General features: G+C 46.1%; 53 protein-coding genes and 1 pseudogene (2 of these 54 cut by a window edge). 16 read left to right on the top strand and 38 right to left on the bottom strand.

Annotation, left to right across the window (positions count from 1 at the left end; genetic code table 11):
• On the bottom strand, positions 1–749 hold the 5' portion of the coding sequence (locus AAAT93_RS08935) for an ABC transporter permease (RefSeq protein WP_021984571.1). The gene continues 187 nt to the left of window position 1, outside the view; 749 of the gene's 936 nt are visible here — the first part of the coding sequence; its start codon is at positions 747–749; its stop codon lies off the left edge, out of view.
• A 121-nt stretch (positions 750–870) separates the two neighbouring features.
• The gene (locus AAAT93_RS08930; RefSeq protein WP_117780381.1) at positions 871–1839 is read right to left on the bottom strand and encodes an ABC transporter substrate-binding protein; all 969 of its coding nucleotides are present in this window, start codon (positions 1837–1839) and stop codon (positions 871–873) included.
• A 215-nt stretch (positions 1840–2054) separates the two neighbouring features.
• Between AAAT93_RS08930 and AAAT93_RS08925 the strand changes: the two genes are divergently transcribed.
• The 3 genes from AAAT93_RS08925 (at position 2055) to AAAT93_RS08915 (ending at position 4122) form a co-directional block, all read left to right on the top strand.
• Complete coding sequence (locus AAAT93_RS08925; protein WP_021984569.1) at positions 2055–2540, top strand: RNA polymerase sigma factor; 486 nt, start codon at positions 2055–2057, stop codon at positions 2538–2540.
• Entirely contained in the window at positions 2527–3201 is a 675-nt protein-coding gene (locus AAAT93_RS08920) for a hypothetical protein (protein WP_021984568.1), read from the top strand. The genes AAAT93_RS08925 and AAAT93_RS08920 overlap by 14 nt, the downstream gene beginning before the upstream one ends.
• Before the next feature lie 120 nt (positions 3202–3321).
• Positions 3322–4122, top strand: a complete 801-nt coding sequence (locus tag AAAT93_RS08915; protein WP_117780382.1) for a BspA family leucine-rich repeat surface protein — start codon at positions 3322–3324, stop codon at positions 4120–4122.
• A 361-nt stretch (positions 4123–4483) separates the two neighbouring features.
• Here the strand turns inward: AAAT93_RS08915 and AAAT93_RS08910 are convergent, their stop codons facing one another.
• From AAAT93_RS08910 to AAAT93_RS08900, 3 genes are read right to left on the bottom strand one after another with little or no spacing between them, the layout of a single operon-like run.
• Complete coding sequence (locus AAAT93_RS08910) at positions 4484–6136, bottom strand: EAL domain-containing protein (protein ID WP_227573121.1); 1653 nt, start codon at positions 6134–6136, stop codon at positions 4484–4486.
• A gap of 57 nt (positions 6137–6193) precedes the next feature.
• Positions 6194–6832 (bottom strand): zinc dependent phospholipase C family protein, encoded by a 639-nt coding sequence (locus AAAT93_RS08905; RefSeq protein WP_021984565.1) that lies wholly within the window; start codon positions 6830–6832, stop codon positions 6194–6196.
• Between the two features lie 11 nt (positions 6833–6843).
• Complete coding sequence (locus tag AAAT93_RS08900) at positions 6844–7740, bottom strand: serine O-acetyltransferase (RefSeq protein WP_021984564.1); 897 nt, start codon at positions 7738–7740, stop codon at positions 6844–6846.
• A 216-nt stretch (positions 7741–7956) separates the two neighbouring features.
• On the opposite strand from AAAT93_RS08900, the gene mnmA reads away from it, so the two are divergent.
• Entirely contained in the window at positions 7957–9048 is a 1092-nt protein-coding gene (gene mnmA, locus AAAT93_RS08895; RefSeq protein ID WP_021984563.1) for a tRNA 2-thiouridine(34) synthase MnmA, read from the top strand.
• Positions 9049–9154: 106 nt separating this feature from the next.
• On the opposite strand, the gene AAAT93_RS08890 is transcribed toward mnmA, so the two are convergent.
• From AAAT93_RS08890 to AAAT93_RS08860, 8 genes and pseudogenes are all read right to left on the bottom strand, one after another.
• The gene (locus AAAT93_RS08890; protein WP_021984562.1) at positions 9155–11857 is read right to left on the bottom strand and encodes a DUF4125 family protein; all 2703 of its coding nucleotides are present in this window, start codon (positions 11855–11857) and stop codon (positions 9155–9157) included.
• A 31-nt stretch (positions 11858–11888) separates the two neighbouring features.
• Entirely contained in the window at positions 11889–12605 is a 717-nt protein-coding gene (locus AAAT93_RS08885) for a lysophospholipid acyltransferase family protein (RefSeq protein ID WP_021984561.1), read from the bottom strand.
• Positions 12606–12696: 91 nt separating this feature from the next.
• A complete protein-coding gene (locus AAAT93_RS08880; RefSeq protein ID WP_021984560.1) occupies positions 12697–13326 on the bottom strand; it encodes a hypothetical protein in 630 nt (209 codons plus the stop codon).
• A gap of 122 nt (positions 13327–13448) precedes the next feature.
• Positions 13449–14078, bottom strand: coding sequence for a TIGR04100 family radical SAM protein (locus tag AAAT93_RS08875; RefSeq protein WP_021984559.1), 630 nt, complete (start codon positions 14076–14078; stop codon positions 13449–13451).
• Positions 14071–15021 (bottom strand): 3'-5' exoribonuclease YhaM family protein, encoded by a 951-nt coding sequence (locus AAAT93_RS08870; protein ID WP_021984558.1) that lies wholly within the window; start codon positions 15019–15021, stop codon positions 14071–14073. The genes AAAT93_RS08875 and AAAT93_RS08870 overlap by 8 nt, the downstream gene beginning before the upstream one ends.
• Positions 15022–15380: 359 nt before the next feature.
• A pseudogene (locus AAAT93_RS13655) lies at positions 15381–15524 on the bottom strand (hypothetical protein); the annotation flags it as partial.
• Between the two features lie 15 nt (positions 15525–15539).
• The gene (locus tag AAAT93_RS08865; RefSeq protein ID WP_331682240.1) at positions 15540–15851 is read right to left on the bottom strand and encodes a hypothetical protein; all 312 of its coding nucleotides are present in this window, start codon (positions 15849–15851) and stop codon (positions 15540–15542) included.
• Positions 15832–16293 (bottom strand): leucine-rich repeat domain-containing protein, encoded by a 462-nt coding sequence (locus tag AAAT93_RS08860; protein ID WP_227573120.1) that lies wholly within the window; start codon positions 16291–16293, stop codon positions 15832–15834. The genes AAAT93_RS08865 and AAAT93_RS08860 overlap by 20 nt, the downstream gene beginning before the upstream one ends.
• A gap of 102 nt (positions 16294–16395) precedes the next feature.
• Here AAAT93_RS08860 and AAAT93_RS08855 point away from each other — a divergent pair, with 102 nt between their 5' ends.
• The 7 genes from AAAT93_RS08855 (at position 16396) to AAAT93_RS08825 (ending at position 23891) form a co-directional block, all read left to right on the top strand.
• Positions 16396–16638, top strand: a complete 243-nt coding sequence (locus AAAT93_RS08855; protein WP_331682239.1) for a helix-turn-helix domain-containing protein — start codon at positions 16396–16398, stop codon at positions 16636–16638.
• 131 nt (positions 16639–16769) lie between these two features.
• Entirely contained in the window at positions 16770–17501 is a 732-nt protein-coding gene (locus tag AAAT93_RS08850; protein ID WP_118374312.1) for a zinc ribbon domain-containing protein, read from the top strand.
• 25 nt (positions 17502–17526) lie between these two features.
• Entirely contained in the window at positions 17527–19962 is a 2436-nt protein-coding gene (locus AAAT93_RS08845; RefSeq protein ID WP_118374313.1) for an endonuclease MutS2, read from the top strand.
• Between the two features lie 41 nt (positions 19963–20003).
• Positions 20004–20729, top strand: coding sequence for a response regulator transcription factor (locus tag AAAT93_RS08840; protein ID WP_021984551.1), 726 nt, complete (start codon positions 20004–20006; stop codon positions 20727–20729).
• 46 nt (positions 20730–20775) lie between these two features.
• Positions 20776–22167, top strand: coding sequence for a HAMP domain-containing sensor histidine kinase (locus AAAT93_RS08835; RefSeq protein WP_227573119.1), 1392 nt, complete (start codon positions 20776–20778; stop codon positions 22165–22167).
• A gap of 57 nt (positions 22168–22224) precedes the next feature.
• Positions 22225–22977 (top strand): AIM24 family protein, encoded by a 753-nt coding sequence (locus tag AAAT93_RS08830; protein WP_021984549.1) that lies wholly within the window; start codon positions 22225–22227, stop codon positions 22975–22977.
• Between the two features lie 17 nt (positions 22978–22994).
• The gene (locus AAAT93_RS08825; protein WP_117780394.1) at positions 22995–23891 is read left to right on the top strand and encodes an AIM24 family protein; all 897 of its coding nucleotides are present in this window, start codon (positions 22995–22997) and stop codon (positions 23889–23891) included.
• 386 nt (positions 23892–24277) lie between these two features.
• Here the strand turns inward: AAAT93_RS08825 and AAAT93_RS08820 are convergent, their stop codons facing one another.
• The 11 genes from AAAT93_RS08820 to AAAT93_RS08770 all read right to left on the bottom strand — a co-directional run bounded on the left by AAAT93_RS08820 (position 24278) and on the right by AAAT93_RS08770 (position 32860).
• Entirely contained in the window at positions 24278–25186 is a 909-nt protein-coding gene (locus tag AAAT93_RS08820; RefSeq protein ID WP_021984547.1) for a DUF3137 domain-containing protein, read from the bottom strand.
• A gap of 588 nt (positions 25187–25774) precedes the next feature.
• Positions 25775–26176, bottom strand: coding sequence for an ATP synthase F1 subunit epsilon (gene atpC, locus AAAT93_RS08815; protein ID WP_021984546.1), 402 nt, complete (start codon positions 26174–26176; stop codon positions 25775–25777).
• Positions 26177–26196: 20 nt separating this feature from the next.
• Positions 26197–27591, bottom strand: a complete 1395-nt coding sequence (atpD, locus tag AAAT93_RS08810; RefSeq protein WP_021984545.1) for a F0F1 ATP synthase subunit beta — start codon at positions 27589–27591, stop codon at positions 26197–26199.
• A 14-nt stretch (positions 27592–27605) separates the two neighbouring features.
• On the bottom strand, positions 27606–28469 hold the full coding sequence (gene atpG / locus AAAT93_RS08805) for an ATP synthase F1 subunit gamma (protein WP_021984544.1): 864 nt from the start codon (positions 28467–28469) through the stop codon (positions 27606–27608).
• 27 nt (positions 28470–28496) lie between these two features.
• Positions 28497–29999: a F0F1 ATP synthase subunit alpha gene (atpA, locus tag AAAT93_RS08800; protein ID WP_021984543.1), complete on the bottom strand. Its 1503-nt coding sequence runs from the start codon at positions 29997–29999 to the stop codon at positions 28497–28499.
• Between the two features lie 20 nt (positions 30000–30019).
• The gene (gene atpH / locus AAAT93_RS08795; protein WP_021984542.1) at positions 30020–30559 is read right to left on the bottom strand and encodes an ATP synthase F1 subunit delta; all 540 of its coding nucleotides are present in this window, start codon (positions 30557–30559) and stop codon (positions 30020–30022) included.
• Positions 30544–31101 carry a F0F1 ATP synthase subunit B gene (atpF, locus tag AAAT93_RS08790; RefSeq protein WP_021984541.1) on the bottom strand — a complete coding sequence of 186 codons (558 nt, stop codon included), beginning with the start codon at positions 31099–31101 and terminating at the stop codon, positions 30544–30546. Before atpF ends, atpH begins: the two co-directional genes overlap by 16 nt.
• Positions 31102–31125: 24 nt before the next feature.
• Positions 31126–31383: an ATP synthase F0 subunit C gene (gene atpE / locus AAAT93_RS08785; RefSeq protein WP_021984540.1), complete on the bottom strand. Its 258-nt coding sequence runs from the start codon at positions 31381–31383 to the stop codon at positions 31126–31128.
• Between the two features lie 37 nt (positions 31384–31420).
• Positions 31421–32164, bottom strand: a complete 744-nt coding sequence (gene atpB / locus AAAT93_RS08780) for a F0F1 ATP synthase subunit A (protein ID WP_021984539.1) — start codon at positions 32162–32164, stop codon at positions 31421–31423.
• A gap of 17 nt (positions 32165–32181) precedes the next feature.
• Positions 32182–32601, bottom strand: coding sequence for a hypothetical protein (locus AAAT93_RS08775; protein ID WP_227573118.1), 420 nt, complete (start codon positions 32599–32601; stop codon positions 32182–32184).
• A gap of 25 nt (positions 32602–32626) precedes the next feature.
• Positions 32627–32860, bottom strand: a complete 234-nt coding sequence (locus AAAT93_RS08770; protein WP_227573117.1) for an AtpZ/AtpI family protein — start codon at positions 32858–32860, stop codon at positions 32627–32629.
• A gap of 156 nt (positions 32861–33016) precedes the next feature.
• On the opposite strand from AAAT93_RS08770, the gene AAAT93_RS08765 reads away from it, so the two are divergent.
• The 3 genes from AAAT93_RS08765 (at position 33017) to AAAT93_RS08755 (ending at position 35229) form a co-directional block, all read left to right on the top strand.
• Complete coding sequence (locus AAAT93_RS08765; RefSeq protein ID WP_227573116.1) at positions 33017–34156, top strand: L-threonylcarbamoyladenylate synthase; 1140 nt, start codon at positions 33017–33019, stop codon at positions 34154–34156.
• A gap of 228 nt (positions 34157–34384) precedes the next feature.
• A complete protein-coding gene (gene rpiB / locus AAAT93_RS08760; RefSeq protein WP_227573115.1) occupies positions 34385–34813 on the top strand; it encodes a ribose 5-phosphate isomerase B in 429 nt (142 codons plus the stop codon).
• An 86-nt stretch (positions 34814–34899) separates the two neighbouring features.
• Positions 34900–35229 (top strand): PadR family transcriptional regulator, encoded by a 330-nt coding sequence (locus tag AAAT93_RS08755; protein ID WP_021984534.1) that lies wholly within the window; start codon positions 34900–34902, stop codon positions 35227–35229.
• A 154-nt stretch (positions 35230–35383) separates the two neighbouring features.
• Here the strand turns inward: AAAT93_RS08755 and AAAT93_RS08750 are convergent, their stop codons facing one another.
• Positions 35384–35746 carry a hypothetical protein gene (locus AAAT93_RS08750; protein ID WP_227573114.1) on the bottom strand — a complete coding sequence of 121 codons (363 nt, stop codon included), beginning with the start codon at positions 35744–35746 and terminating at the stop codon, positions 35384–35386.
• A gap of 13 nt (positions 35747–35759) precedes the next feature.
• A complete protein-coding gene (locus tag AAAT93_RS08745) occupies positions 35760–36839 on the bottom strand; it encodes a glycosyltransferase family 2 protein (protein ID WP_227573113.1) in 1080 nt (359 codons plus the stop codon).
• A 178-nt stretch (positions 36840–37017) separates the two neighbouring features.
• Here AAAT93_RS08745 and trpS point away from each other — a divergent pair, with 178 nt between their 5' ends.
• Positions 37018–38082 (top strand): tryptophan--tRNA ligase, encoded by a 1065-nt coding sequence (gene trpS / locus AAAT93_RS08740; protein WP_021984531.1) that lies wholly within the window; start codon positions 37018–37020, stop codon positions 38080–38082.
• Positions 38083–38151: 69 nt separating this feature from the next.
• Here trpS and AAAT93_RS08735 read toward each other — a convergent pair whose 3' ends face one another.
• The 10 genes from AAAT93_RS08735 to AAAT93_RS08690 all read right to left on the bottom strand — a co-directional run bounded on the left by AAAT93_RS08735 (position 38152) and on the right by AAAT93_RS08690 (position 54469).
• Entirely contained in the window at positions 38152–39339 is a 1188-nt protein-coding gene (locus AAAT93_RS08735; RefSeq protein WP_021984530.1) for a Card1-like endonuclease domain-containing protein, read from the bottom strand.
• 73 nt (positions 39340–39412) lie between these two features.
• Positions 39413–40762 carry a hypothetical protein gene (locus AAAT93_RS08730; RefSeq protein WP_227573112.1) on the bottom strand — a complete coding sequence of 450 codons (1350 nt, stop codon included), beginning with the start codon at positions 40760–40762 and terminating at the stop codon, positions 39413–39415.
• 32 nt (positions 40763–40794) lie between these two features.
• Positions 40795–42141 carry a replicative DNA helicase gene (gene dnaB, locus AAAT93_RS08725; protein WP_021984528.1) on the bottom strand — a complete coding sequence of 449 codons (1347 nt, stop codon included), beginning with the start codon at positions 42139–42141 and terminating at the stop codon, positions 40795–40797.
• A 4-nt stretch (positions 42142–42145) separates the two neighbouring features.
• Positions 42146–42592 carry a 50S ribosomal protein L9 gene (gene rplI / locus AAAT93_RS08720; protein ID WP_021984527.1) on the bottom strand — a complete coding sequence of 149 codons (447 nt, stop codon included), beginning with the start codon at positions 42590–42592 and terminating at the stop codon, positions 42146–42148.
• A gap of 20 nt (positions 42593–42612) precedes the next feature.
• Positions 42613–44661 carry a DHH family phosphoesterase gene (locus AAAT93_RS08715; protein ID WP_021984526.1) on the bottom strand — a complete coding sequence of 683 codons (2049 nt, stop codon included), beginning with the start codon at positions 44659–44661 and terminating at the stop codon, positions 42613–42615.
• Positions 44662–44703: 42 nt separating this feature from the next.
• Complete coding sequence (locus tag AAAT93_RS08710; RefSeq protein WP_021984525.1) at positions 44704–47382, bottom strand: valine--tRNA ligase; 2679 nt, start codon at positions 47380–47382, stop codon at positions 44704–44706.
• Between the two features lie 83 nt (positions 47383–47465).
• Positions 47466–48752 (bottom strand): hypothetical protein, encoded by a 1287-nt coding sequence (locus AAAT93_RS08705; RefSeq protein ID WP_021984524.1) that lies wholly within the window; start codon positions 48750–48752, stop codon positions 47466–47468.
• On the bottom strand, positions 48752–49585 hold the full coding sequence (locus AAAT93_RS08700) for a hypothetical protein (RefSeq protein WP_021984523.1): 834 nt from the start codon (positions 49583–49585) through the stop codon (positions 48752–48754). The genes AAAT93_RS08705 and AAAT93_RS08700 overlap by 1 nt, the downstream gene beginning before the upstream one ends.
• Positions 49585–50838: a DUF5716 family protein gene (locus AAAT93_RS08695; RefSeq protein ID WP_021984522.1), complete on the bottom strand. Its 1254-nt coding sequence runs from the start codon at positions 50836–50838 to the stop codon at positions 49585–49587. Before AAAT93_RS08695 ends, AAAT93_RS08700 begins: the two co-directional genes overlap by 1 nt.
• Positions 50839–50902: 64 nt before the next feature.
• Positions 50903–54469: a DUF5717 family protein gene (locus tag AAAT93_RS08690; RefSeq protein WP_021984521.1), complete on the bottom strand. Its 3567-nt coding sequence runs from the start codon at positions 54467–54469 to the stop codon at positions 50903–50905.
• Between the two features lie 194 nt (positions 54470–54663).
• On the opposite strand from AAAT93_RS08690, the gene AAAT93_RS08685 reads away from it, so the two are divergent.
• Positions 54664–55719, top strand: coding sequence for a pyridoxal phosphate-dependent aminotransferase (locus tag AAAT93_RS08685; RefSeq protein WP_227573111.1), 1056 nt, complete (start codon positions 54664–54666; stop codon positions 55717–55719).
• Positions 55720–55819: 100 nt separating this feature from the next.
• Here the strand turns inward: AAAT93_RS08685 and glf are convergent, their stop codons facing one another.
• Together glf and AAAT93_RS08675 are read right to left on the bottom strand one after the other, a co-directional pair.
• On the bottom strand, positions 55820–56944 hold the full coding sequence (glf, locus tag AAAT93_RS08680) for a UDP-galactopyranose mutase (RefSeq protein WP_021984519.1): 1125 nt from the start codon (positions 56942–56944) through the stop codon (positions 55820–55822).
• A gap of 20 nt (positions 56945–56964) precedes the next feature.
• A protein-coding gene (locus AAAT93_RS08675; RefSeq protein ID WP_021984518.1) for a nucleotide sugar dehydrogenase crosses the window boundary here: on the bottom strand, positions 56965–57671 show its 3' portion. 550 nt of this gene lie beyond the right edge of the window; 707 of the gene's 1257 nt are visible here — the last part of the coding sequence; its start codon lies beyond the right edge, outside the window; the stop codon is at positions 56965–56967.

The following is a 57671-nucleotide window of genomic DNA, read 5'->3' as shown; positions in this document are numbered from 1 at the left end:
ACCGACAGAAGCTTCAATGCGAAGTTCTTGAAGATACGGCTGAATATTGCCTCACCGATGATAACCGATGCCAGACCGATTACGATCGCACCTTTACCCATATTGATATCTGCAAATCCCTGATACTGTCCAAGACATGCACTTGCAAATGCAACCAGACCATTCGAGATCATCAATCCGAGTACCTTGTTGAAGTTCGTGTTAATACCCTGCGCACGTGCCATATTCTCATTACAACCCGTTGCACGAAGCGAACTACCAAGCTCTGTACCGAAGAACCAGTACAAAATTCCGATGACAACAATCATAAATAGAAATACGACAAAAATGGAATTCTTATAGAATGCAACCCTCTTTATGTAACGCAGAGAAACTGCCAGATCATATTTGTCCACATTGATCGGCTGATTTGCCTTTCCCATGATCTTCAGGTTCACTCCCCACAGACCAAGCTGTGTCAGAATACCTGCTAAGATCGCCGGAATTCCCATCGTCGTGTGAAACAAACCGGTTACAAGTCCCACGAGCATACCGGCAAGTGTCGCGATCGCCATCGCGGCTGCTACATGATACCCTTTCTGCATCAACATAATACATACGGCTGCGCCGGTACACATCGTTCCATCGACGGACAAATCGGCGATGTCCAGAATCCGGAACGTAATGTACACGCCAATCGCCATAATACCCCAGATCAGACCCTGGGCAATCGCGCCTGGCATGGCATTGAATAAAGCACTTACATCCATTTCTTTCTCTCCTTTATTTCTTCATTAACAAAAGTCGGGTAGAAAAACTCTACCCGACTACTATACTATAATAATACAACAAAAATCAAGTAAATACGCTTGTTTTCGCTATTCTTTTCGATTACTCGTTTGTGATTGCTTCGTAATCATCTGGTACGCTGATACCGAGTTCGTCACAGATATCCTTGTTGTACTTCTTTGTAAACTGTGGTGCATACTCGATTGGCATCTCTTCTACCTTAGACTCACCCTTCAGGATCTTGGCTGCCATCTTACCAGTTGCGACACCCAGATCATAGTAGCTGATAGAAAGTGTTGCAACACCACAACCCTTACAGATACCTTCCTCGCCGGCAACTACAGGAGTCTTTGCTGGCATACAGATATTCTTGATGATCTCTGTATTAGCTGCGACTGTGTTATCTGTTGGAACGTAGATCACATCACTTGCATTGGCTGCAGATGTTGTGACTGTTGAAAGGTCATTGGAATCGGAGAATGAATAATACTCACATGTATATCCAAGCTTCTCCAGAGCTGCCTTGACTGTATCTACCTGATACTGGGAGTTTGCCTCTGCTGAACAGTACAGAAGTCCGACTGTCTTTGCATCTGGGAACAGCTCCTTGATCATATCTGCCTGACTCTCCAGTGGTGCAAGGTCAGATGTACCAGAAATATTTCTACCAACGGTACCATTGAAATCAGAAAGCTCGAGTGCAACACCATATTCTGTTACAGATGTACCAAGAATCGGAATCGTGTCTGTACCGGCTGCGGCTGCCTGTAATGCAGGCGTTGCATTTGCAAGGATCAGATCTACATCGCTGCTCACAAAACCATTGATGATCGTCGCACATGTATTAGCATCACCCTGTGCGTTCTGCTCATCAAACTTGATTCCGTCTTCACCAAACTCTTCTACCAAAGCATCCTTAAAGCCCTTTGTTGCGGCATCGAGTGCCTCATGCTGTACTAACTGACAGATACCTACCGTATAAGTATCATCCTTCTTGCCGCCACAGGCGCAAAGGGAAAGTGTCATTGCAGCAACAGATGCAACTGCAAGTAATTTCTTTAATTTTCTCATGATTCTCTTCCTCCTCGACGATATGCATGTCTTCGCTGCATATCCATTTTCTTTACTCATTTATTGCTCTAACGGGTTAATGATTTAGTGTAATAAAGTATTACAGTAACAGATTAAACCACGATTATTTAAAAATGTCAAGTTTTTGTAACCTTTTCGTCCGCCCACGTGTATAATCTGTGAAAGGCCTTTTGAAACAGACGGAGGATGTGACTATGAAGATACCAATACGGATACTGATGGAACGCTATCAGAATCATTTATACCGGATTGCATTCAGTATCTGTCAGAACCGCGAAGACGCAGAAGATGTCGTGCAGGACACCTTCCTGCAATATCATATTCTGAAGAAAGAATTTGAAGACGAAACCCATATCCGTGCATGGCTGATGCGGGTTGCAATCAACAAATCCAGGAATATCGTTCGCGCCTTCTGGCGGAAACACCGGCAATCCTTAGAAAGCTATATGGAGGAGCTGGATTTCCCAGATACTGAAAGCAGTACCCTGTTCGAGGCAGTGCTGCGGCTCCCGGAGAAACAGCGCACCGTCATTCATCTCTTCTATTATGAAGATTACACGATCAAGGAAATCGCAGAAATACTGCATGTAAGCGAGAGCAACGTCAAGGTTCGCTTAAACCGTGGACGCGCCGCTCTTCGAGAAGAAATCAAGGAGGATTGGAACTATGACGAATCATGAAAAATATAAGCAGGCATTTGACTGCCTGACGACCGACGCAGAAATCAACTTAAACCCGGCATCCATCCGGCGCAGCCGGACAACCCGTGTGGTTCGGCGCATGTGCTACACTGCTGCATGTCTGGTCATGATGTTTGCCGCATCGAACGGCATATGTTACGCGGCGACCGGGAAATCTCTTGTGCACACAATCATTGTTATGGCAGATGGCTCGAATGTGGAGATCTCCGAGGACGACAACTCGGTTACATTTACCATCGAAAAAACAGGAGATCTTTCTTACACGACTGCCGAGAACGGACGCCTGTATCTAAATCTGAATGATGAGAAAACAGACATCACCGATCAGTGCAGCGACACAGACTATTTCCGGAAGGATTACACCGATTCCGAAGGAAATAAGCATGTGCTCATCGCAGGCGGAACCGTGGAAAGCTACGGCTGGGCAGAGTATATCTTCAATGCAGAGGGAAAATATATTTTCAACACGATGAATATCCCAACTGACGAGGCGAATCCGGATGAGACGCCTGTATGGTTTGCGAAAGCTGAAAAAGACCTTGGAGTTGACGCAGACGCTCTGTTAGAGCAGGGCGGTTCCTACAAAATAGATGAAACCGGCATCGAACAGACCGAAACCGTGACAGAATCTGCACAATAATTGATTTTGCCGTTGCAACTACCCCCTGTATCCGCTATAATCAAAGTAGACTGTTGTGCAAAATATGCAAATTATCATGCATTTTTTGTACGAATTGATTAGCAACAGGGGGTAATTTTAATGATAGCTGGAAAAGAAGAAATCGAACGCCAGAAAGTATTCGGTCGTGACCACTTTGTATATGAAGAAAATTCCTACTTTATCGATGTCAACGATGACTCCGAGCGTATGTGGTTCCAGAACCGGATTGGTGTACCAAATTATAAATGGTTTCAGGAAGGTACGGGCGACAAGCACTGGGTTCTCTACAATCCGATCTGTTTTATGCCTACCAAGAACTGGAATGGAAAAAAGATTCTGAAATTTAACTACCGTGAATTCAAGGGTGGACGTCTGGAGGTTCCGATCAATGCAAGTAGCTGCTGTGGTATGTTCTCCTGGGTAACGCTCCCGGAAGGCTTCCAGATCGGCGGACTGTTCAACACGCGTGGCATCAAGGACATGAACCTGATGTTTGCAGGCTGTGTTATGCCGAAGGGCTTCTCGCTCGGTGACCATTTCCACACGAAGGAAGTCGAGGATATGCGATACATGTTTTACCAGAGTTCTGTATCCGAGGCATTTGATTTCGGTAAGATCTTTGATACATCGCATGTCATGAACATGGAGTATATGTTCTCTGAGTGCCGTATCCCGGATGGACTGAAATTCCCGGAGCGGTTCCTGACTGCACAGGTGACAAATATGGATCACATGTTCTACGAGAGTGTGTTCCTTGGGAAAGCGGATTTTGGAGACGGCTTTGTTGTATCGCCGGGCACGAACACGAACGATATGTTCACGGACTGCATGTTCGGGGACGAGAAGATTGATAACAAGTACAACCAGGATTTCAACTATGTGAAGTCCAGATTAAGTTGACGGAATTTGCATTTATATAACTAAAAAGAAACCACATGGATACATTCTACGCAGACGCGCTCCCGCTCGGTTCAGCACGTAGCGGTACTAAATTCGCGCTTCGCACTCATTAAGTGCCGACGTGCTTCAACGGTCTGCTTTAGAATTGTATCCATGTGGTTTCTTTATTTACTTTATTGGCTCTGCAAATTCCTTACACTCTACCTCAATCTTACAAAAGCGAAAGAAACACACCTGTCAACTGCATAGATATCCAGATCGGATTCGAGTAATATACATATGTTTAGAACTTCTTAGTTTCAATACATCGTATTTACTCGAACCGATACTGGATATATGCAATTGATATGGTGTGTTTCGTTTATTTCACATATTTCCGGTAGAACGTATCGAGTTCGAGCGGCTTATCGTAGTAGTAGCCCTGGATACATTCGACACCTGCGTTTCGTACGATGGAGAGTGCTTCCACTTTCTCGACACCTTCCGCACAGACAGCGATACCAACCTTCTTGCAGTATGTAACGATGAATTCGATCAGCGCTTTGTCCTTCGGTTTCTCGGTGATACTCCGCGTCATCGTGTGGTCAAGCTTCACCATGTCGGCAGGAATATCTTTGAGTACGGTCAGCGATGCATAGCCGGTTCCGAAGTCGTCAAGCGCAATGCTGATACCCGCATCCTTGAATGTCTGCAGGACGTCCGATAGAAATGACGTTTGCTCCACCCGGCAGCTCTCCGTCAGTTCCAGCATGACCGCATCATGCGGAAGCTGATAATGATCGAGCCGTTCCACAACATAACCTAAGAGCTCCGGATCTTTGAACTGTACATAAGACACATTGATCTGCAGACGCTTTAACGGCATATGTCCAATCTGCTCCCGCCACCTGGCAAGCGTCTGTAATGATTGGTCGATCACCCATTTTCCAACCCGGATGATCTCCTTGGAATTCTCCAGAATCGGAATAAAATCCATCGGTCCTATCACACCGAATTCCGGATGAGTAAAGCGGAGTAATACTTCCGCTGCATCACAGACCTCGCTCTTCGTCTCCACGATCGGCTGCATTACAATACGGAAACCCTTACAGTCTTCCTCCACGCACTCCCGGATTGCCTCCTTCAGACGTGTCATATATTTCTTCTGTGCAAATAATTCCTTGCTGTAGAATACAACATCATCGGTATTCGTCAGCTTTGCATGATCAAGGGCGTAAAACAGGTTACTTTGAATCTGGTCTAAGAACTCCCCATCTTCAGGGAAGAACGCTGCCGCTACCTTAAACCGCAGGTGTACCACCTGCCCGGACACGACCAGATTCCGCATAAAGCTGTCTACGAACTTCTTGTATTCTACAATACGCTCCACACCTGCATCCTGCATGACAATCGCAAAATTCGCTCCGTCCATCCGAAATACATGACAGTTGTGGAGCACACCCTCACGCAGCTTCTCTCCGATCAAGGCGAGCACCTTATCACCATAAGCATAGCTGTATTCTGCATTGATCCGCTTGAAGTTCTCCAGCCCGATCATGAGAATTCCACCCCGCGCGCGGTCATCCAGCAGACGGTTTAACTCACTCCGGAACTGATGAACGGTCCACAGATTCGTGACTGCATCGATCTTTGTCTGATATCCCATATTCGTGACAAGACCACCAAACCACTCTGCTTTTCCATCCGCATCGTAAGTCATGTATCCACGGCAATTGACCCACACATATTCTCCCTGTGCGTTCTTGATACGGTACTCACAGTTGTGATACGGCGTCACGCCATGGAGAAGCTCCATAAGACTATCTGTATATGGTTCCACATCCTCCGGATGAATCCGGCTGATCCACTCCCGCGTGGAATCTCCGAATATCTCCCCCGGTAATCCGAAATATTCCACTGCCGATGCAGACCAGCGTATCATGTCTTCTTTTAAATTGCCATAAAATAAAAAAGTTTTGCCCGGCGCTTTGGATACCAGGTCAAAATAACGTGACTCGAATTCTGACTTGTCCACTCATACACGCTCCTTCCCTCTTGCTTTTCATTCTCTTGTGTATGCATATCAGAATGTTTACATTTTTTGCATATTCTTTCTTATCCCATTATATAGGATATTTTCCAAATAGGCAATACATACTGCCAGAATATGAAAACAATCGTGCAAAACCGTTCCATTTCCCTCCGGTTCCTTCCGATACGAGCGGTACAAACTGTTGAAGCTTGTCCGGGAAAAGCATTTATCTACCGCATCCCGCATATTCGGCAGGACTGCAAGCATATCCCGCATATAAATATGCAACTGCTTTTCGTATCGGATATGCGCAAAAAATCCACTGGTATAGCGCATTGTGTGCGGATACGTGAAGCGGTCTGCCAGATAATGTGTCGCCTTTCCCATCTGGTAATAATCACGCACCGACAGTTTCTCCCGTTTCCGCAGCACGCGGTACACCCGGTTGACAAAAAAACGAGACCCTTCCGCTGTATGCCCACCGATCAGCATACGCCGATGGTCATTCAACGACAAAGGTCCCGCATCTTTTTGTTGTCTATGCGCGCGCAGCAACTGAAAATATCCGTGGATGTATGAACATTTGTTAACATCCGGCATGATATTTCCAATTACAAATGCGTATTTTTTTACCGGTTCTTCTATCTCAAATACACGTGCAAGATAACGCCCTAAGGCAAGATGATCTTTGGTTTGCATAAATCGAATCCCTACTTCTGTTCTTTTATTTCCAGCTCCGGCTGCATCGAAGCGACCTTCGTATTCGCCGGGATGGATGTCGTGACAAAAGAGTTTCCGGCTACAACAGAATTCTCACCGATCACAGTCTCGCCACCTAAGATAGTAGTATTCGCATAAATCACAACATTATTCTCGATCGTCGGATGACGCTTCACACCGGAAAGCAGCTGTCCCTTCCGTGTGGAGAGTGCTCCAAGCGTTACGCCCTGATAGATCTTCACATGATCGCCGATCGTCGTCGTCTCGCCGATGACGATTCCCGTACCATGATCGATACAGAAATATTCGCCGATCGTCGCACCCGGATTAATGTCGATTCCGGTCAGTCCGTGTGCATATTCCGTCATGATACGCGGAATATAAGGTACATTTAACTCATACAGGACATGTGCATACCGATATACAAAAATCGTGAAAATCCCCGGATAGGAAAGGATGATATCCTGGTGGTCCTTCGCCGCCGGATCACCGTTAAACTCCGCATCCACATCCTTTAAGATCATCGCCTGAATGTCCGGGATCTTCGCGATAAATGTTGATGTATACTCCTCCGCTTTCGCCCGGATCTCTGCATCGGCAAGCTCCTTGTTATCGAACTTCAAGGCGACACGCACCTGCTTAAACAGCCGTTCATAGAGGATTGCCAGCGTGCTTCCCGCGAAATTATCCTTGGAAACATATGCCATATTTTCAGAGCCGAAAAATCCCGGAAATGTGACCGTGCGCAGCCCTTCTATGATCGAAATGATTGCGTCCCGGTTCGGTACACAATCGCCGAGTGACATATCAAAAATCTTCTGTGCTTCGTAGTTTTCCTTCAGGCGCGCGGTTGCCTCCTGAATGGTTTTATTTACAATTGTTCCCATGACCTGCCTCCAATATCTATTCAAATCATAACCACCTCACACCCTCAGATGCATATGCCGGTCTGCATTTTATACCGGACACATATATTGCAATTCTGTTCATACTATATTATGATATAGAAAAATTGCGCGGATGTGCAATGACTATTTATATTTTCAATATTTATACTATACTATTATAAAACAAAAAAGTCCAAGGAATTTTTCGGAGGAACTATGAATAAGAAAGCATTGATCGCTATGAGCGGCGGTGTCGACAGCAGCGTGGCGGCCTTTTTGATGAAGGAGCAGGGCTACGAATGCATCGGTGCCACCATGAAATTATATCAAAACGATGACATCGTCATCAACAAGGAACACACCTGCTGTTCCTTAGACGACGTGGAGGATGCCCGTGCTGTGGCACATTCAATGGGCATGGATCACTACGTCATGAACTTCAAGGAACATTTCAAGGAACAGGTCATGGACAAGTTCGTGCATTGCTACGAATGTGGCATCACACCGAATCCCTGCATCGACTGTAACCGCTATTTGAAATTCGAATATCTGTACCAACGGGCACAGGAGCTTGGAATGGATTACGTTGTCACCGGACATTATGCGCAGATTGTACAGGATGAAACAACCGGGCGCTATCTCTTGAAGAAAGCAGTCGACGCAAGCAAGGATCAGAGCTATGTGCTCTATTCCCTGACACAGGATCAGCTTGCGCACACACAGTTTCCACTCGGCGGCATGCCGAAAAGCGAGACGCGTGCCATCGCGGAAGCACATGGTTTTGTCAATGCGAAAAAGCACGACAGTCAGGACATCTGCTTTGTGCCGGATGGAAATTATGCGAAGTTCATCGAACAGCATGCGTGCAAGACTTACCCGGAGGGCGATTTCGTTGATGTCCACGGCAATGTCTTAGGACGCCACAAGGGAATCATCCGCTACACGATCGGTCAGCGTAAAGGACTTGGACTGGCACTGAAAGAACCGATGTATGTCATGGATGTTGACATCGAGAAAAATCAGGTTGTCCTTGGTCGAAATGAAGATCTCTTCTCAAAACGCCTTGTCGCAGATGATGTGAATCTCATCTCAATCGGCCATATCGATACCCCGATCCGTGTCACTGCGAAGGTACGCTATCGTCATACGGAAGCACCAGCGACTGTCAATCCACTCCCGGATGGAAAGATTGAAGTCATTTTCAATGAACCACAGCGTGCAATCACGAAAGGGCAGGCCGTTGTTTTATATGATGGTGATATTGTAGTCGGCGGCGGCACGATCTGTGAGACAGAAAAACTATATTAAACTATTTTCTGCATAAAAAGAACTCGTAACAATTACATGCACACGCAAGCATGTTTGTTTACGAGTTCTTTTCTATTTCATTATACTTGATAGTCCTATATTGGAATTATAATTGACGTTCTGCATCTTCAACTCCGCCATATCCATACAGGCATGCCATATAATTCATGATGTCGTACGTCAGGTTGCCGCCTGCCTGTGCGATATCGGTCACAAATTTGCCAAACAGGATAAACGTCCGGTCTCCATAGGCAGCAATGTCTCTGCGCAGTGCCGATTCGATCGTCTCCTGTGCATCATTTGTATAGATAAAACGTACATAACCTGCCATCTTCGGATAATTCTCGATGAATTTCTGCAACCAGTCTAACTGGATTTGCACCAGATCCTCTTCGATGCCAATCCGTTTCTCACTCCGCTCTACCTGCAATGCATTTCCTGCCTTACAATCCTGCAGATAGCTTGCAAGCAGATCATTCGTCCAAGCCAGATACCGGCTCTTCCGCATGATGAAGAATGTATTCCAGTCGTCCGGATAGATGGTACTTCCAAACAACTTCCACTCCGCATCTATGATTGCCGCAATCGTTTCCTCGCGGTCAAATGGCGTTTCATTGCTCCATTCACGTGCCAGTCCCATCTCTTCTTCGAGGTCATATTTTGATTTTTCTGTTGTCTTTTCTTTTGCCGCCTGCTTCAAATCGTTTACATACTCGCGGTAGTTTGCTTCCATCTCGGCATCCTCCACGGCACCGAAATCACCGCGATCCACACGCTGTACCAGATCCTGCGCATATACATCAAGGAATGTATCTGTCCCTTTCACTACGCCCTGCATTTTTAGCTCCATCAACAGATATTCTGCAATATCCTCAAAGCAGGACACAATCTCGTCTTTATAATTCGTCTCATACGCGCTATACGTACGTCCTTCCCACGCAGCTGCCTGATTCGGAATCACTGCGATCCGGTCAAGGATCGGAGCCACGCTGTCAATGAGCGACAGGCTCTGCATGCCTTTCCGCATCCATTTATAATAAGGTGCATACTTCTGATTCAGCAGATAAATAATCTCCATCGTGTACTGCATGCCCTTTGCCACGCAGAGATTCGCGGTCACATAATCCTGTCTTGCCATCATACGTGCATAATTCGTCTGCGCTGTCTGCGCAAATCCATGCAGTTTCTCTGCCAGACGCATCATCCATACCTTTGTTGGATAATACTCAAGCAGACTCTCCCGTATCTTTGTAAATGCACCGGCATCATCGCGGAACACCATTCCATTGGTCGCCGCCGCCAGCTTCTCTTCTGAGATCTGCCGCCAGCTATCCGGGAGAATATAACCACCCTCTGCGGTTTTCTGTACCTTCACGCCAAGCAGATTCTCATAGAACTCGCGCACAGAGGAAACACCTCTTCTATGTGACAGCACCTTGTTGACCGAGTTTGTCGGTGCTTCAATTCCATTTTCACGTAAGAATTCATCGCCAAAATCAACCAGAAGCTGCTCATACGATTTCTGCAGCATACCTCCGATACTCCGGTAATCCTCCTCTGAAAGCCACAGACAGAATCCCAATGCAAAATCATGATCGCGCGAAATGGCATCGTCATAGCCAAAGCATTCCGAACCCTCTCCGACAAGTCCGACGGCAATCCGTGCCTCGTAATTCGGAAATTCCTCATGGATCATCTTCGCACCATGCAATTCATAAAAACGCTTGCAGATATGCAGCCAGTTATTCTCTGCATTTGGCTGAACCGTATCCTCCGATAATGTATCCACATAATCGGACTGTCCCTGTGCCGCTTCCTTGGTCCCGATTTCCTGCGGCACTGTTTCCGCCTGCACTTCTCCCATATGCACAATATTCGTCAGATATTTTACAGAAGGATTTGTTTTCATATCCGCAGTCAAAACTGCCGTCTGTTCTTCTTCCTCTTCCTTCTTCATTTCCTCGGCATAATATTTCGCCTGCTTATAACGCTCTTCGATTTCCAGATATGCATTCGATTTTCCGACGTGCTTTTCCATTTCCTGCATCGCCTGCATATAATAATCCGCTCCCTGCACATACGCTTCACGCATGCAAAGTGCATCGCCCATCATCGCAAGTGCCGTACTGTAATGGAAATCGCGTTTTCCATCCCATTCAAAGATACGGAGCGCACGCTCCAGACATTGCAGTGCTTCCTCATACATGGTGGATGCCGTTGTGCCATCTACCCGCTGTCCATTTGCGCCCATGGCAGCACCGCCTGCGAGCTGCAGCAATACCTGTGCCAGATTGCACCGGGTCGTTGCCTGCTCCATCCATGCATTCTGCTGTAGATCTACGACCGCAAGTGCCCGTCGGAATGTCTCTTCTGCCTTCTTCAGCTCGCCACTTCCCTGGTAGACAAACGCCCAGTTATTATAGAGTGTCGCGAACCGGTAATCTCCCGCAGAAAGCTTCTCCCGGTAAAGTACCTCCACACGTTCAAACAAATTCTGTGCTTTCATATAATAGCCAAAGGTACGATACGCATTTGCCACATTTAACAGGCTCGTTGCATATTCTACCGTACCTTCCATACCCATCTTTACAAGTATGTCTTCAATATCTGCACAATACCGAAGTCCCTTTGCATTCTGGTTCGTATCCCTGCATAACCCCATCATTTCATTCAGCAGAGAAAGTGCCGATGCATAATCCCGCTCATCCATCGCCACTTCAATATTGGTCGTCAGAAACTCCTCTATATCTTCCAGAGAATGTGTTCCAAACATATTGTCATAATCCATCAATACCTGATTGATATCCATCAGTCGTACCTCCTCTTTTCCCCGAATGTTCTTATGCACACGCTTTTTGCTGCATTGCATCCACAATGCGGTTTCGCACCAGCTTTGCAATCTGATCCGTTGTAAGCCCCTCATACTCTTCCGGATAAATCGCTGGCAGGAAATGTACCTGTGTCTTTACACGCCGCAGAGAATTGATCTCAAATGGTTTATAGGAATCTACCAATAACACGGGAACAATCGGACAATTTGCACGCACTGCACATTTGAATGCCCCCGGCATGAATTCCTTGATCGCATTCCGGTTATGAAAATACCCGCCCTCTGGAAATACAATGTACCGTCTGCCTTTTTTTACTTCTTTTGTCACTTTCCGGGTCGCCTCTACCTGACTTTTGATATCTGTCTTATCAATCCGGCAGCCGTCGATCAATGTAATAAACTGATCGACAATAATCATCTTCGAACGCTTCGCATCCATCATAACCGTACAAGGTTTCTTATGGGCGTCCATAATTCCAAGCGCATCGTATTTACCCTGATGATTGGCATATAACACATATCCGCCCTCCGCCGGCAGATTCTCCACGCCAGTCACACTCGTCCGAATCCTGCCATTTCGTTTCATGACATGAATCACATGAAGTGCCACGCGATAACGGTCTGCCTCGGAATAGCGTTCCGTATTTTTCTCTATATAACTTCCCTTCGCCAGATAGTAAATAATATATGGCAAAGAGATAATAATCACATACCAGAATCGTAGCATTTTCTCTCTCCGTCAAAAAAATAAAAGGATCTTGTCAAAGACCCTTTTATTGTAACACTGAATTGTTAGAAATAGCAAACCTTTTATGTATTTATTCGCTTTGTTTTGACTTATAATATTCATCAAACAGCTTATTTGCCGCATCCAATGTCTTGTTGCTGATATCCGGCAGATCTTTGCCCCATGCAGCAGTTGCCTGTTTAAAGCCTTTTTCCATTGCTTTCTGCATTTCGCGCATCTTGTCCTCATCGTCACCGGCGAGAGCACTTGCAAAATCAAACAATCTCTGCGAGGTCTGCTTCACGCCCCAATATCCATCGTCGGAGATATCTTCCTGTGCCTGTGCTTTCGTTGCTGCATCCACAGTGAAATTTCCGTTTGCAAAGATCTTCCAGATGGAATCGTCTCCGTTTGCAATTCCATACATACCAGCCTGCTTACCAAGCATCTGGGATACAAGATTTGTAAGACTGTTCTGTCTGCTTTCCTGATCCGCTTTGAGCTGCTTTACCAAAGCTGCGCGGTCTTCCTTGCTCATCTTGTTGATGGAATATGGTGCCTTGGCACTTTCCTGCGCGCTCTTCTCGTAAACCGCATCTTTCTCTGTCTCTGCAGAAGCCTTCTTCTCGGATGTCTCCGCAGCCTTTGCAGTTACACTATAATCAGAAACGGTTTCACTTGCAGCCTGCATACCTGCCATTGCATTTACTGTCATTCCCATGTTCTTTTGCTCCTTCCTTAGAATCATACGCACTTCCTTGTGCTTTTGGAGATGGAACCCCCATCTCTGTTTATATTATCGGTCATTTACCATGGATTGTTAACAATCTGTCCGCGAATTTATTAATGAAATGGACGAATCCGATAGGTAACGCCCAGTTCGTCACAGATTGCCTGACATTTTGCCTCTTCTTCTCTCGTGATCGTCGTCTCCACGGTACTTAATACCACCTTCGGCACATACCTTTTCGCATCCTTTGCGAACTTCAGCATCGCCTCAAAGGAACCGTCCCCGAATTTACTCCGCACAATCTCCTGATACCGCTTGGCATCCGGTGTGTTAAGACTGATAGAGATTGTGTCGATCAGACCTGCAAGCTTCGGTGTGATATCTTCGTTCCAGATCAGATCTCCGAGACCGTTTGTATTGATACGGATTGGCTTATCATAATGTGCTTTCAGATATTTTGCGATCTCAAGCAGTGCATCCAGCCGTTCCGTCGGCTCACCAAATCCACAGAATACAATTTCTTCATACGGCGCAACATCCGTTTTCTCAAACTCTGCAATCACTTCTTCCACACTCGGCTCATGTTCCAGCCACAAAGGCGCATCATTTACCTCTGACACATGATCACGGGTCTGTCGTTCGCAGAACGTGCACGCACACGGACAACGATTTGTCAGATTCACATACAATCCGTTATGCACTTTATATAATATCGTCATTGCTTTTCTTACTTCACTACTCATTCTTCTCACCTGTCAATCTCACATTACTTTCAAACATACGGTTAAATCCAAGCCATTCCGTCTTGTCTTCATTCTCCCGGATAATCTCGGTAAATGTCTGCAACTTCGCATCCATATTATCGGCATGTGCGAGTGCCATCGCCTCGATCAATGCTGGTTTCTTCGGTGAACCATATTCCAGTTCCCCGTGATGTGCCAGGATGCAGTGCTTCAGCTCATTTGCAAGCTTCGGTGGAAATCCTGGAATCTCACGCACCTTATCCGCAATCATCATCGTACCCATCACAATATGTCCGACTAACTGTCCCTCGTCGGTGTAATCGTTCTGTGGAAAATCGGAAATCTCATCGACCTTACCGATGTCGTGACAAATCGCTGCCGTCACAAGTAAATCATGATTGACAACCGGATAATTCGCTGCAATATATTCACATAATTTTGCAACCGATAAAGAATGTTCCAGCAGACCGCCTATAAATCCATGATGAATGGACTTGGCTGCGGAATGCTTCTTGAACTTCTCTGCAAATTCCTTGTCCTCAACAAAGAACATTTCCAATAGTTTATGTAAATACTGATTTTTTACACCCTGAATCAGTCCCAGTAATTCCTGATACATCGTATCAATATCTTTCGTTGAACATGGCATATAATCTGTCACATTGTATTCGCCTTCATCCGCCACGCGCACACGCTTGACATTTAACTGCAATGCTCCGTTAAAGCTCGTTACCTGTGCGTCAACACGAATATAGTCCATCGGCTCGAAATGCGCAATCGCATTCGAAAGCTCCCAGATCTTTGCATCGACCGTTCCGGTCTTATCCTGAAGCTGCAAAGAGTAATATGTCTTTCCAGCCTTTGTCTTTGCTACCACTTTATTCTTACAGAGATAGATTTCCGATACCATCTCTCCATCACGCAATTCTTTGATATAATTCATGCTCTTTCTTCCTCCATCCTACGCTTCACTCTTTCCTATTTATATCACTTATATATGCTTTTCGCAAGGGAGGATTCCTCCGTCTTCTTCGTCTTCACACGTTCTTCCTGTATGTTCATTGGCTCCATATTCTCAAACCAGTTTCCCATGCTCCCGCCTCCGATCATAAACCATAGCATACAACTTCTGAAAATGTAAAGCGTAAGTTTGGAACATTTGGAAAAAGCAAGGAAATATGCGGGTTTGAAGGAAAAGATATTTTTATTTATGCTCATAATAATGTTAAAAACGGAAGGCGTACTTTGCTATTGAAGTACACCTTCCGCATTTTTTATTCTTATTCTTCAATTACATAATTATTACTTCTTGATATAAGCTTTTGTATTCACAGACTGAATATTCTTATAGTTGTTCGCTGGTGCCGCGCTTCCCTTCGGTACCAAAACAATCTGGATGCCTTCGAGACGCTTTGCATATCCGGCAGTTCCGGATTCTTCTCCGTTCTTCGCCCAGCCAAGCTAGCCGTAAGACTGTGCATGTACACGATAATATACATCAAAGCGGTTTGCCATCTCGCCGTAAAGCTTGATCTGGATTGCTTCCAGTCGCTTTGCTTCTCCGCTTGTTCCGCTCATCGCACCATTCGTTACCGGATTCTGCCAGCCAAAGGACTGGACGTGGGTGCGGTAGGAAGTAGTAATTTTCCCCTCTACATCTTCAAATATATAGCCATATTCCTTGGCATAAGACTCTACGTACGAAACAGCATACCCCCGAATAGTTTTAAGATTTACACACCCCCAAAAAGCACTATTCTCTATTTTCGTCACGCTTTCCAATCGTTGTTACTCCATCTGGTATAACAGCATACTCCAATAAAGCGCAATAATAAAATGCCTCATCACCTATTGTTGTCACACTGTCTGGTATTACAATACTTTTTAATAATCTACAATCCGCAAACGCACACTCGCCTATTTTCTTTACACCATCCGGAATCACTACCGTTTCCAATGCTGTCTTGCTTTGAAATGCCCTATCCCCAATCTCGGTACATCTGCTTGGTATTACGACATCTGCACCGTTTGCCTTATATTTTATAATCTTCGTTCCATCCCACTCAAAATCTGCTTCACTCGTCTCAGCTATATCTGCAACTACCATTTCTGTCGGTTCTTCCGCCAACACCGTCCCTGCCGGAACGTTTACCAGTAAACTCACGCCCATGCACGCCGCCAGTGCAAAGCCTGCAAATCTCTTTGTTCTTCTCATCTTTTTCCTCCTCTTTTGCTCTCCATATACATGATTTCTTCTCGCCCCGCGCGCAATAATTAGTAAAGATATTTACTATTTGAGATAGTACATTTCTTTACTATGCTATTGTGTAAACAAGGTGAAATTATGGATAATAAAAAATATATTGAACGAATCAAAAATTTAAGAGAGGATCATGACTACACGCAGGAATATGTCTCCAACTATCTTGGCACATCCCAGACAATGTACGCTCGCTATGAGCGCGGTGCCAACGAATTGCCAATCCGCCATCTTCTATCCCTGTGCAAATTGTATCACGTTTCCTCCGATTATATACTTGGACTGAGCAATAAACTCTAAGTCCTTGTTTTAAATCGTCCATCTGTCTTTAATTTTAGTAAATATATGTACTAAAGCCAAGTCGATTTCTTGTAAGTCTTCTAAATATATGCTATCTTAATTTTATATTATTTTTTAAGGAGCGTGATTCTATGAATTGTCCAACATGTGGAGCAACACTTACAGACGGCACTACAACCTGCCCTACCTGCGGAGCAGCGATCTCCCAGCCGGCAGATTTCAACCAAATGCAATATCAACAGCCTGAGACAAACTTCAATCAGGCACAGTATCAGCAGCCTCAGGCAAACTATAATCAGCAACCATACCAGCAGCCTCAGGCAAATTTCAATCAGGCACAATACCAGCAGCCTCAAGCAAACTATAATCAGGCACAGTATCAGCAGCCTCAGGCAAATTACAACCAGATGCCATATGCAAATTCTGCTGCCTATGCCCCAGCAGGTGCTAAGTACAAGCGGAAATTCAATGCCGGACATTTTGCAGTGATGGGCGGAAGCCTGCTCTGTCTGATCTCCGTCTTTCTTCCGTTCCTGTCTGTTTCCCTTTTTGGATACAGTGAATCAATGTCGTTATTTAAGGACGGCGAAGATGGCGTCATCTTTTTGATAACTGCAATCGTGATCATTGCATTGTCTATGCTGCGGGTAAATACATTGAATATTATCCTGACCCTGATTCAGGGAATTTTCGCAATTTATGAAACTATGAGCGCAAAAAGCGAACTTTCCGATTATGGTTCTATGGTTCAATATGGTGCTGGTTTCTATCTGCTTTTGATCGGTGGTATCGTTGCATTTGTCGGTGCCATTATCGGCTTGGTTCTTCATATCAATGCAAAGAAAGCATTTAATCAAGCCTAACATACTTTTATAAAAGGAATAAACCATGAACAAACGAAGCTTACGCATACTAGAGTTTAATAAAATACTATCTATGGTGACAGAATATGCGACCTCCCCTATGGCAAAACGCCGGGTGGACCGCATGAAACCCCAGCGTGACATCGAACAGATCCGAAAATTACAGGAAGAGACAAACGATGCACTGAACCGTCTGAACCGTCATGGAAATATCAGCTTTTCCGGGTTATGCGATATCGGTGCATCCATCAAACGGCTGGAGGTACAGGGTACCCTTACTTCTAAGGAACTTCTGGACATCGCAGCCGTCTTACAGGTTGCAAAAGCAGCCAAACAGTACGGCGACGGTTCCGATCTGACCGAAGCACTCGCCAGCCGGAATCAGGAGCCTGTTTCACAGACTACCTTCGATTCCCTGACCGAACGTTTTAACATGCTGCTGCCATTGGAGCACATCGCATCCGAGATCAACCGCTGTATCTTATCAGAAAATGAATACGCGGACGATGCAAGCTCCGGTTTGAAGAACATCCGCCGGGAAATCCGTCTCACCAACGACAAGCTGCACCAGCAGTTAGATAAGATCATCAAAAGTGACGCAAACCGTGACCAGTTGCAGGATTCTCTGATTACCATGCGAAACGGCAGATACTGTATTCCGGTCAAGCAGGAATACCGTTCGAAATTCCCGGGTATGATTCACGATCAGTCCTCGACCGGCTCCACGCTTTTCATCGAACCAATGGCAGTCGTCAATCTGAACAACCAGATCAAGGAGCTTGCGAACGAGGAATTATTAGAAATCGAGAAAATACTGGAGAGCCTGAGTGCGCAGGCAGCTACTTATGTCTCTGAAATCGCCTACGATCTGGAATTACTGACCGATCTGGATTTTATATTTGCAAAGGCGAAATTCGCCCGCGCAACAAACAGCACAAGACCGATCTTTAACACCGACGGTATCATTGATATCCGGCAGGGACGTCATCCATTGCTGGAGAAGCACACGGTTGTGCCAGTCGATATCCGGCTTGGTGAGACATACAACCTGCTCATTATCACAGGTCCGAATACCGGTGGTAAAACGGTTTCCCTAAAGACACTCGGACTGTTTTCTCTCATGGGGCAGGCAGGTCTGCACATCCCGGCGATGGAGGAATCCCGCCTGGCTGTCTTCGACGATATCTTCGCAGATATCGGTGACGAGCAGAGCATCGAACAGAATCTGTCAACGTTCTCCTCTCACATGAGCAACATTGTCTATATCGTGCAGCATGCAACCCCGAACACACTATGCCTATTCGATGAGCCGGGCGGCGGAACCGATCCGGTCGAGGGTGCGGCACTGGCAGTTTCCATCTTAAATTATCTGAAAAGTATGGGTGCCCGCTGCATGGCGACGACACATTACAGCGAATTGAAAACATACGCCCTTTCCACCGATGGAGTAGAAAATGCATCGTGCGAATTTGATGTGGCAACTCTGCGTCCAACCTACCGTCTGACAATCGGTATTCCGGGTAAATCCAACGCATTTGCCATCGCAAGCAAGCTTGGTCTGCCAGATTATATCATCAACTCCGCAAAGGATCAGATTGACAGCGATGCGATCGACATGGAAACCCTGCTCGCGGATCTCGAAGCAAGCAAGCGATCCATGCAGGAGGACGAAAAGGCAATCGAGGCATATAAACAGGAAATTGAATCTCTGAAGGAATCCTTGCAGAAGAAGGAAGAAAATCTCGATACGAAGAAAGCCGAGATTCTGAAAAAAGCAAGGGAAGAAGCCAGAGACATAATCGATGACGCCAAGGATGTGGCGGATCAGACAATCCGCGATTACAACAAATGGCGCAATAATCCACACAAGGCCGACATGCGCACGATGGAAGAACAGCGCAGCAAGCTTCGAAGCAAAATCAAAGATTACGAGAAATCCGGTGCATCCGAGACAAAGAAACAGACCTCAAACCATAAAGCATCTGATTTCCATATCGGGGATACCGTGCAGGTACTCAGCATGGGAACACGCGGTACAATCACAAAACTGCCAGACAACAAAGGCATTGCAGGCGTACAGATGGGTATTTTAAATTCTATGTTGCCGATTTCCGACCTGCTGATTATCCCGGAAAGTACCGTATCAGTAAATGGAACAAAACAAAAATACAGCGGCAAACATGCAGGCGGAGATCATACATCCGTCAGCAAATCTATGACATTCTCTCCAGAACTGAACGTCATGGGGAAAACAGTCGATGAAGCATGCTTTGAGATTGACAAATATCTGGATGATGCAGTTCTGGCACACATTTCCCGTGTCACGATCATCCACGGAAAGGGAACCGGTGCCCTGCGCAAAGGCATCTGGCAGTATTTAAAGAAACATCCACTGGTGCAGTCCTATCGCTCCGGCGAATTTGGTGAGGGCGAATATGGCGTTACCATCGTCGAATTGTAGACGAGTTACAACCATACAACACACTTTTATTGGAGGGGAACATGGAGAAACAACGAATCCTGATCGTCGATGACGACGAAAATATCGCAGAGCTTATCTCTTTGTATTTACTAAAGGAATGCTTTGCAACTGAAATCGCATACACAGGCAAGGACGCACTTGCACTCGCAGCCACCTTCAATCCTGACTTGATCTTATTGGATATCATGCTCCCGGATATTGATGGCTATGAGGTCTGCACGGAAATCCGCAAGACACGCCAGACACCGATCATCATGCTTTCCGCGAAGGGGGAAGTGTTCGACAAGGTGCTCGGCTTAAAGCTCGGCGCCGATGACTATATGATCAAACCGTTTGATTCCAACGAACTGGTTGCAAGAGTCAAAGCGGTTTTGCGTCGTACCGTTATGACCCAGGCTGTAACCACTGCTGCACCTGTAAGCATCGCTGAAGTTACCGATCATCAGGGTGAATTCGTCGAATATGACGGCTTACTTATCAATATGACCAACTACACTGTAACTTTGGATGGTGAATCGGTGGAGATGCCGCCGAAGGAGCTGGAGCTTTTGTATTTTCTTGCCAAACGTCCAAACCAGGTATTTACACGTGATCAGCTGCTTGACCGTCTCTGGGACTACGAATATGCCGGAGACTCGCGAACGGTAGACGTCCATATCAAGCGTCTGCGTGAAAAACTGAACGAAAATCACAACTGGTCAATCTCTACGGTATGGGGCAAAGGTTATAAATTCGAGGTAAAGTAACATGACATTACGCCACTCTCTGTTTGATAAAATATTCATAAGTTTTTTGGTTATTTTTACGGTTTGTTTTGGATTTATCGTCCTCTATGCCTCCAACGTCACACGAAGCATGCTTGTCGATGACCGAACAGAAGTACTGACAAATGAAGCATTTTTAATCGCGGATCAGACAGTCGCAGGATATGTGCAGGGCGTTTACACCAAAGATGAATTGCAAGAAAGTCTACGCTATTACAGTGACAAACTGAATGCCAGCATCTGGGTTACCGATGAAAAAGGCATCATCTATGGATTTGCGAATGCAGACGGACATCCAGATAACCCCAAAAATATATTCCTCGTTGACCCGGATTTTGATATCTACACCGCGCAGTCTTTTAATGGCAAATTTTACAATACGTTCAAAAGCAACGTTATTTCTGTTGCCATTCCAATCCATATTAACAACCAGCCAAACGGTATGCTATTGATTCATTCTACGGTGGAACAGCTGCAGAATATTCAGGAAAAAATCGTAAAACTGATTTATGCACCGTATCTGTTTATGATTATCATTTCCTTTGCCCTACTTGGTATCATCTCGGGTAAAGTCATGCGTCCAATCCGGAAAATCAACTCCGTAGCAGAGCAATATTCCACTGGTAACTTCGACACGCCAATGGATATTCATTCCAACGACGAGATTGGTCAGCTTGCATCCACACTTGAATACATGGCTTCAGAACTGGCAAAACTGGACGAGTACCGAAAGGCATTTATCTCCAATATCTCACACGATTTCCGCTCTCCGCTCACCTCGATCAAAGGCTATATTGAGGCGATTCAGGATGGAACGATCCCGCCGGAGAAGCAGAGTCATTACCTAGATATCGTCGTGCAGCAGACAAACCGGCTGACAAAACTTACCTCCAGTCTTCTGGAGTTAAATAACTACGATTCCTACGGTATCTGGCTCGTATGCAAGGATTTCGATATTGTCGAGCTTGTCCTATCTGCGATTAACTCCTTTGAGGGGCGCTGTATCGAGAAGCAGATTGCGATCCGGTTAAATAATCACACCGAACATTCGATTGTTCATGCAGACAAGACAAAGATCGAGCAGGTCATCTACAATCTGCTTGATAATGCAATCAAATTTACGCCAAATGGTAAATCAATTTACGTGACATTGTCGGAAAAACATGATAAAATTTTTGTATCTGTGAAGGATGAGGGATGTGGTATTCCGAAGGATTCCCTGAACCGTGTATGGGTTCGTTTTTACAAGGCGGACCGCTCCCGTGGCAAAGACAAACAGGGAACCGGACTCGGACTTGCGATTACCAAAGAAATCATCAAGGCACATAATGAGAATATCAATGTTGTCAGCACCGAGGGTGTCGGAAGTGAATTTACATTTTCACTGTCCAAGGCAACAACAGATTCCGAACAATCATAAGAATAACCGGTCTTATGCAAACCGCAAATTTATATGGCCGGATAAGGGGAGGTATTTATGTTTAGTATCAACAATCTTTTCAACAACGCCAACATGCAGTGTATCAACCAGCTCGGACAGTACCGTGTTTTTGAACACCAAAAGGATCTGTCAGTTTCTCCATACAACGCAGAAACTGCATATTTTTCTGCTGAGATGAATGTACGCCGCCGTCAGGTTTTGGTCGAGCTGAACAACACATCCTGCAAATTACAGGCAGGTGCCATGCAGTGGATGCTCGGAAATGTATCCATGCAGTCCGGTGTAAGTGCCGGTAATTTCCTCGGCAAAGCACTCGGAGCAGCTGTAACCGGTGAGACAATGTCCAAACCAGAATACACCGGTCAGGGTTATGTTATGTTAGAGCCAACCTACAAGCACATCCTGCTTGTCGATGTGGCACAGTGGGGGCAGATCGTACTCGATGATGGTTTATTCCTTGCCTGTGACAGCACATTGCAGCATAAGGTTGTCAGCCGTAAGACACTTTCCTCTGCTGCGCTCGGCGGAGAGGGCTTATTTAACCTGAGCCTTTCCGGACAGGGTATCGCTGTATTGGAAAGTCCGGTTCCACAGCAGGAGCTTATCATGTTCAATCTGCAGGATGACGAGGTTAAGATCGATGGAAATATGGCAATCGCATGGTCCGGCTCTTTGAATTTCACGGTTGAAAAATCTTCAAAATCGCTGATCGGTTCGGCTGTTTCCGGCGAAGGTCTGGTCAATGTATACCGTGGTACCGGCTCGATTCTGATGGCACCAACCGCATAAGGGGGGAGGGTACATATATGGTAAGTCAAAGCTTATTAAATAACACAAATGTACAGGTTACCTCTGCTCTTGGCGGCATGCAGGTACTGGAATATGTGCAGGATATGAGTGTCAGCCCATCTACCTCGAAACTGCAGTACTACATGTCCCGCATGAATGTGAACAAGCGTCAGCTTCTGCTTAATCTGAACGGAAATGGTTACACCGTTCAAGCCGGTGCCATGCAGTGGACGGCAGGTCAGATTCAGATGGAAAGCGGCGTCAAAGGTGTTGGCGGTTTCTTAAGTGGTATGGCTAAAGCCGCCGTTACCAAAGAGACGGTTGCCAAGCCTATCTACACCGGCTATGGTCAGGTTATGTTAGAGCCAACCTACCGTCACATCCTGCTCACGAATCTACAGGAATGGGGAGGCAGTGTTGTCCTAGATGACGGATTGTTCCTCGCCTGTGACAATACCGTTACACAGAAGGTTGTTGCAAGAAGTAACCTCTCTTCTGCTGTATTTGGCAGAGAAGGTCTGTTCAACTTAAGCTTGAATGGTACAGGTATCTGTGCTTTGGAAAGTATCGTTCCAAGAAATGAGATTATCGAGGTTGTACTCGACAACGATATGATGAAGATCGATGGAAATATGGCAATTGCCTGGTCATCCTCTTTGGATTTTACGGTTGAAAAATCTTCCAAATCTTTGGTTGGTTCTGCTGTATCCGGGGAAGGTCTGGTCAATGTATATCGTGGTTCCGGAAAAATCTGGCTTGCTCCGGTATTGGAGACCGGCGGTTCCGCAGGTGTCAGCAGCCCGCAGAATGCAGGTGAGACAGCTTCGGAAGGAAAGACCGGTTCTGCAGCTGCCCGGAATGATACGATGAGTAAGATTGAGAAGTTCGGGAAGTTTATGGATAAGTTTAGTTGATGCTCAACGGACGAAAAATCAAAACGCATCTGTATATTTAGAATAGAGTACATGTAGATGCAATGTATTGAACCTAAGAATTACTAAATGTTCTTAACAAACATATTCTCAAAATACGCAACCGCAGCCAATTCGCCATCCATGGCTCAGTGGCTGCTTACCTGAACATCGTGTTCAGGTATTGCTTACAAGAAGAAAGAACATTAAGTAATTCTAAGGCTCAAACATATCGCATCTTACATGAAGCTCTATTCTAAATATAGATGCGTTTTTATCTTGTCATACGATACCTCATATCAGAATTATAAATCCGCAACTCTTATATTATCCCGTTCACATCGCAATTATCTGTGTAACATCTGCCTTTCATACTGGTCTTTTTTCTCCTACCTGCTGGCTACATATATGAGTTTATCGAGTATCTGCAGCAGTTCTGCGAGTTCTTTGCGGCATTTCTCCCTGTATTCGTCCAAGCCATCGTTTACATTGATATCTTTCATTTCGAACAGGTCCTCATCATTGTATATTGCAGCAACGAGCTGATTTCCTGCGAATTCCAGATAGGTATCTTTCGGAAGCTGCAGTATTCTGAGGATTGCATCCGGTGGCAATATGCTTCCTGCAAGCTGTTCGTCGGTTGCCAAAGTCGTAAATCTCCGGTCAAAATCTGTATTTCCAAGCCGGATTGCTTCTGCCGGTTTCTTCCCGCCTTTCCGCTCAATGACATGGACGACACCGTCTATATTATGTGGAAGGACTATGGTCACAAATGGTCCCTGGAATCGCGTCACTGCAGAAGATGATCCCGGTCTGTCCGGATCCATGTTGTCGCTTCGCCACCTCAGGCAAAGATCGCAGTACGTGATCTCTGCACCTCTGTAGATCGCATGGAAGTAATCAGAGCCGGTCACTTCATTATATTCCGGCAGGAGTCTGCAGTTTTTCAGGAAATCTTCATTTGTATGCCCGGTCGGCATATATTCCAGTACCTGCATCTGTTCTTCCAACACGCCCCACACGGCACACTGTCCAATCAGCTCCTTCATCTGTTTCTCTATATTTGCAGCAATTAACGCTATGGCAAATCCAATCATAATGGAAACAACCGCAATTCCAGTCAGCCGGTAGGTCCACGTCGAATCTTCCGCCCCGCAGAATGCAGGAATAAACGGTGCTGCCAGCATAGGCAGAAAAACCCAGCAAAGCTTTGTCAATATCTTGTACGTTCGTTGTTTGGATTTGAGCTTTGCTTCCAATTCATTCCTGTTTTGACCTTCATCCGTTTTTTCGCTCATATCGTCTTCCTCCCATACTTGCAATGCTCCGCACACTTTAATTGGAGTTTTTCTCTTGTTTCACTATTTTACCCCCAATCCGCTTGATTCTCAACCCTTTCCGATTGGAGCATCTCCCCTATTTCGCCACTTTTGCTCCTATTTTCCTGCTTCTCATAAATTTTCGGTTGGAGCATTTCTTCCTGTTTGAACATTTTTGCCCCAATCCGCCTGTCTCCTCAAAGTACAAAGGCGATATCAGAAGTGTATAAAGAAATCCTGTAGTAGCAATCATTCTTTTTATATGTTGAAAAAATAAAAAACGCATCTGCGATATAGAAATCCTTGCGGTATATGATACGATTGCAGATTAGAAGTTGTTCGTGTTCTGCTCGCTTTCAGCAATGCTTGAACAGGACGTTCAAGCAAGCAGCTACTGAGCCACGGATGGCGAATTAGCTGCGGTTGCGTCCATTAAAGCAATCTAAATCAGAACACATACAACTTCTTATCTGCAAATCGTTATATACTGCAAGGATTCTCTATATCCGATGCGTTTTTGTTTTTCTATATCCTCCATGAATGATTGCTATCCAAGGATTTTATAAATTACACTTTCTTTGTCATCTCCAGACGAAGCATCGCACGCTTCAGTGCAAGTTCCGCCCGGTCGATATCCTGTGAGTTGTCATGGATGCGGCGTTCCGCGCGAATCTTTGCTTCCTCGGCACGATGAATGTCGATTTCATCCGGCCATTCGACCGACTCAGCCAGAATCGTGACAGAATCGCCAAGGATCTCCGCGAAACCGGAATGCAAAGCCGCTTCCTTGTCACCACCATCTTCCCTAATCTTCAGGACACCCGGTGCAACAACCACAGTCATAGGTATATGTTTTGGGTACAGTCCGATGATGCCCTCAATCGTATTAAACTCAAGGAAAGAAGCTTCCCCTTCGTAGAATACCCGTTCCGGTGCAATCACACGAACCATCATTTTATTTTCTGCCATGTATACCACCTAATTTATTTCTACTTCTTGCACTTCGCAAGTACGTCGTCGATACTTCCGGCATTTAAGAAATAGCTCTCCGGAATGTCATCATGTTTACCTTCGAGAATCTCCTTGAAGCTCTGAATCGTATCAGACAGTGGAACGTATTTGCCAGGAAGTCCCGTAAACTGCTCTGCTACATGGAATGGCTGTGATAGGAACTTCTGTACCTTTCTTGCTCTGGCAACGACGATCTTATCCTCCTCGGAAAGCTCATCCATACCAAGGATTGCGATGATATCCTGCAATTCCTTGTACTTCTGCAGAATCTCCTGTACACCACGTGCCACCTTGTAATGCTCTTCGCCAACCACTCTTGGGTCGAGGATTCTGGATGTAGACTCCAGAGGATCTACCGCAGGGTAGATACCAAGCTCTACGATGGAACGGGAAAGTACCGTTGTCGCATCCAAATGTGCGAATGTAGTTGCAGGTGCAGGGTCTGTCAGGTCATCGGCTGGCACATAGACTGCCTGTACCGATGTGATAGAACCATTCTTTGTCGAAGTGATACGCTCCTGCAATGCGCCCATCTCTGTCTGCAGAGTTGGCTGATAACCAACGGCAGAAGGCACACGTCCAAGCAGCGCAGACACCTCCGAACCAGCCTGTGTAAAACGGAAGATATTGTCGATGAATAACAATACATCCTTTCCAACCTGATCACGGAAATACTCTGCCATCGTGAGGCCCGTCAGACCAACACGCATTCTTGCTCCTGGCGGTTCATTCATCTGACCAAATACCATCGTTGTCTTCTCGATAACGCCGGATTCGATCATCTCGTAATACAGGTCATTTCCTTCTCTTGTTCGCTCACCAACACCGGTAAATACAGAATATCCACCGTGCTCTGTCGCGATATTTGTGATAAGCTCCTGAATCAATACTGTCTTACCAACACCGGCACCACCGAACAGACCGATCTTACCACCCTTCTGATAAGGGCAAAGCAAGTCAACGACCTTAATACCGGTTTCCAGAATCTCTGTCTCGGTTGACTGCTCTGAAAACTCTGGTGCTTTTCTATGGATTGGAAGGTAAGTATCTACCTTTGGAGCCGGTTTATTGTCAATCGGCTGTCCCAACACGTTGAACATACGTCCCAGTGTTGCTTCACCGACAGGTACAGTAATCGGCGCGCCGGTACCAACCGCTTCCATACCACGTACGAGACCATCTGTCGGTCCCATCGCGATACAACGAACGGTGTCATCCCCTAAGTGCTGGGATACTTCGGCGTACAGTGTGTCACCGCTCTTTGTGGCAATCGTTATCGCATCATGAATCTCAGGCAGTTTACCTTCGGTAAACTTCGCATCGATAACGGCACCGACAATCTGGGTAACCTTACCTACATTTGTATCTGCCATTTCCTTAATCTCCTTTAACTTATTGCATCAGCTCCGGCAATAATCTCCGTAAGCTCCTGCGTGATTGCACTCTGTCTTGCTCTATTGTACTTGAGTGACAGGCTTCCGATCATATCATCCGCATTGCTTGTCGCGGAATCCATCGCCTGCATTCTCGCACCATTCTCACTGGCTACCGCCTCTAACAGCGCACCATAAATAATGTTGGACATATATTTCGGCACGATCTGGTCTAAGACTTCCTCCTCCGACGGCTCGAAGTTCATCAGCAGCTTATTGTCACTGATTGGCTGCTCCGGTGTAAAATCTTCCTCCCGGATCGGAAGCAGCTTCATAAGCTTTGCTTCCTGTGTCACGGTATTCTTGAAATTCGTATATGCGATATACACCTCACCAATCTCGCCCTTGGAATACTGCGTCAAAAGTTGCTTCGTAAGCTCGGTCGCATCGTCAAACAATGGTGCATTGATGATCTCTGATTCATCCTGATATATGCTGTAACCTTTTCTGGTCAAGCCCTCAATACCTTTTTTTCCGATACCATAGATATAGGTATCCTCCTTCGAAAATCCGGCTGCAACAATCTCCTTTACAACATTGTTGTTGTAACCACCGGCAAGTCCACGGTTCGATGTGATCGCGATAACTGCCTTCTTGTCACTGCCGTTTTCCTTCAGGAATTTATGGTTTGGTTCTTTCGTCATTGCAAGGATGGAACATATCGTATCATAGAGCATATTAAAATATGGTTTGTTGCTCTCAGCTCTCCCGCGTGCTTTCTGAAGCTTAACTGTAGAGACAAGCTTCATCGCCTTGGTGATCTGCTGCGTGCTCTGGACGCTTTCTTTGCGCCGCTTAATGTCTCTCATGGATGCCAAGAAAGATCAACCTCCTCGCTCTATTTATTAGAATGTTTCCTTGAATTCCGTAATTGCCTTCTTCAAAGCGTCCTCTAATTCGTCGGACAGCTTCTTCTCCTCGCGGATCTTCTCGAAGATGTCCGGATATTTCGTGGAAATGTATTCGAACAATCCACTCTCAAATTCCAGAATCCGATCTACTTCGATATCAAGCAGATACTTTCTTGTTGCAGCGTAGATGATAACAACCTGTTTTTCAACCGGCATTGGCTTATACTGAGGCTGCTTCAAAATCTCCTTGATTCTTTCGCCCTGTGCAAGCTGGTTTCTCGTATCTTCATCAAGCTCGGAACCGAACTGGGAGAATGCGGCAAGCTCGCGGTACTGTGCTAACTCCACACGAATTGGGGAAGCAAGCTTCTTCATGGCACCGATCTGTGCGGCACCACCAACACGTGATACAGAAAGGCCTGCATTTACGGCTGGACGGAAACCGGAGTTGAACATCTCTGTCTCCAGATAGATCTGTCCGTCTGTGATGGAAATAACATTTGTCGGGATATACGCAGATACATCGCCTGCCTGTGTCTCGATGATTGGAAGAGCTGTAAGCGATCCTCCACCGAGTTCATCCGACAACTTTGCTGCACGCTCTAAGAGTCTGGAATGCAGATAGAATACATCACCCGGATAAGCCTCACGGCCTGGTGGTCTACGGAGAAGCAAGGAGAGTGTACGGTAAGCAGTTGCATGCTTCGACAGATCGTCGTATACAACCAATACATCCTTTCCTTCTTCCATCCATTCCTCACCGATCGCACATCCGGCGTATGGTGCAATGTACTGTAATGGAGCTAAGTCGCTGGCGGTACTTGCAACGACTGTTGTGTATGCCATTGCGCCGTACTCTGTCAATGTCTTTACGATATTTGCTACGGTCGATGCCTTCTGACCGATTGCAACGTAGACACAGTTTACGCCCTGCCCCTTCTGATTGATGATCGTATCGATCGCGATTGCTGTCTTACCGGTCTGTCTGTCGCCGATGATCAGCTCACGCTGTCCTCTTCCGATCGGAACCATGGCGTCAATCGCCTTGATACCTGTCTGAAGCGGTGTGTCAACCGACTTACGGGAGATAACGCCCGATGCGACTCTCTCAATCTGTCTTGACTTCGTGGTTGCGATTGGTCCTTTGCCATCGATTGGCTGACCGAGCGCATTTACGACACGACCAAGCATCGCATCGCCAACAGGCACTTCCACCACGCGTCCTGTTGTCTTCACTATATCTCCCTCGTTGATATTTTTATGATCACCGAGAAGAACCGAACCTACATTGTCTTCTTCCAGGTTCATAACCATGCCGTATACTTCACCTGGGAATTCCAGAAGTTCGCCCTGCATCGCATTCTCAAGACCGTGAATACGCGCAATTCCGTCCGCTACCTGGATAACTGTTCCAACGTCGGATGTTTCCAGTTTTGTCTCATAGTTCTTAATCTGTTCTTTGATTACGGAACTAATCTCTTCCGGTTTTAAATTCATGGAACACGAACACCTCCTTCTTATGATTGTGCGAGTGCCTTTGACATCGTCTCAATCTTGGTTTTGATACTGCTGTCAACCACTCTGTCATCAATTCGGATCACAAGCCCGCCGATGATGGATGCATCTACCGTATAGGTTACTTCCATCGAAGCGAAATCTGTCGTCTCAAGCAGACGCTTCTCGATTGATGCCTTCTGTGCACCGGTAAGTGCAACCGCACTTGTCACACTTGCAACTCCTATATTTTTTACTCGTTTTACCTGTCTGATAAAATAGTGAAGCACATCTACAATCTTGCTGCCATGATCTTTCTCAACCATGATGCCGAACAATCCGACCATATCCTTCGATACGCGTCCTTTGAAAATGTTATCCACTATCTTCCGCTTCTCGTCCTTGTCAATCTGTGGATGCTTGAGAATGCGGAGCAATTCTTCGTTTTCCTGTAACACTGTCACAAGAGCCTGCGCTTCTTCGTAGAGCATATTCAGACTGCCTTCTTCCAAGGCAAGTTCCAAAAGTGCATCTCCATAGGTTGTTTCTACTTGTCTCGCCATGTATCATCACCCATCTCTTTCAGCGTCTCATCAATCAGAGAAGCCTGTGTGCTCTCATCGAGAGAGGATGCAACGAACTTTCCTGCCATCGCGGTTGCTACGCCGATGATCTCCTGTTTCACCTCATCCTTCACACGTTCTTTTTCAAGCTCGGCTTCGCTGTTTGCTCTGTCGATAATGCGTCCTGCCTCTTCCTTCGCCTCGGCAATGATGTTTTCCTCGTTCTTCACCGCACGTTTTCTTGCGGAAGAAAGGATCTCACCCGCTTCGCTGTTCGCATTTTTGATCTTCTCATCATACTCTGCACGAAGCTTCTCTGCCTCCGCGCGGTCTGTCGCCGCATGGGAAAGGTCATCCTTAATCTTGTTCTGTCTGTCCTCGAGCACCTTGCGCACCGGGTTGATCAGCACATAAGTCAGAAAGATGAAGAGCAGAAATACCGCAAGTCCCTGTATCAGAATATCGAACAGAAGCTGCGCATCCAGACCGAAGATACGGCCCGTCTCCTCTGACAGAAGCGCGATATTTGCAATTCCTGTCATATTTTACTCCTCCTAATTTTGTTCTTACTTGAAAGGCTTAACGAACATCAGAAGAAGTGATACAACCAGACCATACAGACCGGTTGTCTCGGCTACCGCCTGTCCAAGAAGCATCGTTGACATGATGTCACCCTTTGCACCCGGGTTACGTCCAACTGCGGAAGCACCGTAACCGGCAGCGATACCCTGACCGATACCAGGACCGATACCGGAACAAACTGCAATACCTGCACCGATTGCGGATGCAGCGTTAACTATTGTTTCACCTGTAATACCATTCATGAAATAATTCCTCCGTTTTTCTAAATATTAAATCTTATTACCCTTCTACATTTCGCTTATTTGCAACAAATGTCATCGTCAGCATACAGAATACATACGCCTGGATCACACCTGAGAACAAATCGAAGTACACATGCAGTGCCGATGGAATACCAATCTTTACAAATATCGGCAGCATGCCATAGTAAAGTGCCATCATAACGGTTCCTGCCAGAATATTACCGAACAAACGCAGCGACAGTGATACCGGTGTGGCAAACTCACTGATCACGTTGATCGGGAAGAACAGGAATATCGGATCGAACAGACTCTTGAATGCACCCCATTTCTGGTAACGAATGGATGCGTACTGTATCATGACAAATGATACAAGTGCGATACAGAGCGTCGTTCCGTAATCCGCGGTCGGCGGCCGAAGCATAAACAAGCCGGATATGTTCGAAAAAAGTACAAATATGAACAAGGTTCCGATGTAATTGATATAATGCTTACCAGCTTCTTTTCCCATCGTGCTGTTGACGAACTTGATCAGTGATTCGATGGCAAGCTCGACTCCAGTGGCGAATTTACTTGGGTTATCCCGCGTCTTCAGCACACTTCTTCTGGCACAGATTGCTAAGATCGCAATCACCAGCAGTACAATGAAGGTGCAGACATGGGTGGTGGTAATATATACCGTCGTGCCAAAGAAATGAATCGGATACAGTTCGTGAATATAGAAATCTACATCTTCGGAGCTGTTACTGATTACTTGTATTCCAGTGGCAAACCCACTCCTCATACGCTTTTCCTCCTTTTTTAATTTTTGTCTTTATGTTCTTCCTCAGGTTCTTCAAGCCCAAGGCGAATCAACCATTTCCGCATCTGTGGTTGCAGATAGGCGCAGATCTTCGGTTCGATCATTCCAAGTGCCACGCCGGTAAACGCCTGTATTCCAAGAAAAATGGAACCCACCAATAAAGCAAGCGTCACGATCATCCGTAGCAGACTGTTCACGATCACCTTTTTCTTCGCACCTGCCTCGCCCATATCGAGTGCCTGATCGAGCACATCATAGATATGGTAAATGCGCAGTGCCCCGCCGAGATTGCCGACGAGCAGTGCAAGAGCAAAGATATAATATGGACGCATAAAAAATGCACCAATCGCCAGAAAGACGATCATACAGACAGCCATGCCGATATACATTTCCTTCAATATTCTGTGAACCTCTGCCATGCTATGTCTGTCTTTTTGCCTCCACTTACTTGTGTTTATTATCCGAATTATTCAGGAATTTCCGTATAAGAATATACACGGAGCGAAAACCCGCCAGCACACCGATCACGATAAACCATACCATAAAATCTTTCCCAAATATACGATTTATCAGATATGCGATGCCCATGCTTATGAAGATCGTAACCACCATCGTAAACCCAATCTGCGTGATAAGATACAGCATCTTCAAGACCTGGCTTCTTTCTTTGTTATTCATTAAAACCCTTCCAATACAATCAGATATACACAAAGCTTATTATATAAGATTTTTCCTTATTTTTCAATCATTTATACACCGAATTAAACAGTATTTCAGAATTGTATTTTTCGCGAAAAGGTTGTCATTCCCTAACGATTGATGTAAAATAGCGGCATGGAAACGAAACTATTAAATGGAAATAACAAAGAAGCAATCGCAGAGGCATCGAAGATCCTGCAGGACGGCGGCTTGGTCGCATTTCCGACGGAGACCGTCTACGGATTAGGTGCTGACGCATTAAATGCAGATGCAGCCGCAAAGATCTACGCTGCCAAAGGGCGGCCAAGCGACAATCCGCTGATCGTCCACATCGCAGATACCAATGCGGTAGAGAAGCTGGCAGATCTGGAAACGATGAACCGGACGCACCCGGATATGGTAAAGAAAGCACACATGCTGATGGAAGCTTTCTGGCCGGGACCACTGACGATCATCTTTCCGAAGCTCGCTATCGTTCCAGACGGAACGACCGGCGGACTGCCGACCGTTGCGATCCGGATGCCATCCCACCCGATCGCACAGGAGCTGATCCGCACAAGCGGTGTCTCCATCGCAGCCCCATCTGCAAACACTTCCGGCAGGCCATCACCGACGACCGCACAGCATGTATGGGAGGACATGGACGGCCGCATCGAGATGATATTAGATGGTGGTGCCGTCGGAATCGGAATTGAATCGACGATCGTCGATATGACAGGCACGATCCCAACGATTCTTCGACCGGGCTTTATCACGAAGACGATGCTCTCCGAGATCGTTGGCGACGTGACGATCGATCCAGCTATTATCGAGCCGGACCCGAATCTTCGTCCGAAAGCACCCGGCATGAAATATACACACTACGCGCCACACGGAACGCTCAGTATCGTGGAGGCTGCCGCAGACGAATCGGCAAACCGGGCAAGTCTGCATTCCGGTGTCAAGGTCTCCTACAACGCGACCGAAGCGGAAACATTGCGCGTAGCGGAGAAGATCAAGGCACTTGTAAACGAAAAGGAAGCACAGGGCTACAAGGTTGCGATTCTCACAACCAAGGAGCATGCCTCCTTATATAAGAACTATTCGCATGTACTGATCGTCGGCGAGGGAAACAAGGGACAGACGATCTCCGCACGGCTTTATGCCGCCCTACGTGAATGCGACAGTGAACAGATGGAATATATGTACAGCGAAGCATTTGACCAGAACGAACTCGGTGGTGCCATTATGAACCGGCTGTTAAAGGCGGCAGGACACAGAGTCATCACCGTGTAGATATCATACATGCAAACCACATTAATGTATGATGTACATAATTACAATTCTAAAGCAGACCATCGAAGCACGCCGGCACTTAATGAGCGACTGATTTTGTCGCGAATTTAGTACCGCTGCGTGATGAGCTGAGCGGAAGCGCGTCTGCGTAGAATTCGTAATTATGTACATTCTTATATTTATATATGGTTTGCATATATTTCATAAAATTACAGGAGGATTTAAGATATGACAATCGCAATTGGAAGTGACCACGGCGGTTACGAATTGAAATTAGAGGTGATTAAGCATTTACAGGAGCGTGGCTATGAAGTGACCGATTATGGCTGTGACAGCACAGCATCCTGTGACTACCCAATCTATGGAAAGGCTGTTGCAGAGGCAATCGCTGCCGGCAAGCAGGATCTGGGTATTCTCATCTGCGGTACCGGTATCGGTATGAGCATGGTTGCAAATAAGGTCGAAGGTGTCCGCGCCGCACTCTGCAGTGACTGTTTCTCTGCACAGGCAACCCGCGAGCACAACAACGCCAATGTACTCTGCATGGGCGCACGTACAATCGGACCTGGTCTTGCACTTATGATCGTGGACAAATTCGTGGATACACCATTCTCAAACGATGAGCGACATGTAAGAAGAATCAAGATGTTCTCATAGACCTGATCAAATCACGTTACACCGTTGTAATCCACGAACCTGTGGTCGTTGAATCGCGGGCAATTCAGGAATAAGGCAGGACGAATATGCAGACGATTATTACAAACCTCAAACGAGCCTCTGTAGAAATCATCCTTCTCTCGCTGTTATGCGAGGAACCGATGTACGGCTACCAGTTGGCACAGGAAATTAAAAAGCGCAGCAATGGACAGTTCTCCCTTATGGAAGCGTCTATGTATCCCGTACTTGGACGGTTGAAAGAGCAGGGCGATGTTACAATGGAGACGGTACAGAAAACACCGAAGTCCAAGCGTGTCTATTATCATATTACCGAGATGGGGCGCAACCATCTGGCGCAGATGAAGCAGATCTTTGCAGATACTGTCGGAATCATCAATACGATCATTCAGGCATAATGTATTATATATTATACAGACGATCGCACAGAAAAAGCGGGTATGCATTTGGCATACTCGCTTTTTTTATCTTTTCTTATTTTGCTGGCTTCGGCGTTCCACAGGTACAGGTTGTGACGTATTTTTCATTTTTCTTCCTGCATTTTGGACAGATTCAGATTCTTCCAGACTTCACATCCTGACGGTAATCACGTTTGTTCTGTGCCAAAATGGATTCTGTAATCTGTTTTTGTCTCCGTTCTTCTGCCAGTTCTTCCCGCTCCTGCTGTTCAACCAGATCCATAGCCACATCCACCACCATCGGAGGCGGATCTACACGCAATGGTTCCGGTATAAACAAATGCGCAATCTTATCATCCAATGTTGTCTCTGTCTTGTACATGTAATGAGACGGTCTATTCAAGTTTCCTTTTTCGATTGGTTTCGGTGGTTTCGCCTTTATATTCGCAATCGTTGCTATCAACGATAAAACCACAAATACAGCTATCACAATCAAAATAATCATTCCATCTGACATAATTTCACCCCTGTCATTCTTCCGGTAGCTGCCAGTCTGCCAGTGCCTCCCGGTACACCGCAAGCTGCTGTTCATATATTTCTATGGACTGCTTTTGCTGTTCCGATGATGTCTGTAATTCTGCTTTTTCCGCCTGCGCAAGCAAAGCCTCGTAGCAGGCAACCAACCCCTCCAGACTCTTCTTTCCGCCGGCCTCTACATCCAGGATGCATTCCGTCTCGGAAACGGCATTCTGATACCAGACGACCGCCTCATCATAATCCATGCTATCTTTATAATAACAGCCAAGCTCATAGCAGATCTCCGCACACGGCGTATCAAGCATATCCCGGAGTGCGTATTTCATAAGCTCCGCGCCGTTCCCCTGCAGTCTTGCCAGATGTGCCAGCACGCAGGCTGCCTCTCTGCCCGCTTCCGCCATCGGATCTTTCTCCCATTCCATCGTGAAGAAATCCTCTGCCCGCTCAAAATCCGGCAGCTCACCACATTTTAGCAGTTCCTTCGCATACATCTTTCGAAGCTTTGGCGACAACGCACCATCCCTTGCATAGATCCGCTCACAGATCTCAAAATCCCGGCTGCCATGGACAGACAATGGCTTGTGTAAGATCTCGATCTCGCTGTCGAACACAACCGGATCTAACCGCACCGTCTCATGCACCGGGTCAATCCACGTAAACGTCCGAAGACGCTTAAAGAGCTTCGGGCGAAGCTCCCGTTTCACATTCATAACTGTATTGAACGCTTCTGTGACGTACCACATCTGCACGATCTCAATCTCCGGAAGCAGACAGTTCTTCAGATCAAGGAAACGCGCCCGGTTCTCCGCATCAAGCACCTCGTCCGCATCCGGCGCATAGATGTATTCCATCGTCGCCTTGGAGAATGAGAAATTCCGCGCCGCCGAGAAATCGCCAATCCACGTAAAATCATAGATCTGATCGGTATAGCGTGCCGCGACCTCCTTCGTGCGGTCGGTGGAACCTGTATCCACAATGATGATCTCGTCCATCAGGTCAGCGACACTGTCCAGACACCGCGCCAGAACCTGCTCTTCATTTTTCACGATCATACATAAACTGATGGTTGCCATTGCTACCCCCTGTCATTCGCATCATTTGTTTATCCGTACACATTCTTTTTTTATTATACCTGTTTTATATGTGGCAGACAAGTAAGATTCCTGCTCCTTTTTCGCAATTTTGCTTGACCTTCCAACGTAAAATGAGTATTCTATAAGGTGTGATATTTTATAAGAGAGGACTTCTACTATGAAACAGATTATTTTAACTGGCGATCGTCCGACAGGACGTTTGCATGTTGGACATTATGTAGGCTCTTTGAAAGAGCGTGTGAAACTTCAGAATTCTGGTGTCTATGATGAGATCTACATCATGATCGCGGACGCACAGGCACTCACAGATAACGCAGAGCACCCGGAGAAGGTACGTCAGAACATCATGCAGGTTGCACTCGATTACCTCGCATGCGGACTTGATCCGGAGAAGGCAACGATCTTCATCCAGTCTATGATTCCGGAACTGACCGAGCTTACATTCTATTATATGAACCTCGTTACCGTTTCCCGTGTGCAGCGTAACCCGACTGTAAAGGCAGAGATCCAGATGCGTAACTTCGAGGCAAGCATCCCGGTTGGTTTCTTCTGCTACCCAATCAGTCAGGCAGCCGATATCACAGCATTCCGTGCAACCCACGTACCGGTTGGCGAGGATCAGATGCCAATGATCGAGCAGTGTAAGGAAATCGTACACAAATTCAATACAGTATACGGCGAGACACTGACCGATCCGAAGATCGTACTTCCGGAAAACAGCGCATGTTTGCGTCTGCCTGGCATCGACGGTAAGGCGAAGATGAGTAAGTCTCTTGGCAACTGCATCTATCTTGCAGAGGAGCCGGAGGATATCAAGAAGAAGGTTATGTCGATGTTCACCGATCCGAACCATCTGCGTGTTGAAGATCCGGGGCAGGTGGAAGGTAACCCGGTATTTATCTACCTCGATGCATTCAGCAAGCCTGAGTATTTCGCAGAATTCCTTCCAGAATATTCTGGTATGGACGAGCTGAAGGAGCATTACACACGTGGTGGTCTTGGCGATGTGAAGGTGAAGAAGTTCCTGAACAATGTACTTCAGGCAGAGCTTGCTCCAATCCGTGAGCGTCGTAAGATGTGGGAGCAGAAGCTTCCAGATGTTTATGATATCCTGAAGGCTGGCAGCAAGAAAGCCAGAGAGACGGCAGGCAAGACACTTGAAGATGTCCGCCGCTCTATGAAGATTGATTATTTTGATAATGATAATCTGTTGAAGATGTAATTTTAATATAGATTAGTGTATTATGCAGAATGCAAAAAGGGGCGTTATAAAACGCCCCTTTTATTATCTTTATATCCTCTTCAATTTATTGAGCAGCTGCTCATCACTCATTCGAAATACATCATCGATGATCCAGATATGCATATCCCTTGCTCGCTGCTTGAAGAACATCGTGCCAGTCGTGTTATCACAGGCACGTGCTAAAACAAGTGCCTTTCTGGCATATTTGCCACCGAATTTTCGTGATACGGTCTCCAGCTCATGCAACGCACTGCCACCAGCCTTACCACTCTTGCAGGAGATAAAGATCGGACACACCTGCTTCATCAGGATCACATCGATCTCGTTCATCGTATCATATCCCTGGTTCATCGTGTCATGCACCTCACCATCCCAGTCAATATGCGCACCAATCACCGCATCCGAGAACAGGTAACCTTCCCGCGTCGCTACCTCATAGACATGCAGTTCCAGCATATTTCCTGCCTTTGCAATAATCTTCTTGATCTGATTATTCTTGAACCGAAACATCACTTTTTTCCCGTGTTCCTCATAATCCTTGAGCATACCGATTTCGTACAGATCCCGCAACAGACGGATGGCATCGCCAAGCTGATTGATGTATAACTCACTCCAACCTTCCCGCTGGTTCGGTGTGTTCTTGCGAAGTTCGTCAATGACTCCACAATGTTTGTTCCAATCTCCACGGTATCTACGGCACAGATCCCACATAATCCGGATATCCTCCCGGAACTGATCGGTAAATTTCCACTCCGAGATACTTCCCGTCTCCTTCGTGAGCAGACCGCCATGCAGCATGATATCTTCCGCAATACTGATATTGAAATGGTAATCCGAAGTAATCACCTTCGAACCACGGACATCAATTTCCTTTCCGGTAAATGGATCGATACGCAGCTTGCTGACTTCCATTCTTGCGGAAATACACCCAAGCGCGATCAGAAGCATCTCACTACCACCGGTCAGAGCAAACCGAATTCCCGGATATTCCCGGATAATGCCCGCCAGAGTTCCTATAATGTTATCGAGATCATCCTTTGGTACCTCAATAAATTCCAATTCCATATCTGGATATTTGTGGTCACGAAACTGCTCGATATCCCGGATCTGCTTCGTAATCATATTATCTTTGTGTCCGAGAAAAATCACGCGTTCCGGCATGTATTTCATCATCACCATCACATTCTCAATTGGTTCCTGCGAAAAGAATTTGACGATCGCTTTTGTTCTCTCCATGTAACTTCCTCCTATAAAAGAATTGCAAAAGTACCCACCCCTGATACTTTTGCAATGATTCATTCTCTATTCTTTACTGCATAGATGCAAATAACGCCGCAATCTCCTCTGGCGACAGTGTCCGGTTTGGATTGTCGTCCACTGGCATTGTCGGTGCTGGTTCTGCATCCATATTCATCGTTGTATCTGTGATATCCTGCTCTACTTCGTGCACTGCCTCTGCAACTTCCTCCGCATGTGCTTCCTCTGTGGACAGATCTGTCTGTCCCTGTTGTGGAAACGGGATCACATCTGCATTCTTCACATCCTCTGCCGGTTTATCTGCCTGCAGATTGCCAAGCAGAGCATCGATCATACTCTGATCTAACATACCTGTATTGGCTGCTTCTTCCTTGAATTCTGCCTCTTCCTTTAATTCCTTATCGGCACTGCCGCCAAACTGCGAGAAGAAGTCCTCCGTATTAAATGCAGGCTCTGGTTCTTCTGTTGGTGCAGCCTCTTCTGCAACCGTTTCTGGTTCTTCTGTTGGTGCAGCCTCTTCTGCAACCGCTTCTGGTTCTTCTGTTGATGCTGCCTCTACCTCTGCTGGTGTATCATCTGTCTGAGTCAGAGAATCATCTGCGATTTCTAGTTCTGCCTCATCAGCTGTATCATTCTCAATTCCACCGGGGATCTGTGACTCTGGTACATCAGTCTCAGTCGTATTCTCAACATTCGTTACCACTTCCGGTTGCTCATCTTCCGGCACTCGTTTTTGCACATCCGCGGTAACGGCTGTCGATGCTGCCTCTACTGATGGTGCTGCCTCCACATATTTCGGCATCTCGATCGCATCCACTGCCTCACGCAATGCAGTAAGCTGGGCTGTCACCTGCTGTAACTGGGCAACCACTGCCTGTACATCGCCTGCCAGCTTGCCAAACTCCTCCAGCACCAGTGCAGTATGATCCGGCTCCTTCTGTGCCTGCAATGCTGCCTGCATTTCCAGTTCCTTCTGCATCTGTTCCGCCTGCTGTACTGCTTCCTCTTCCTTCTTCCGATCATAATTGATCAGAATCTTGATCGTCTTTTTCAACGCCTCATCCAACTGCTCTGCCTGCGCAGACAGATAGGTGTTTGTCTTTCTCTGCTGCACATAGGAAGCCTTTGCCAGACGTTCCATATCGTTGAGGATCTCCGTATCCTCTTTTTTCGTATATTCCTGCAAGGTCTTTGTCACATATTCCTGCATTGCCTGTTCTTTCGCCACTTTGATGTCGACAAAGGACAGAAGCAACGCATAGATACTTCCCACCAATACAAGCGAGATTATCGCAACATAGACTGCCTGTGAACGATATGCAAGCATGCAGTATCCCCACGCCAGAAGCGCCGTGAAACTGATCATGCCAAGTGTTACCATTCTCTTATATCGATTCCCCATCTGTTTTTTGCCTCCCTGCTTCTCGCCACAGATTACCCTTTATAATGCTTCTCCGGATCTGCAAACTTCGTATATTTTCCAATCCAACGAAGATCGACGCTGCCCGTCTCACCACTACGCTGCTTGGCAATGATGATCTCCGCGGTCTGCGGTTTTGTCGTTGTCTCCGGATTGTAATATTCGTCTCGATAAATAAACATAACCACATCGGCATCCTGTTCGATAGATCCAGACTCTCGCAAATCCGAAAGCACTGGCTTGTGGTCCGGTCTTGCATCTACCGCACGGGAAAGCTGCGACAATGCAATAATTGGAATCTTCAGTTCCTTCGCCAAGTTCTTCAATGCACGGGAAACCTCCGCGATAAACTGCTGCCGGCTCTCCACGGCACGGCTTGGGCTCATCAACTGCAGGTAGTCGATCATGATAACCTGCACTCCATAATTCTGCTTCCATTTTCTTGCGATTGAACGAAGCTCTGAGATTGTAACCGATGAATTTTCCTCTATGTATAACGGCGAATTAGCAACTGCCTCTGTACTTTCGATGACCTTATCCCAGTCATCATCCGACAGATCGCCGACCTTCATACTCTTGGAATCAACCATTGCATCTACCGCCAGAATACGGCTTGCCAGCTGTTCCTTACTCATCTCCAATGAGAAGAATCCAACCGGAATATGTTTCATAACCGCCAGATGATGCGCAATATTTAAGACAAATGCCGTCTTACCCATCGCAGGTCTGGCTGCTACAAGCAAAAGTTCTCCGGCATGCATACCAGTCAGCATATTGTCCAAATCCCGGAATCCCGTCGGAACACCGGTAACCTTACCATCGTTTCTTGCCGCTTCCTCCATCTCACGAATGACATTCATCACAATCTCGCGGATCGGCACTGTATCCTCGGAGCCGTTTCGGTTCTGCACGAGCTTGAAGATACTCTGTTCTGCGCGCTCCATAATGACTTCAACCGGTTCCTGTGACTGGTATCCATCCTTCTCGGTATTCTCACAAAGCTTGATCAGCTGTCGGAGTGCCGCCTTATCCTTGACAATCTTCGCATAGTCCTTCACCGGAGCATACAACGGCGCTGACTGCACTAACTGTGCCAGCGTCACTGTGTTTGCCACTTCTTCCGGGATATCCTTCATCCGCAGCCGTTCTACCAGCGTGATCGGATCAACACTTGCGCCCTCAGAGTACAGTTCAACCATGTTATCGAAGAGAATTCCGTACTGCTTATTGTAGAAATCTTCTCCTGTCAGCATATCCACCAGATCAGAAATCGCATCCCGGTTTACAAGCATTGTTCCCACGATTCCCTGCTCCGCCTTTTCATTATGCGGTTGTACACGTCTTATCGTATTTTCATCCATAAAATTAAGCTTCCTCAATCTTCACGGTAAGATCTGCGGTTACCTTTGTATGCAGCTTGATTCCAACCGTACGTGTGCCCGGTGCCTTGATGGCATCCTTCATAACAATCTTCTTTTTGTCGATGTCATGTCCAAGCTGCGACTTGATTGCCTCTGCAATTTCCTTGGAAGAAATGGAACCAAAGGTTCTTCCGTTTTCACCCATCTTGATGGAAAGCGTGATGCTCTCCTTCTCAATCTGTGCAGCAAGTGCCTGTGCATCTGCCAGCACCTCTGCGGCAACCTTATCCTCATGTGCCTTCTTCAGCTTCAAATCATTCAGGTTCTTTGAGGTTGCTTCCATACCAAGCTTCTTTGGAAGCAGCATATTTCTTGCATATCCATCGGATACTTCTACAATCTGATCTTTTTTTCCAAGGCTTTTTACGTCCTGCAATAAAATAACTTTCATGTCTGGTTCCTCCTTAATTCCTAAATATCGCCTTCCCGATACATCTCATCTAAAAGCGTCTTTAACTGGATCAATACCAATTCATTTGTACTATTTGTAAACTGGGCTCCGGCGATATTTGCATGTCCACCGCCACCCATTTTTTCCATAATAATCTGTACGTTCACATCGTCGACCGACCGTGCACTCATATAAACCGTGCCATCCTTCTCTGTCGTAACAAATGATGCACGGATTCCTTCGATGTTGAGCAGGTCGTTCGCAACCTTCGCCGCAACCACCGTCGGTGCATCGGATTCCTTCGGATCAACCGTGGAAATCGCAAAATGCTCCATATAAATCTCCGAATTGATGACGCCCTCTGCCAACTGGCGATACGTGTACATATCACTTCGGAACATCTTTCTGACACGAACAACATCCGCACCACTCCGGCGCAGATACGATGCTGCATCAAATGTACGCACACCCGTCTTGGTCAGAAAATTATCTGTATCAATCACGATACCAGCATACATGGCATCCGCCTCGATTGGACGAAGCTTTACCTTGCCCTCGATATACTGCAGGATCTCCGCAATCATCTCACATGCAGAGCTTGCATATGGCTCGATATACGAAAGTGTTGCATTCTCGATCACCTCGTCCGATTGTCTATGGTGATCAAATACCACGATAGACTTTGCCAGACTGAGCAGCTCCTCACACTCGGTCATGCTTGGTTTATTCACATCCGTTACGACAACCAGCGTGTTCGGAGTTACCCGGCTGATTGCTTGTTCACTGTTGATGATCATATCATCGCCGTAAACGCTGTTCCCCATAAATCCGCTGATGATCGGGCGGATGGCTGAGGTCACCTCATTCACTACGATATATGCCTTTTTATTTAACGTCTTAACCAGACGATACACGCCCACTGCCGAACCAAACGCATCCGCATCCGGTCGTTTGTGTGCCATGATAATAACACTGTCTTTACTTGTCAGAAGCTCCTGGAACGCCTGTGCCTTAACACGCGCCTTAACGGTTGCGGACTTCTCAGTTCCTGCACTCTTTCCACCAAAATACGTCGTCTTATCACCATATTTAACAACTGCCTGATCGCCGCCTCGTCCAAGTGCCAGTCCGATTGCGGTACGCGCCCGCTCATACGCCTGCGCAAAGCTGTCTGTTCCAGCACCGACACCGATACTTAACGTAACTGGAATCTCGTTTCCGACATTGATACTCTTTACCTCGTCCAGAATCGCAAACTTTGTCTCACGAAGCTGTGGCAGATACTGCTGCCGGAATACGAAGAAATATTTATCCTTCTCCAGCTTCTTTCCAATCGCGTCGATCGTGGAAAGATACATGTTGATTCGTCGGTCAACCAGTGCTTCCACCAGCGAATGACGAACCTCCTCTGTATTCTCCATAACCTCATCGTAATTATCAATATACAACAGTCCTGCGACAAGCTTCTGGTCTTCATTTTCCTTCTTGTAGATCCGAAGCTCTGTTTCATCATACAAATACAAAGTAATCATGGCATCTGCCTGATGATCGACCATCGCATCCTCATCCGAATCCACTAACGCCTCGGAAAAATCGATACGGCGCAACAATGCCCGATAGACACGGTCGTTATATTCCAGATCCATCTGCATTTCCTCGGACGATAACGCCTCCGCATCCACCGCCGGGAAGAATGCCGAAATGTTTTTCCGAATCCGCTTCTTGGATCCAACGCCAATCTCTTCGATAAACTTTGCATTGCCCCACAGAATCTTACCATCCGTATCCAGCAGCGCATACGGAATATCCAGCTCTTTCAAAAGCTCCTTCTGAATCTGCCCCTGTTCCAGCGCAAACCGGAAGACAACCGGCATGATCGCCGCCTTCATTACAATGAAAAATATAATCTCACATACAACGAAGATAAAAACTGCCGCAGCGGCAATCGCACCGCTCTTTTTGTCATGTACATACAGCACGATCACCATGCCAACCAGAAGCACAGTCAGTGCCAATGGCATCAGCAGATATTGTTGTATTTTCTTTTTTAAGATCTTTTCGTTATTCATCGATTCTCACCTGTTGCCGTTTCAAACAGCCTCTCCCAGTGACTATTTTGCGATATTCGCAAGTCTTTCCTTTACCTGCTCCAATGTCTCTGTATACTTTTGCAGCTTTGCACGTTCTTCCTCAACCTTTGCTGCAGGTGCCTTATCTACAAACTTTGGATTTGCAAGCATACCGGATGCACGCTTGATCTCTGCCTCTAACTTTGTCTGTTCCTTCGTCAGACGCTCGATCTCCTTCTCGATATCCACAAGCTCTGCAAATGGAATGTAGATCGCTGCATCATGGATCACAACCGATACCGCATCATCTGCGATTCCACTCTTATCTGCCTGTACATGTACCTCGTTTGCATAGCCAAGCATAGCGAAGAAATTCTTACTTGCCGTAAAGATTGCACGAATGTCTTCCTTCGGCGATACAACATAGACACTTGCCTTTCTGCTCGGTGCAACGTTCATCTCTGTACGCACGTTACGGATACCGCGTACAGCTTCCTTGATCTTATCCACAGCAGCCTCATCTGCCTTGAAATCAAATGCCTCGTCATATTCCGGCCACTTGGAGATCATGATAGATTCCTCGTCGGTCAGTGTACAGAAGATCTCCTCTGTTACAAATGGCATATATGGATGCAACAGCTTCAGACCGGTTGTAAGAACCGTCTTCAATGTCCAGAGTGCAGCTGCCTTTGTCTCGTCTGCGTCGTCCCAGAGTCTTGGTTTTACCATCTCGATATACCAGTCACAGAACTCCTCCCACAGGAAATCGTACAGCTTTGATACTGCGATACCAAGCTCAAATTTTTCCATATTGTCTGTGACCTCCTGAACGAGATCATTCATCTTCGACAAAATCCACTTGTCCGCAAGTGTGAAGCCGTACTGCTTCATCGCTGCATCGACATCAGCGGTCATGGCAGCATCAATACCTGTGATATCTGCCTTCTCAATATTCATCATGATAAATCTGGATGCGTTCCAGATCTTATTTGCAAAGTTACGGCTTGCTTCAACTCTCTCCCAGTAGAAACGCATGTCGTTACCCGGTGCATTTCCGGTAATCAGTGTGAATCGGAGCGCATCGGCACCATACTTGTCGATAACCTCCAATGGATCGATACCATTTCCAAGGGACTTACTCATCTTACGTCCCTGATCGTCTCTGACCAGACCGTGGAAGAGTACCGTGTGGAACGGAAGCTTGCCTGTCTGCTCGATCGATGAGAATACCATACGGATTACCCAGAAGAAGATAATATCGTATCCAGTTACAAGTACATCGGTCGGGAAGAAGTAGTCCAGATCTTCCGTCTTGTCCGGCCAGCCAAGTGTAGAGAATGGCCAGAGTGCAGAGGAGAACCATGTATCCAGTGTATCCTCGTCCTGCTTTACATTGTTGCTTCCACATTTTGGACAAGTGCACACGGTCTCCTTCGATACGATCGTCTCCCCACAGTCCTGACAGTAATATGCCGGGATACGATGTCCCCACCAGAGCTGTCTGGATACACACCAGTCACGGATATTATCCAGCCAGTTGTAATAGGTCTTGTCCATACGCTCCGGAATCAGCTTCAGCTTGCCGCTTACAACTGCTTCCTTCGCCGGCTTTGCCATCTCGCTCATCTTGACGAACCACTGTGGCTTTACAAGTGGCTCTACCGTTGTCTTACAACGGTCATGCGTACCAACCATATGCTTGTGTGGTACAACCTTCACGAGAAGTCCGAGTGCATCAAGATCAGCAACCATTGCCTTTCTTGCCTCATAACGATCCATGCCTGCATACTTGCCGCCAAGCTTGTTGATCGTAGCATCATCATTCATAATATTGATCTCTTCGAGATTATGACGCTTTCCAACCTCGAAATCGTTCGGATCGTGTGCCGGTGTGATCTTTACACAGCCGGTTCCAAAATCTTTATCTACATACTCATCGGCAATCACCGGAATCTCACGGTCCGTGAGTGGCAGCTTCAGCATCTTGCCAACGATATCCTTGTATCGCTCGTCCTCTGGATTTACTGCAACGGCTGTATCACCGAGCAATGTCTCCGGACGTGTGGTTGCGATCTCTACGAATCTTCCTTCCTCGCCAACAACCGGATAATTGATGTGCCAGAAGAAGCCATCCTGCTCCTCATGTACAACCTCTGCATCGGAAATGGATGTCTGACAAACCGGACACCAGTTTACGATACGGGAACCTCGGTACATATATCCTTTTTCATACAGCTTACAGAATACCTCTGTAACTGCCTTGTTATTTCCTTCATCCATCGTGAAACGCTCACGATCCCAGTCTGCGGATGAACCCATCTTCTTCAACTGGTTGACGATCTTGCCGCCGTACTCTCTACGCCAGTCCCAGACACGCTCTAAGAACTTCTCACGTCCAAGGTCTTCCTTGTCGATGCCTTCCTTCTTCAAAGCCTCGATAACCTTCACCTCTGTCGCGATGGCCGCATGGTCGGTTCCCGGCTGCCACAGTGCATTGTAACCCTGCATACGCTTGAAACGGATCAGGATATCCTGCATCGTATTATCGAGTGCATGTCCCATATGCAACTGTCCGGTAATGTTTGGTGGCGGCATCACGATGGTGAACGGTTTTTTGCTCCGGTCTACCTCCGCGTGAAAATATTTGTTTGCAACCCATTTTTCATACAGACGCGGTTCAATCTCCGCCGGGTTGTAGTTCTTCTCTAATTCCTTAGCCATGTCTTTCTTCCTCCATATATGAATGATGTCGTGTATAAAAATACACAATCAAACTTCTCTTGTTTTGTATCTGCAATCCGGAATTACAATTCCAGATTGTAGGTCGCAAGCAACTCCCGGATATAGCTTTCAATGCCCGGATTCGCTGCAATACTTGCTTTTAACGCCGCCGTGGCATTCTGCCGGATCTTCTCACAGCTTGCCATCTTCTCGCGGATCTTCTGCCGCCGTACATTCAAGCCATGCTTAATCTCAACCATCTCCCGCCGGTCGATCAGTGCATTTGTCTGATTCTTCCAGACCATTGGATCGGTCACGCCAACATCAGAAAGCTGTTTTACCAGCCTGTCACACGCAAGATAATAGCTCTCGCTTGCCTGTGAATATTTCTTTGCATCGCGCTGCATCTGGTTGTACAGATCCCAGCGGTACATCAGTTCCTTCCCGGAATTGACGTCGTATTTTTCATAGATATAATCTAATGTATTTGTATTATTGACATATTTTGCTTTGACTTTATTCAGTAACGAGATTGCCCTTTGAAGCTTTGCGTCGTTTTCCTGTACGCGCCGGTTGATATTTGCATACTGGATATAACACACGGCAAAGCAGATCACCGCAATCGTTCCTTCGATTGCCGCTGGCAATGTCACATCCTTCTTCGCAAGCAGCGCCACCGCAAACAAGGTAATGCTAATCAAAAGGAATAACACCAGCACCACGATCAAAACGCTTCGAATCCGGTATGCATTGTCAGTATCCTCCACACGTGCATATTTCAGATCTTCTTTTTCTCCCTCGAGATATCCCATGTCGTTTTTCAGCATAGAATCCCGCATCTCCATATCATTTAAGTTTTTGATCGTATCCGGAATGTCATCCTCCAGCCGCTGCATCGTACGATACTGCTCTGTTGTAAGCAGATTCTCTGACTGCTGATATTTACTACGGTTGCCGTCAAGACGTTCAATCTCCTTCGCCGTATCTATGATATCTTCTGCAAGATTCACTGGCAGTTCCTCGATTCGCTGAATATCAACGAGATAATCCGTCACGAGTTTGTACTCCTGCTTCATATCCTCCATGTGATATTTCGTATCGACTAACTGTTCACAGAAATCGCCAACGGTCTTTCGCTCTCGATTCGACGATACCGTCTCTTTGACTTCCCGCCGGATCTCCGGATCAACACGTTCTTTCAGCACCGCTTTTTCCGCGGCCCGCTTCGCCTTTTCCTTATTTCGTTCTGCCCTCGACTGATTCCTGCGCTTTCTGCGTTCTTCCCGCATGCGTTCCTGTTCTTCAATCAAGGCGTCATATTCGGCATCATCTTCATTCAAGTATGCCTTGATCTTCTGAAACATTCCCATCAAATCGCCTGCTCTCTGAATTCATCCTTCAATTGTCCAAGTATAATATCCATTCGCTTGTCGTAATCGATCATGTCCTTATTCATACGGTTGTATACCGCACGTTGTAACATAGAGAAGATTGTCATCTCCCGGACATCCTCATTCGAATCTCCGATCTCAATCATCAAATTCTCAAAATTATCTTCATCGAGGTCAAACTTCCGCATTTCCTGCTTCAGTGTCGTCGCATCGTTCCCTGCCGAAAATACGATCAGGTAACTGCGCAGACTCTCCTCGTTGCCATTTAATTCATACGCTTTCATGAAATAGCTTTTTGCATCTTCCACATCCATGTTGTTGGCTGCTGCCACACCTCGGTTGTGATAGACATTTCCAAGAAATACCTTGTCTGTGATATCCTGCTGGTTGTCCAGAATCTCATCGTAAATCGATGCCGCCTTGATGTATCTGCGGTAGCCAAGATAGCTGTCTGCCTTTAATTTCTTACGCTGACTTGATGTCAGCCGACGATATTTCTGCCATGCTTCCACATAAGTTGCAATCTCGTCCGGTGTATAGTAATCCCCGGCATTTAAAATTTCAACCAGCAGATCCTGTGCAAATGTCGCCTTGTTCGAAAGTGCTACCAGCTTCGCTGCAAGCTCCGGCATATCCAGCTCATCCCGAATCCAGTCAAACAGCTTCTCAGACAGAGAAGACTTCGAGATCAGCACGGTATTATTGTAGATATAAAAGCACAGCTCCTCGTAGGTGTTGATCTCCACCTTCGTATTCAGAAAGATGAACGGATGCGATGCTTCTTTTCTTGTACATAAGATAATTTTTGACATTAAACATCAAACTCCTTACGATAAATCTTGTTCGTGGTCGGGAATAATTTTCCAAATCCAACATCCTTAATGATAAATGCGCCATGATGTGGATTCTCAAATTCCACCTCCACGGAGAACTTAGACGTCTTGTTCGGACGTTTCGGGATTCCGTGCAGCTTCACGACTTCCCGCTCTTCTTCTCCGGTCTTCCGGTTCCGGTATACCAAAGTCAGGGACTCTGTATCATCCAATATAATACTGATCTTTCCGTGGATGTTGTACCACTGTCTGCCGCCCAAGGCGATCGGAATAAACCGATCCTCCTCGTCCTCCGAAGAGATTCCGACATCAAAGATCACATTCTCCTTTGTCTCTACAAAATACTTCTTATAAAATTCGCCATATTCACCGCCGACTGCCTTGTAGCAGGCACCCTTGGTATAGATATTCTGTCCGGCAAATACACGTCTGCCCTGCGTCAGAAGCTCGCGTGATTTGTTCAGCCATTTCTCGGAGAATCCGAGTCCGGTCAAATAAATGGCCGAAATGTATGTTTTCTTTGTCTCATTTGCCACAATCTTTGCAAATGTAATATCCATCAGGATATTGTCACCGCCGAAGGCTGCCAGATTGAAATTCTCAGAATAGTCCTCATGTGTGACACTGATCGTGTTCAGTTCGTGTCCATGCGAGATATCAATTCTGTAATAATGCAGGCCATCCGTATTGTAATCAAACAATCCCACACTGTTTGTGCGCAGGCTTTCATCCTGATTAAAAATGTAATACAGACCACTGTCAAGATGGCTCGTGATCTCCACCTGCTCCTTCTCGACACCAAGCTCCTTGTAAAACGTTGAAAGTACACGGAACAGATCCTTGTTATATTCTGGAATCGTAATGACAAGCTTCTTTACCGTCGCGCCCTCATAACGATACAGGAAAGAATCGACATGCATTTTAAGCATCATTAAAAACAGCTTGCGATAACTGTAACGCGTATTATGCACCTCAACAGTCTCCTCACTGCGCGCATTCTGAAACAGCTCATCCAACACGATACCCTGCTCCTTGAAACGTGCCTCGGAAGCTTCGGATCCAACATACCACTCTCCGGTCTCTAAGCCGAAGAAAAGGATGTTTGGCATCATATATGTTTCTTTGTTATTTAATTGGTTGACTGTCTCCGGCTCGCGCGAGATGTCGTTATAAAAACTAATCTGCGTGGAATCCGAACACAGATCCATGCCTATATAATACGCCTCTGACATGTCTTTTTCCTTTCGTACTTATATCTATTTCTATGCATTGCAATCCACAGGTTTCCCCGCGATATTACAATATACTCAAATTCTCTTCAAACAGATGTACCGTATTCAGGTAAACATCCAATGTCTCTAACAGCTCATTATCTTCCCGCATTTCCTGATTGACAAGCATGCTGTTGATAATCTCAAAGCGGTTCCGGTCTTTGCGGTTAAACGCTTTGGACTTCAGCGATTCACTCTCTACCACATAAGAAGTACCCTGCTTATCATCCGAGATTTCATAGACAAGGCGCTCGCCGTGGAACACGACATATTCCTTCACATACATGCCCGGAATCATCTCATCCAGAAGCTCTGTCTTGTAGATCAGATTCTGTCTGGAACCAGTATCAAATGCGTACTTCACTGTTACCTGTTTGCCCGGCTCGCTCTTGTAGATCAGATAGGTCTTGAGCATGACATCCTGTGGCAGCTTGATAAAGGACTGGAAGCTCTTGTAGAACGGAAGCAGCTTGCCTGCATCCATAAACTTGCCAACCGCATCCTTGATCCACGTCTTCTGCTCGCCCGTATAACGATCCAGCTTCGAGAAGTGATGCAGCATGGACATACGGGAAATCTCATCCTCGATATTGCCCTTCTGAATCTCCTGATACAGACAGTCAAAGACACCACTTGGAATCTGTGCATCTTTGATTAGATAGTTATAGCATGCAAACCGCAGGAACGCCTTTACGACCAGTCCACGGTTTCTGCCTGCATAATACGCGGTAAAGATATCGTAGATGTACTCGACATTTCCCATCGCGAACATCATCTGTGCCAATGTATTTTCTGCCAGCAGGGAAATATCTCTGACACGGTTACGCACCGTCTTAAAAATACCTGCCAATTCTTCCAAGTCACCCTTATAATGGTTGATGATATATACCAAAATCCGCTCATTGACCTTACCGGATTTGTACAGATGGATACAGATGGAAAGCAGATCCTCATTTAAGAAGCCATTGCTGTCCTCCACACCATAATCCGCCAGACGATACAGCTCTTCACTGTCGATCTCATCGAAGCCATACAGCTTCACCGCCTGAAATGCCTTGTCGAACATGTTCATATCGACCATGTAAGCGATCATCACACGTGCATTTGCGTGATTTAAGTATTCGATATCCAATTTTTCGAGATACTTTGTAAGCACCTCGTTATCCAGATTCTCATGGTAATATTCAATAATATTCAGATATGCCTGCTGCTTGTAATCATAGGAGATCTCATCACAGTTAACAATATCTCGTGCGGCATTGACCTCGATTGCCTTCTTGAATGTGAAATCACCAAGCTGCTCATAGTTATGCAGCAGCACCCGGTAATCCCGCGGACTGTATTTACAGCAGATATCCATATATGCATTTTCATCTACAATACGTTCCAGTCGATACGGAATAGATCCCGCATACCGGTTTCCCGCGCTATCCTCGAAGATAATGGAAGCCGTGTTCGACAGAATCTCCACATATGCTTCGCCGTTTACGATCGGTACGCGCTGTACTTCCTCTAACTCCTGATGCGTCACGATCACGGCACGCACGCCCTTGTTAAAGCAAACAAGCTTCCGACGGAAAATAATGTTGATCAGCTTGCTCGCATAAAGCGGACTGACCGTCTCTGGCTCCAAGAACTCATCATAAAGCACAGTCAGATCATCGCTGACCTTGCCGCTGATAATCATATTCTCCATGAAATCCTGCATCGTTGTCGCATATTCATGGTACACCTTCATGTGCTGGGACTTGTTGTAAATTACGTTCGCATACAAGTACGCAAGCTCTTTTTCGGAAAGTGTATTCTTATAATTCAGATACATCAATACCGACTGCGGTATCAGATCATATCTGGAGAAATTCATACTCTTGACAAAGCACTCATTCAGCCCGATAAATTTCAGGTTGCGTTCCACTGCATCCCGGTAGAACCGATGGTACTTGTTATCCAGTTTTCCTGCGCTGATCAGCATCGAGCAGATACTTGACAGCACCTCGTCACTCTTTTTCTTGGAGTAAATGCTATCCATGATCTCGAAAATCTTCGCATCAAACTGACGGAATGATGCCGCAAGCTGGATAAACGCCTCGATCACTTCGTCCGACAGATACTGGTGGCGCAATCCCCATCGGATCGTTGTAACCTCAAGATCTGTAATATGCTTCAGCAGCAACGGGTTGTTGTTTAAGACTTCGCAAAGCTCCATGTACATAAGCGGGCTGTTGTATCCCTGCTCATACAGGTTTTTAACTTCCCGGTACAAAGCGGTCTGATCGTTATTATAGGTATCATCCACAAACAGCAGCAACCAGAAATAGAAGATCTTGTCATCCTCTGTGTGGTAGCTTCTGCGAATCAGTTCCTTTGCCTGTTCGGTCGCACGGCGGTCCTTGCCAACCATCGCCTTCAGATATGCATAATAACAACTCTGCTTGTTGTTCATTCCAGAGTTATCGACATCCGCCTCGATACGCAGGAATTCTTGTTCTACCTTCTCTGTCTCTCCCTGCATAATGTTCATATGCATTGTTCCCAGACGGTACAGATCTTCCTCTGGTACATAGCGTGCCAGATTGTTAAATGCAAATAAGGTCGTGCTAATGTATTCCCGAAGCTGGATTCTGCCCATGCGGTAATCCATATATGTCGTAATCAAGCGCACCTGATTCGACTTAATCAGATGTGTTTTGCTGCCCGGTTTGGACACTTTTATCTCTTTTTCTGTCGGCTTGGACAGGTTAATCTCAATCTCGATTGTCTGGTAGACATTCTCGATAATGATTCTGCCGGATGTCACGCCGTCCGGAATATTCTCCGGTGAAATCAGTACATCCAAAGCATACAGATTGCCATAAAAATCGGCACTTGTAATCACCTTTCTCGCTGGAATAATGAAATCCTCGGTGGAGCGTACCGTTGAACTGCTGTAGCCCCATGTGTTTTTGCTGATGTTAATCGAAATCTTGGAAAGCTCCTCCGGGAACTCCAGATTGATCTTCGCCTTGGATACTGACAATGTCAGCGCACGTTTCTTGTGTACATAGACGAGGAATTCCTCCAAAGCCTGATTGACCGACTGGCTTTCCATCAGACTGTTGTAGATCTGCTTGATCACCGGATCGCGGTTGATAAATGTACGCTTAAAATCATCGCGCACAAATACACGCGCCGCCTCTGCCCAGTTGCTCTCAGCGAGTGTCGCAAATTTGAAAAGATCATCGATCTTCTGATCTCCGTATTTTACATATGGTGTCGTGATGTCAATATCATACAGAATCTTAAATTCTCCGCCGTCCGTAATGACACTGATATGTCCTTTGTAATTTTTACCTGCTTCCAAACAGGTTGCATCGAATGTGAATCCGACATCAAAATTCTTCGCAATAAATGTATGCTGGTTGAACCGCAGCATATAGCGGCTATCATACACCATCGCTTTGATGACGTGGTCATTCGTGCTGTTCACCGTGAAGACACCTTCGTACAAAGTTCCCGATTCTATATTCAGTTTTAAAAACTTTTCTGATATCGCTACCTCAGGCCGGTCTACCTGAAATTCGCCCTTTGCGTAATGTTCTACTATCGCCTTCATGGTATCTCCTTTATTTCTCGGCTTCGTAATGAAAACCTACTTGTCATTCGTCTATTTAATAGGTATAATTATCGATATGAGGGTATAGTTCACCCACTATCCCCTTTTAACACATATCACATTATAACAAACCCCCTTTCTTTTTTCAAGACAGGGATATAAATGGTTTGTTTTCTAATTATTAGGAGGAAACTATGAGCAACGGACCACTTCGCATCGAACAGTATGAGACTGTGCGATATGACATAAATTGCAATCCACTCGGTGTCCCGGACAGCGTGACACGCGCGATCATGGAAAATATCAGCGCGGTCGGTCGCTATCCTGACACATACTACGACCCTTTACGGAACGCCATCGCTTCTTATGCCTGCTGTGCGCCAGAGCATTTGGTGCTTGGCAGCGGCAGCTCTGATCTGCTGCGTCTCTTTGTTGCACTTCTTGCACCAAAGAAGGCTTTACTGCCGATCCCATCAGCCACGGATTATGAACATGTATTATCCGTGTATGGTTGCGAAACAGACTTCTATGAGCTGGACATCAATCAGGATTACCATCTGGATATGGATGATTTTATTGCACACTTATCGGATACATACGATATTGTGATCCTCGGAAATCCAAACAATCCAACCTCCCAGCTTATATCAAAAGCAGATATCGAGAAACTTGCAGCCGCATGCAAGGAGCTTGGCATCGCACTTTTACTCGACGAAATGTACATTGAATTTACAGAGAACTATGAGCGTGACACTGCGATCTCTCTGGTAAATACCTATGATAACCTGATTATTTTGCGCAGCGTATCCAAATTCTTCTCTGTACCAGGACTGCGACTTGCTTATGCGATCATGAACAACGAAACAAACATGACGATCATCAATATGACCGCCACACCAAACAGCATTTCCTGTCTGACCGCAGCTGCCTGTACTGCTATGCTGGAGGATACCGCCTACATCCACGAATCGCACTCCCGCATCTTTACCGAGCGCAACCTGATCTATGCAGCAATGAATACAAACAAGAATCTGCGGTTGTTCAAACCGAGTGCAAACTTCGCGCTGATGCAGATTCTAAAAGAGGATGTCACTGCAAAATCCCTGCTGGCACATTGCAATCTGAAGGGCATTGTCCTTCGGAACTGCGAGAATTTTCACGGCTTGGATTCGCATTTTGTACGATTCTCAATCATGAATCCGATGCAGAACGACCTGATGGTAAATACAATTCTGGAACTGTTACGATAACACTTTTGAGTTTTCGCAAAACAAATTCACAGAAACCAAAAGAGCAGCTGGAACACATATCTGTTTCCAACTGCTCTTTTTGATTGTTATCGTATTGCTGTTATTTGCCCAGCTCTTTCTCACTCATTGCAAGTGCAGATGCGATTACTGCATCCATATCATAATACTTGTACTCGCCAAGACGTCCGCCGAAGATCACATGCTCCTCCTGCTCGCCAAGCTCCTTGTACTGCTGATACAGCGCGCCATTTTTCTCATCATTTACCGGATAATATGGCTCATCGCCCACCTTCCACTCAGAAGAGTATTCGCGTGAAACAACGGTCTTTGGCAGATCATTGCCTGCATCATCCTTGCCAAACTCGAACCATTTATGTTCGATGATACGTGTCCAAGGTGTCTCAGCATCTGTGTAGTTCACTGCCGCATTTCCCTGGAAGTTTGGCCTGTCTAAAAGTTCTGTCTCAAACCGCACGGAACGATATTCAAGCGCGCCAAGCTTATAATCAAAATAAGCATCAATGGCACCTGTATAGACAACCTTCTCTGCCATCGCATCATACTCTGCTTTGTTTGCAAAATAATCGGTAGAAACCTTTACTTCAATACCAGCCAGAAGGTTCTCCACCATCTTCGTGTAGCCGCCCATCGGAATACCCTGATACAGCGCATTGAAATAATTGTTGTCAAATGTCAGACGGACTGGCAGACGCTTGATGATAAACGCAGGAAGCTCTGTACATGGGCGTCCCCACTGTTTTTCCGTATAGCCTTTTACCAGCTTCTCATAGATATCTGTTCCAACCAGACTGATTGCCTGCTCTTCCAGATTCTTAGGCTCCGTGATACCAGCTGCCTTTTTCTGCTCTTCGATCTTTTCCGCTGCCTCTTCTGGCGTTACCACACCCCACATTTTATTAAATGTGTACATGTTAAACGGCAGGCTGTAAAGCTCGCCTTTGTAATTTGCAACCGGTGAATTCGTGAACCGGTTGAACTCTGCAAACTTCGTAATATAATCCCATACCTCTTTGTTGTTCGTGTGGAAGATATGCGCACCATATTTGTGTACATGGATACCCTCTACATCCTCTGTGTACACATTTCCGGCAATATGCGGACGCTTGTCAATCACAAGCACCTTTTTCCCTTTTTCCTTTGCCTGCTGTGCAAACACCGCACCGTAAAGTCCGGCACCTACCACTAAATAATCATACTTTTTCATGTTTACCCTCCTCTTAGCCTTTAATCTCTTCGAAATATATCTCTTGTATATACCTTTTCCTGCACATCGTCCAGCTCTGCGCTGTAACGGTTTGCAAGAATTGCATCACTCTGTTTCTTAAACTCTACCAGATCATTTACGATCTTAGAGCCAAAAAATGTCGTTCCATCCGGTAGTGTCGGCTCATATACGATTACACTTGCCCCCTTCGCCTTCACACGTTTCATCACGCCTTGAATCGAACTCTGACGGAAATTATCCGAATTTGATTTCATCGTGAGTCGATAGACACCAATCGTAACTTTTTTCTCACTTTCAGCATTCCATTCATTGTTCGCGCCATAGCTGTAATAACCGGCTTTTTCAAGCACACGACCCGCAATAAAATCTTTCCGCGTCCGGTTACTCTCCACAATCGCCGTCATCATATTCTGTGGCACACTGTCATAATTCGCAAGCAGCTGCTTCGTATCCTTTGGCAGGCAGTACCCACCATAACCGAAGCTCGGATTGTTGTACTGTGTTCCGATTCTCGGATCCAGGCACACACCATCAATAATTGCCTGGGTATCCAGCCCTTTCATCTCTGCATAAGTATCTAACTCATTGAAATAGGATACACGTAGGGCGAGATAGGTGTTTGCAAAAAGCTTGACCGCTTCTGCTTCCGTAAATCCCATAAACAGCGTATCAATATTTTCCTTTTCTGCGCCCTCCTGCAACAACC

This window comes from Coprococcus hominis (ex Arizal et al. 2022), assembly GCF_040094675.1.
GTDB lineage: Bacteria > Bacillota > Clostridia > Lachnospirales > Lachnospiraceae > Coprococcus_C > Coprococcus_C hominis.
This window is presented reverse-complemented; position numbering and strand designations above follow the sequence as displayed.

Excerpts from the sequence above, each read along its gene's own strand:
- AAAT93_RS08690 (WP_021984521.1), bottom strand. The coding sequence starts at position 54,469 with ATGAAGGCGATAGTAGAACATTACGCAAAGGGCGAATTTCAGGTAGAC.
- AAAT93_RS08840 (WP_021984551.1), top strand. The coding sequence starts at position 20,004 with ATGGAGAAACAACGAATCCTGATCGTCGATGACGACGAAAATATCGCA.
- AAAT93_RS08905 (WP_021984565.1), bottom strand. The coding sequence starts at position 6,832 with ATGCAAACCAAAGATCATCTTGCCTTAGGGCGTTATCTTGCACGTGTA.
- AAAT93_RS08915 (WP_117780382.1), top strand. The coding sequence starts at position 3,322 with ATGATAGCTGGAAAAGAAGAAATCGAACGCCAGAAAGTATTCGGTCGT.
- atpE (WP_021984540.1), bottom strand. The coding sequence starts at position 31,383 with ATGAATGGTATTACAGGTGAAACAATAGTTAACGCTGCATCCGCAATC.
- AAAT93_RS08885 (WP_021984561.1), bottom strand. The coding sequence starts at position 12,605 with ATGCTACGATTCTGGTATGTGATTATTATCTCTTTGCCATATATTATT.
- AAAT93_RS08765 (WP_227573116.1), top strand. The coding sequence starts at position 33,017 with ATGGAAACGAAACTATTAAATGGAAATAACAAAGAAGCAATCGCAGAG.
- AAAT93_RS08900 (WP_021984564.1), bottom strand. The coding sequence starts at position 7,740 with ATGGGAACAATTGTAAATAAAACCATTCAGGAGGCAACCGCGCGCCTG.
- atpB (WP_021984539.1), bottom strand. The coding sequence starts at position 32,164 with ATGAGGAGTGGGTTTGCCACTGGAATACAAGTAATCAGTAACAGCTCC.
- atpH (WP_021984542.1), bottom strand. The coding sequence starts at position 30,559 with ATGGCGAGACAAGTAGAAACAACCTATGGAGATGCACTTTTGGAACTT.
- AAAT93_RS08850 (WP_118374312.1), top strand. The coding sequence starts at position 16,770 with ATGAATTGTCCAACATGTGGAGCAACACTTACAGACGGCACTACAACC.
- atpD (WP_021984545.1), bottom strand. The coding sequence starts at position 27,591 with ATGGCAGATACAAATGTAGGTAAGGTTACCCAGATTGTCGGTGCCGTT.
- AAAT93_RS08930 (WP_117780381.1), bottom strand. The coding sequence starts at position 1,839 with ATGAGAAAATTAAAGAAATTACTTGCAGTTGCATCTGTTGCTGCAATG.
- AAAT93_RS08745 (WP_227573113.1), bottom strand. The coding sequence starts at position 36,839 with ATGGCAACCATCAGTTTATGTATGATCGTGAAAAATGAAGAGCAGGTT.
- rplI (WP_021984527.1), bottom strand. The coding sequence starts at position 42,592 with ATGAAAGTTATTTTATTGCAGGACGTAAAAAGCCTTGGAAAAAAAGAT.
- AAAT93_RS08730 (WP_227573112.1), bottom strand. The coding sequence starts at position 40,762 with ATGGGGAATCGATATAAGAGAATGGTAACACTTGGCATGATCAGTTTC.
- AAAT93_RS08860 (WP_227573120.1), bottom strand. The coding sequence starts at position 16,293 with ATGAGAAGAACAAAGAGATTTGCAGGCTTTGCACTGGCGGCGTGCATG.
- AAAT93_RS08695 (WP_021984522.1), bottom strand. The coding sequence starts at position 50,838 with ATGTCAGAGGCGTATTATATAGGCATGGATCTGTGTTCGGATTCCACG.
- AAAT93_RS08830 (WP_021984549.1), top strand. The coding sequence starts at position 22,225 with ATGTTTAGTATCAACAATCTTTTCAACAACGCCAACATGCAGTGTATC.
- atpC (WP_021984546.1), bottom strand. The coding sequence starts at position 26,176 with ATGGCAGAAAATAAAATGATGGTTCGTGTGATTGCACCGGAACGGGTA.
- atpA (WP_021984543.1), bottom strand. The coding sequence starts at position 29,999 with ATGAATTTAAAACCGGAAGAGATTAGTTCCGTAATCAAAGAACAGATT.
- dnaB (WP_021984528.1), bottom strand. The coding sequence starts at position 42,141 with ATGGATGAAAATACGATAAGACGTGTACAACCGCATAATGAAAAGGCG.
- AAAT93_RS08685 (WP_227573111.1), top strand. The coding sequence starts at position 54,664 with ATGAGCAACGGACCACTTCGCATCGAACAGTATGAGACTGTGCGATAT.
- AAAT93_RS08855 (WP_331682239.1), top strand. The coding sequence starts at position 16,396 with ATGCTATTGTGTAAACAAGGTGAAATTATGGATAATAAAAAATATATT.
- AAAT93_RS08920 (WP_021984568.1), top strand. The coding sequence starts at position 2,527 with ATGACGAATCATGAAAAATATAAGCAGGCATTTGACTGCCTGACGACC.
- AAAT93_RS08875 (WP_021984559.1), bottom strand. The coding sequence starts at position 14,078 with ATGAGTAGTGAAGTAAGAAAAGCAATGACGATATTATATAAAGTGCAT.
- AAAT93_RS08890 (WP_021984562.1), bottom strand. The coding sequence starts at position 11,857 with ATGGATATCAATCAGGTATTGATGGATTATGACAATATGTTTGGAACA.
- trpS (WP_021984531.1), top strand. The coding sequence starts at position 37,018 with ATGAAACAGATTATTTTAACTGGCGATCGTCCGACAGGACGTTTGCAT.
- AAAT93_RS08825 (WP_117780394.1), top strand. The coding sequence starts at position 22,995 with ATGGTAAGTCAAAGCTTATTAAATAACACAAATGTACAGGTTACCTCT.
- atpF (WP_021984541.1), bottom strand. The coding sequence starts at position 31,101 with ATGACAGGAATTGCAAATATCGCGCTTCTGTCAGAGGAGACGGGCCGT.
- AAAT93_RS08770 (WP_227573117.1), bottom strand. The coding sequence starts at position 32,860 with ATGAATAACAAAGAAAGAAGCCAGGTCTTGAAGATGCTGTATCTTATC.
- mnmA (WP_021984563.1), top strand. The coding sequence starts at position 7,957 with ATGAATAAGAAAGCATTGATCGCTATGAGCGGCGGTGTCGACAGCAGC.
- AAAT93_RS08880 (WP_021984560.1), bottom strand. The coding sequence starts at position 13,326 with ATGGGAATGACAGTAAATGCAATGGCAGGTATGCAGGCTGCAAGTGAA.
- AAAT93_RS08710 (WP_021984525.1), bottom strand. The coding sequence starts at position 47,382 with ATGGCTAAGGAATTAGAGAAGAACTACAACCCGGCGGAGATTGAACCG.
- AAAT93_RS08775 (WP_227573118.1), bottom strand. The coding sequence starts at position 32,601 with ATGGCAGAGGTTCACAGAATATTGAAGGAAATGTATATCGGCATGGCT.
- glf (WP_021984519.1), bottom strand. The coding sequence starts at position 56,944 with ATGAAAAAGTATGATTATTTAGTGGTAGGTGCCGGACTTTACGGTGCG.
- AAAT93_RS08705 (WP_021984524.1), bottom strand. The coding sequence starts at position 48,752 with ATGGGAATGTTTCAGAAGATCAAGGCATACTTGAATGAAGATGATGCC.
- AAAT93_RS08870 (WP_021984558.1), bottom strand. The coding sequence starts at position 15,021 with ATGAATTATATCAAAGAATTGCGTGATGGAGAGATGGTATCGGAAATC.
- AAAT93_RS08735 (WP_021984530.1), bottom strand. The coding sequence starts at position 39,339 with ATGGAGAGAACAAAAGCGATCGTCAAATTCTTTTCGCAGGAACCAATT.
- AAAT93_RS08700 (WP_021984523.1), bottom strand. The coding sequence starts at position 49,585 with ATGTCAAAAATTATCTTATGTACAAGAAAAGAAGCATCGCATCCGTTC.
- AAAT93_RS08755 (WP_021984534.1), top strand. The coding sequence starts at position 34,900 with ATGCAGACGATTATTACAAACCTCAAACGAGCCTCTGTAGAAATCATC.
- AAAT93_RS08845 (WP_118374313.1), top strand. The coding sequence starts at position 17,527 with ATGAACAAACGAAGCTTACGCATACTAGAGTTTAATAAAATACTATCT.
- AAAT93_RS08925 (WP_021984569.1), top strand. The coding sequence starts at position 2,055 with ATGAAGATACCAATACGGATACTGATGGAACGCTATCAGAATCATTTA.
- rpiB (WP_227573115.1), top strand. The coding sequence starts at position 34,385 with ATGACAATCGCAATTGGAAGTGACCACGGCGGTTACGAATTGAAATTA.
- AAAT93_RS08750 (WP_227573114.1), bottom strand. The coding sequence starts at position 35,746 with ATGTCAGATGGAATGATTATTTTGATTGTGATAGCTGTATTTGTGGTT.
- AAAT93_RS08715 (WP_021984526.1), bottom strand. The coding sequence starts at position 44,661 with ATGAATAACGAAAAGATCTTAAAAAAGAAAATACAACAATATCTGCTG.
- AAAT93_RS08820 (WP_021984547.1), bottom strand. The coding sequence starts at position 25,186 with ATGAGCGAAAAAACGGATGAAGGTCAAAACAGGAATGAATTGGAAGCA.